This window comes from Bacillus cereus group sp. BfR-BA-01380 (genome assembly GCF_022663535.1).
Classification (GTDB): Bacteria; Bacillota; Bacilli; order Bacillales; family Bacillaceae_G; genus Bacillus_A; species Bacillus_A cereus_BB.
The window spans coordinates 1-57671 of the sequence record NZ_JAKUFS010000010.1; the positions used below are offsets into that span (position 1 = coordinate 1).

Consider the following 57671-nt stretch of genomic DNA (forward strand, 5'->3'; position numbering starts at 1 on the left):
TTTCGCACCATGCGGTGCAAAATGTTATCCGGTATTAGCCCCGGTTTCCCGGAGTTATCCCAGTCTTATAGGCAGGTTACCCACGTGTTACTCACCCGTCCGCCGCTAACTTCTTAAGAGCAAGCTCTTAATCGGTTCGCTCGACTTGCATGTATTAGGCACGCCGCCAGCGTTCATCCTGAGCCAGGATCAAACTCTCCAATAAAGTTTGTCTAGCATCATAAATAAAAATTGACGTTTCACGTTGTTTGTTTCGTTCAGTTTTCAAAGAACTTATCCGCCGCTCAATTGCGACTTCCTCATGTTAACATCTTTGTTTTTCGATGTCAACACTGTTTTTTACTTCTTTTTTCATCTCGCTTTCTGCTCTTGTGCAGCAGCGACGTTTATTAATATAGCATGCTCCTTATAGATGGTCAACACTTTTTATAAAAAATTTCACATCCTAATTCAACCCTCAAACACCTTTAATCATCCAAAAATTCAGAAATTTGTGTTATATTATATTTATAACTACTCAGCCATACATTTCATTTAGAAATTTGGTAAAGGGTACGATTCAAGTGAAAATACGCCCCTTATTACCTATAGAAGAAAGTTATTTTCATCTTAATCATATAGATTGCTGCCATGAAGATACAAATGGCAATGCACCTTGTTGCATTTCTTTTTTTAAAACTTTGCGCGTGGCAGGAAAAGGCACTGACCGCTCCCATACATAGCCAGTCCCTCTTGACCATTTAAAAAATGCTTTGTTTCTTTTTTTCATAGAGCGCCTGAGTAGTTACTTATAACTTATAGGAAGGTGAAATGGATGAGCATTAAATACTCAAATAAAATCAATAAGATTAGAACTTTTGCATTAAGTTTAGTATTTATTGGGCTTTTCATTGCATACTTAGGGGTTTTTTTCCGAGAAAACATTCTTGTTATGACAATTTTTATGATGGTCGGTTTTTTCGCTGTCATCGCTAGTACTGTTGTTTATTTTTGGATTGGTATGCTATCAACAAAAACCGTTCAAGTTGTTTGTCCATCTTGTAACAAACCAACAAAAATACTTGGACGAGTTGATGCTTGTATGCATTGTAACCAACCACTCACACTTGATCGAAAGTTAGAAGGAAAAGAATTCGATGAAAAATACAATCGAAAAGGTTACAAAATGTAACGGGAAGCCTACATTTACTTTCTATAATGCTTTGTTAAATGATAATGTTGATATCTAAGGAAAAGGATTGATTCAGCCCTTTGCTGATTTCTACTTCAACTAACCAATACTTTAGTTGAAGTATCCTTTTCATTCATTATCCCATTTAGTAATTGCATAATGGACTTCTTTTGGATTGGGATCATGTTCCAAATATCCTCCATAGCGAGAAACTAGAACACCATAGCTCAAATCTTGACTAATAATCCATGTATCATCATTGTTAATACATTGCCATAGAATACTAAAGTTCTTTATTGCCCATTTTCCGTTAACAAGAAATATCGGACTGTCATCTATCCCCAAAAATAAATAAACTAATCTTGCTTCAATATCTATCCCTTCCACATAATGAATAACCTCTTGTTCCCAACTAAATTCCTTTCTGAAATTACTATAATTAATTACAAAATCCCATTTATGTAATTCAAAGTTCCATTTCTCGTGGACCTTATTAAGGATTGTTTCTAATTTCGGAGATGTAATTACATCACTTTTTTCTATAACAGTTGACATATCTTTGGTTAGTAAACTCATTAATTTATATCTCTGGCTCTTTTGTTTAGCTATTTTTATCTTTTGTTTTAAACGCGCCTTTCGTTCATCCATAATCGCACCCCGTTACTGTTAATCGCATTCTTCTTTCATTTAAAATAAGAATACGATTAATTTTTTTATTGTATTAAACTACACTGTTAGTTTAACAAAAAATCAACAGCGGTCTTTAACAGAGCCTTCTATAAAAAAAAGAGCCGACTTAAAGCGTCAGCTCCTTAACCAATCTTATTACTTATTACTTATTACAGTCCTGACAAGCACCGTAAATTTCTAAACGGTGACTATTGATTACAAAACCCGTTGCTTTTGCGGCTTCGTTCTCAATCTCCTCTAAACCTGCATACGGAAAATCAACAATCTTACCACATTTTTCACAAATAACGTGATAATGCTGACTTGTAACGTAATCAAATCTGCTAGAGGAATCACCATAGGTAAGCTCTTTTACAAGCCCTACTTCTTTAAATACGCGTAAGTTATTATAAACTGTCGCAACACTCATATTTGGAAACTTACCTTCTAATGCTTTATAAATCTCGTCCGCTGTTGGATGCATCATAGATTCCACAAGGTACTCTAAAATAGCATGACGCTGTGGAGTAATGCGTACACCCGTATCTTTCAACATTTCCAGCGCTTCTTTTAATTCTTCTTTGACCACCGTCATGCACCCCGACTCTATACGGATTATTATTTTATAATTCTTATAAAGAGTGTACTCCTTTTCCTTCCACTCGTCAACATTTCTACTATAACTATGTATTTTATCCTTAAACTTATTTCAAATTTAATAAACGGTGTAAACATAGTTAATGTGGGCGCCAGCAGTAGCCACCTCCCACTTCAAAGATATACAAAAGGCAAAGAGAATAACTCCCTTCACCAAATAAAGTTTCACTTTATTTTATTGTTAGATGATCCTGCTTCTTTTTATACATTTACATAAAAAAAGTGCGAGAAAAACTCGCACATGAAAAACTATCATCTGAGGAGGTATGCCCTACACTGTTAGCATATGAAAAATCCCCTAAAAGTGTATAGTCATATGTCTTGTAATATTTGACTTATTATTTTATTTTACGCAAAATAACACTTACTAATAATAAAGGAATTACAGGCTTATCATTGTAAATTTTCTTTAACAAATTCCAACGCTTCTTCTACATGCCCCTTAACTTTAACTTTTCTCCATTCCTTCACTAATTGTCCTTCTTTATCAACTATAAATGTCGATCTTTCAATTCCCATGTACTCTTTTCCAAAGTTTTTCTTAAGCTTCCAAACATCATACATTTCTGCAACTGTATGATCTTCATCAGCTAACAGTAAAAATGGCAAATTATATTTTTCTATAAATTTTTCGTGTCGCTGTAAAGAGTCTGTACTTATCCCTAAAATTACACACTCTAACCCTCCAAAGGCTACATGATGATCACGAAAATCGCACGCCTCAGTCGTACACCCTGGTGTCATATCTTTCGGATAAAAATAAATTACAACGTGTTTCCCTCGAAAATCAGATAATTTCACTTGTTCTCCGTTACTTGCTTCTAGTGTGAAATCCGGTGCCATTTGCCCTACTGCAACCATGTAAAATCACTCCTTCTCTTTTGCTTCCACTATATCAAATATCCTATCATTTTTCATTTCCCATAACTGTCCGCACCACAAATGCAAATGGCATTGTATATCCAATTAGCGCTTCTACAATTGCAATCCAACGGCCAATTCCAATAGGTGTTACATCACCATATCCAACTGATAACAATGTAATTGCACTAAAATATAAACATATTTCTACAAGTGCAAACGAGTGATCCATCACTAATTTCCCGTCTTCTTTTAATACTGAAAATCCATTTTCCTCCAGAACAACATAACTAAGCGCAAATGCAATTAGTACCGTTGTATAAATAAGAAATAACGAAATCAAATTATACAAAGAGAAAAAACGGTTTGATTCTCCTGCCGAACTCCATAGCAATTGTATACTTCGTAATACAGCAATCGCAGCAATCAATAATATAATCACCCACAACATGTCCTCCACCTCATTTTATTTCTATGAGGACAAAAGGTGATTTATCCCGCATTAACGGGCAATAATACTCCCACCTCAAAATTTAGCGAAAGCAAAGAAGATAAGCGGGAGATAAACTGCCCGTAAAAGCCCGATTGGTTCAACTAATAATCAGTGGGGGTTGAAGAACCCCCACACTGATTAAAGTTTCACTTTATCCCATATGAACCCTCTTAGTCTAAAGATATAGATTAATTTCCAGCACCGCGATATCGCTTTACTCCTAAATTCCAAGTGAAAAACCCGATTGAAAAACAAATAATCCCAACGACCGGTGTTACAAATGCATAGGAGTTCCATTCTGTTTTTCCTAGAAAGTAAGATGCCGGATACACACCAACAAAAGCAAACGGTAATACAAATGTTAAAACAAAACGAATAACACGATTATAAATATTAACAGGATAACGTCCGTAATTTCCGATGTTATACATGAGCGGCATAATAGAGCTTCTTGCATCTGACCAAAAGCCAATGCTTGCAAGCGTTACGAAAATCCCACCATACACGAGTGCACCGCCTAGTACCATCAATATAAATAGAAAGAAATCATACCAATGAAATGTTAATTGAAGCTGCAGTGCAGCATATCCCATTACCCCAAAACCGGTTATTGCACCAAGAAGCGATTCCAATTCCATTCGTTCTAAGATTACTTGAAACAAACTATGAATAGGACGTGTTAAAATTCGGTCCATTTCACCTTTTACAATATAACGATCATTAAAATCCCATATATTAAAGAACGAAGAGAAAATCGCAAACGGAACCAAGAAAAACCCATAAATAAAGATAACCTCTTCCCTGTTCCATCCTTTTAACGCTTGCGTATGTCCAAATACAACAAGAATAAAAATTAAGTTTACTGCTTGTAACAATAAATCAGATAGCAAACCAACAATAAAATCCCCGCGATATTCTAGCTTCGTTTTTATATATTGACTTGCATATTGTAAAAACAACTTAAAATATAACATGATCTCATCATCCCCCTTGCACAATCAGCCGTTTTCGCGCTGTTTTCCACATCATAACAATTGGAATAATGAGCAGCACTGCCCATATGATTTGAAATAATAAAGCTTTATAAATCGCCTCACCTTGTATTCCTTCCGAGAAAATCATACTAGGAATATAACTAATCGCTTGAAACGGCAAAAACGTCATTACTTTTTGCGCCCATAACGGATAGAAACTGATCGGAAGTAATAATCCTGAAAACAAGTCAATAACAACACGTTTTGCATACATAATTCCATTATTATTAAATAAGAAAAACGTTAACATTCCTGTCATTAAATTAATTTGTGTATTAATGATAAAACTAAATAATAATGATAGGAAAAAGTACAACCACGTTTGGAAATTTGTTGTAATTTGCAGCGAGAATAACAGTGTAACGATGACCATACCCGGGATAGAGAAGAAAGCAAACCGGAAAATTCCTTCTCCTAATCCTTGCATTACTTTCATACCTAAATAGTTATAGGGACGAATTAACTCAACCGCAACCCGTCCTTCTTTAATTTCCATCGCAATCTCCCGGTCAATATTATTAAAATAAAACGCACGGGCCATCCAGGCAATTGCAATGTATGTTGTCATTTGTGTAACGGATAAACTTTCGATATTTTCTTTTCCACTATAAATGGCTTGCCATAAAAAGTAATATGCTCCGATATTAATTGTATAAATGATAATACCGCTATAATAATTTGTTCGATACGCAAGCATCATTAAAAAACGAACACGAATCATTTCAATATACTTACCCATGAATCATGCCCTCTTCATAAATATTACGAATAATTTCTTCTGTAGATACTTCATTAATTCTTAAGTCTTTAATTGCAAAAGATTGGACAACTTTTGAGATAAGAGTTGAAATCATAACTTCTTCATTTGGGATCTTAGCAATCCATGTATGTTGTTCTTTGCCTTGCGACCAAACTACATCATTATCAGGCATTAACATCGCAAGTTGCTGATAAGAAACAGAGGTTACAAATTGAAAATGAATTTCTTTTTCTGCTCCCCATTGCGCGCGAAGCTTGTCTAAAGATCCGTCATACATTATTTTTCCTTCATCTAACATGACAACACGATCACAAAGCGCTTCAATGTCTGTAATGTCATGCGTCGTTAGTAAAATGGTTGTTTTATAACGTTCATTCATTTCTTTTAGAAAGTCACGAATTTTTAATTTAACGAGAACATCAAGACCGATTGTCGGTTCATCTAAAAACAATAGCGGTGGATTATGAATTAAAGCTGCCGCTAATTCACAGCGCATCCGTTGTCCGAGCGATAACTTCCGAACGGGCTTATCCAATAACGGACCAATATCCAACGTTTCAATCACATGTTCCATATGTTCTTTATACTCTGCATCAGATACACCATATACTTTTTTTAACAAACGAAATGATTCTTGCACGGCAATATCCCACCAAAGCTGCGAGCGTTGACCAAACACAACACCAATTGTTTTCACAAATTCTTCCCTTTGTTTGTGAGGATTCATGCCATTCACAGTAATTTGTCCAGCAGTCGGTGTCAAAATACCTGTTAGCATTTTAATAGTAGTGGATTTACCAGCACCATTTTCTCCAATATATCCAACCATCTCTCCTTGCTTTACAGTAAACGAAATATCATTTACTGCTGGGACAATTTTATAATTACGATTTAATAAATCTCGAAACGCTCCTTTTAATCCTGAGCGGCTTGAATACGATATAAATTCTTTTCGTAAATCTTGTACTTCAATAACCGTCTCCATGACTATTCTCCCTTCTATCTTCCACCCTAGTAAACAATATCTTTCCTTGTTATACACCCAACTATATATTTTTCGACATATAAAGTGAAACTTTAATCAGCGGGGGGGCTTTATCCCCCACTCGCTTACTTCCTTTGTTTGAAACCTGGCATGTGGCAGGAAATGACCCTGACCTATTCTATGCACGGCCAGATGCTCTCGTCCCCCCTTAAAAGAAAGGGGTTTTCATGTCGTTTTTTTACTATATATAATTATCAATACGATAGTGGAAGTTTCAATTTAACACAACGAATAGTTTACCCAACAGCAGCAACTTGTACAAACAATACGCCTTTTCCAAAAACGTGTTAAAATAATACATAGATCTTTTTAAGGAGATGAATTTTCATGAAGTTCACAAAGTCAGAAGAACTACATAAAGAGGCTTTAGAACATATCGTTGGTGGTGTAAACAGTCCTTCTCGCTCTTATAAAGCAGTTGGCGGCGGTTCACCAGTTGTAATGGAACGCGGTAAAGGTGCTTACTTTTGGGACGTGGACGGCAACAAATATATCGATTATTTAGCAGCATACGGGCCGATTATTACAGGTCATGCTCATCCGCATGTAACAGAAGCGATTAAAATCGCTGCCGAAAATGGTGTGTTATACGGAACACCAACAGCATTAGAAGTAAAGTTTGCAAAAATGCTGAAAGAAGCTATACCTGCGATGGATAAAGTACGTTTTGTAAACTCAGGGACAGAATCTGTTATGACAACAATCCGCGTTGCTCGCGCTTATACAGGACGCACAAAAATTATGAAATTTGCGGGTTGTTACCATGGACATTCTGATTTAGTGCTTGTAGCAGCAGGCTCTGGTCCTTCTACACTTGGTACTCCTGATTCTGCTGGTGTACCGCAAAGTATTGCACAAGAAGTAATTACAGTTCCTTTTAATAATGTAGATACATTAAAAGAAGCTTTAGATAAATGGGGAGATGAAGTTGCCGCGATTCTTGTAGAACCAATCGTTGGAAACTTCGGCATTGTTGAACCAAAACCAGGATTCCTTGAAAAAGTAAATGAACTTGTTCATGCAGCAGGTGCATTAGTTATTTATGATGAGGTTATTACAGCTTTCCGCTTTATGTATGGCGGCGCTCAAGATTTACTTGGAGTAACACCAGACTTAACGGCACTTGGCAAAATAATCGGCGGTGGTCTTCCAATCGGTGCTTACGGTGGAAAAAAAGAAATTATGGAGCAAGTTGCACCACTTGGTCCTGCTTATCAAGCGGGTACAATGGCTGGAAACCCAGCTTCTATGTCTGCTGGTATCGCATGCTTAGAGGTACTTAAGCATGAAGGTGTATATGAAAAACTAGATGAACTTGGAGCAATGCTTGAAAAAGGTATTCTAGAACAAGCTGCTACACATAATATCGATATTACAGTTAATCGTCTAAAAGGTGCTTTAACAGTATACTTTACAAAAGATAAGATCGAAGACTACGATGCTGCACAAAATACAGATGGTGAAACGTTTGGTAAGTTCTTTAAACTAATGCTTCATGAAGGAATTAACTTAGCACCCTCTAAATATGAGGCATGGTTCTTAACTACAGAACATACAAAAGAAGACATTGAGTACACAATTGAAGCCGTTGGCAGAGCATTTGCTGCTTTAAAATAAAATTCACTATCCCTTTAATAGGAATAAAATAAAAAAACAGAGTCAATCTCTGTTTTTTTATTTTTGCTATTTCACAAATTACATATCAATAGTATAATTATTCATAATTATCTGTTTTTAACCTTAGATAGCAATTTATGATTTCAAATATTAGGTGTCGTACACCTTTAATATTTTGATTATTCTAAATTTACAAAGAGGGGGATTGGCGAATGCCGGGTACGACAAATAAATGGACACCATCTTTATTTAAAAATTATGCAAATGCAGAACACGATGCATGTGGAATCGTTTCCGTAATGGAAAAACAAAATATTCCAACGAAAGAAAACATCGACCTTTGTATACAATCTCTTGTAAAAATGAATCACCGTGCTGGATTTATTAATAACGAAGGCGATGGAATCGGAATTCATATTGATCTTCCTAAAGCACTTTGGGAAGAAAAATTAACTAAATCTGGTTATAATCCAACATTAGTGAACCATCCTCACTTTATTGTGGGACATTTTTTTCTACATCAAAAACAAGATACACACGCCTTACAAAATGATATCCGTTCCTTACTACAAAAAGAAAATCTAACGATTATATTTGAAACTAGCGCTGTAACTAACTCTGCAGCCCTTGGACCTCTCGGCAAACAAGAAGAACCGCTATTTTGGCAAATTGCCGTTATTCCGGAAAATCAACACAAAAAGGTTGATCAATTATTATTCTCACTAACGATAGAAATTGAAAAAAATGAATCAATTCATGTTGCGTCATTCAGTCCGGATTATGTTGTTTATAAGGTGCTCGGAGCTGGCGATACACTTGTATCATACTATGATGACCTGCGTCACCCACTTATTGCATCTACAATGACTCTTGGACATAACCGTTATTCTACTAATACATTATCTAATTTTTTTCGCGTTCAACCATTTAGCATCCTTGGACATAATGGAGAAATTAACACGATCGCTAAGCTGCGTGATCAGGCTGAAATGATTGATGTGCCACTTACAATTAGAGGCAGTGACTCTCAAGACTTAAACCGTACGCTAGAAACACTTCTTATCCATTACAACTATAGTTTATTCGAAGCAATGGATATATTATTTCCGCCAATTATTAATGAAATTAAATTATACAAGCCGCATATGCAAGACTTATATACGTATATAAGTGAAGCATGGGGACATTTTGCGCAAGGACCGGCTGGAATTATTTCACGACATAAAGATGAGGCGGTTTTTAGCGTAGACTCCCTTGGTTTGCGCCCCGTTTGGAAAGTAGAAACAGAAAGCTCTTATATTTTTTCTTCTGAACCAGGTGTTATTTCTCCAGCTGAATATGTCGCAGAACCAAAGTCACTTGCTCCAGGGGAAAAAATAGGACTGAAGCGAAACGCGCATGGCGATCTTATTTTATATGAATACGATGCATACCAAAACGAAGTATATGCACGTATGAAGCAACGAATTGAATGTATCGACTATCGCTATCATCTACATGTTCCGCCAACAGATGAATTAGATAACCTTGTTTCAATTACAGAAGTAAAAACAGAGCAATACGCGGCTTTTGGCTGGGACCGCGAACATATTCAGCTTCTCGAACAAATGGCTGAAAAAGGCGCTGAACCAATTCGTTCCCTCGGGCATGATGCCCCTCTTGCAGCACTCGATGCAGGAAGACGAAATATTGCTGATTTTATAAAGGAAAGCGTCGCTGTTGTAACAAATCCTGCAATCGATCGCGACCGAGAAGTAGAGCACTTTTCTACACGTACAATTGTAGGGAAAAGGCCAAATCTGCACGCAGCAAACGAACAACCATTTATTGTAGAGCTTCCAAGCCCAGTTGTCTTAGAAGGAGCATCCGGACAACAAACTGCCGGGCAGCTAGACACAGTATCTTATGAACAACTCATCCGTATGTTTGCTCTGCACAGCACTGTTTATAAATTATCCGGAACATTTACAGAGGATGAAACTTTAGATGCCGCACTTAATCGACTCGGAAACGAAGCTGTATTAGCAATAAAAAAAGGTACATCGCTTCTGATCATTGATGATGCAAACGCTCATCAAAACAGCCAATTATGGATTGATCCACACTTACTTACAGCAAAAATTCATAAAGAGCTCGTGAAGCATAAACTCCGCCGTGATTGTGCAATTGTCGTACGTTCCGCAGCGCTTCGTTCCCTGCACGACATTGTAACTTTATATGGTTTAGGAGCAGATGTTATCAATCCATACCTTACATTTGCAACAGTAAATGATGGAACAGAAACGCCTCTTCTCAATTTATACAACGCATTGAATAAAGGAATTGAAAAAGTGATTTCAACACTTGGAATTCATGAATTACGCGGCTATGGTTGCCTCTTCTCTTCCATCGGTCTACATGAAGAAATTGCACAGCTATTGGATATTACAAATTTCCTTGGATCCGGTGCGTTGGCTTTTTCGCTAGAAACACTAGCAGAAGATGCAAAAGTCCGGGCAATCGATTATACAAATGAAAAAACAAACATACGAAAAACGTTTCATCTATTCCCACGCATTTGGAAAGCGATTGGAGATATTTCCAAAGGAAATGCATACGATGACTACCGTGAAAAGCTGGATGAATTAGAAGAAAAAAATCCAACAGCAATTCGTCACCTTATAAAAATAAAAGAAACAAATCATAAAACGCCGATTGAAAAAGTTTCAATTGCAGTAAAAAATCATAGTCTACCATTTATTATTAGTTCGATGTCATTTGGCTCACAAAATGAAATTGCCTTTCGTGCTTATGCCGAGGCTGCTGACCGATTAAATATGATTAGTTTAAACGGTGAAGGCGGCGAAATTAAAGATATGATTGGTAAATATCCACATACACGTGGACAACAAATCGCATCAGGACGTTTTGGTGTCAACGCTGAGCTCCTTAATTCATCTCATTTAATTGAAATTAAAATTGGGCAAGGAGCAAAACCAGGAGAAGGCGGACATTTACCAGGTTCAAAAGTAACAGCAAAAATTGCAGAAGCGCGAAATGCAACAATTGGTTCGGATTTAATCTCTCCTTCCAATAACCATGACATTTATTCAATTGAAGATTTGGCACAAATCATTACAGAAATTAAAACTGCCAATCAACACGCGAAAGTAGCTGTTAAAGTTCCCGTTGTCCCTAATATTGGAACCATTGTCGTAGGCATCGCCAAAGCTGGTGCTGACTTTATTAACATTAGCGGTTTCGATGGCGGGACAGGTGCCGCACGTATTCATGCCCTACAACACGTTGGTCTTCCTGTTGAAATTGGTGTAAAAGCTGCTCATAACGCCCTGCTAGAAGCAGAAATGAGAGGGCGTGTAGAAATTTGGGCTGACGGCGGCATCCGCAGTGCTGCAGATGCATTAAAAATTATGCTTCTTGGCGCAAACCGAATTGGCTTCGGTACACTTTCCATGATTGCGATCGGTTGTACGACATGTCGCGGCTGCCATTTAGATACATGTCATGTCGGGATTGCAACGCAAATTGAGTCAGAAGCACAAGCGAAAGAACATGGCCTGCGCCGCTTTGTACCGCGAAATTTCGAAAGTGCTGTACAAGGACTGCTACATTTATTCAAAGCCTTTGGAACAGAATTAAAACGATTAACAGGACTGCTTGGTCATAGCAACTTACAAGAAATTGTCGGTCGTTCCGATTTATTGGAGCAAACACATGGTCAGCATTTACTAAATTTACATTACCTATTACAACCATTAGAAAATGTAACATACAATGCCTTGCAAACAATGCCGCATCAAGAATGTAACAAGATCCATTATTCCATTACATCAAAAGAACTTATTCATGTTGGCGTCGATCAACGTGTAATGGGCGGTATGGAATCTTGTTACCGTATTCGCAGTAAACTATATGAAAATCATGTATTAGAACCAATCACATTAAAATACACAAATGGGTCTGTTCCCGGAAATGGCCTAGGCGCCTATAATAGTGAAAATCTCTTCATTCACGTCAACGGTGGCGCACAAGACGGCATTGGAAAAACAGCTTTTGGCGGTGGTATTTACATTACAAAAACAAAAGGAAAAGATGGTAAATATTATAACGGTTCTGTTGGAAAAGGATTCGGATACGGAGCACAAAAAGGAGCATTATATGTACAGGGAAATGCTGACGCTAGAGCAGGGATTCGTCTATCAGGGGCTGATATGATTATTGGCGGAAGAATGACAAAACCACTTCCGAAAGAAGAGCATGGAAATATCGGTGTGCACGCTAATATAAAAGGATTTGCTTTTGAATATATGACAAACGGCCGCGCACTCGTCCTCGGTGACCCTGGCCCGTGGATTTGTGCCGGAATGACAGGCGGAGTTGTCTACTTACGTCACCTTCCTGATTTGGGATTAACAGAACAATCATTAAGACGACGAATTGCAAAAGGAGCGAATGTTACGATTCGTCCACTCAGCAAAATAGGAGAATCTGATGTAAAAGAGCTATTATTAGACTATCTTCGTATATTAAATGAACATGAACAATACGAAGAAATCGCTCTTCTCTCACCTTTGTTAACAAATCTAAATTCTCATTTCTACGAAGTAATTCCAACAAAAGAGCAAGCCGATCCATCTGTTTCAACAGAGTAAAGTAAAAAAATAACAGCTTTCTCATTGACGACTTTTGATTCTCATAGTACTCTATAACAAATCAAAAACCTGCTGAAATTCAGCAGGTTTTTTCATTAAAATACTACTTGCTAACATAAGTTAATGAATGTATAGTATCATATTGTACATTCATTCTGACAAGAAAGAAAGGATTAAAAAAAAGTATGAAACTTGGTGCTCGCGTTTTAAAAACGGGTATTGCCATTACACTTGCTTTATTTACATGTTTGCTGCTTGGATTACCGAGCCCTGTATTTGCGGGAATCTCAGCAATTTTTGCTGTACAGCCTTCTGTGTACCGCTCATATTTAACAGCTCTAGAACAAATTCAAGCAAATGTGATGGGGGCAATTTTTGCCATTGTCTTTGTGTTTGCCTTCGGAAGTAATCCTTTTATTATTGGATTAACGTGTGTATTAGTTATTGCACTTGCTTTAAAATTACAACTAGAAAATACAATTTCCATTGCACTCGTAACTGTTATTGCCATTATGGAATATCAAGGAGCAAATTTCTTTGATTTTGCCCTATTACGATTTGCAACAATTATGGTTGGGATTATTGCGGCATCTCTCGTAAACTTAGTATTTATGCCGCCAAAATACGAAACAAAGCTCTATCATAAAATCGTGGATAATACAGAAGAAATTGTAAAATGGATTCGAATGAGCAGTAGACAAGCATCTGATTTCACAACATTGAAAACAGATATTGACCGTATGAAAGAAAAAATGATTCGTCTAAATCATTACTATCTGCTGTATAAAGAAGAAAGAAGTTATACAAAAAAAATACAAGTTGCTAAAATTCGTAAACTAGTTCTATTTAGACAAATGTTAGCAACAACAAGTCGTGCTTTAAGTACATTAAAAGCACTGCATCGAACAGAGAACGAGTTACGATATATGCCAGAATCATTTCAAGAATCGATTCAAAATGAGCTGGATTCATTAACTCATTATCATGAGCAAGTATTACTGAAATTTATCGGAAAAGCAAAGAAACAACAATCTGTTGAAATTCTTGACGAAGTTTCTATTGGTAAACAACAACTAATTGATATATTTATGAACTATCAAAATAAAGATGATGAAGAAAGCTATCGAATATGGCTTCACCTGTTCCCTCTCGTTTCAGCTATTATTAATTACAGCGAAGAAGTAGAACATCTAGACTTACTTGTAGACAGTTTCTATACGTATCACAATCCAGAACATGAACTACAAATTCACGAAAAACAAGAAGATGAATGAAAAAACGACCCTTTCCTAATTACGAAGGGGTCGTTTCTTTTATATGTTGAATTTGATATAAATTGTAATAATAACCGCGCTTTTGCATTAATTGCTGATGAGAACCCTGTTCTTTTATCTCACCATCTTCTAAATAAATAATGGTATCCACATGTGTAATTGTTGATAATCGATGTGCAATAATAATTGTAGTTCGATCAGCAGCTAACGTTTGCAGCGCTTCTTGAATATAACGTTCATTTTCTAAATCTAGCGCAGATGTAGCTTCGTCTAAAATAAGCAGTGACGGATTTTTTAAAAATACACGTGCAATTGCGATGCGCTGCCTTTGCCCACCAGACAACTTCACACCTCTTTCTCCGACCACGGTTTCATATCGATCCGGCAAACTCATAATAAAATCATGAATATGTGCAGCTTTAGCCGCTTCTACTACCTCTTCTTCTGTCGCCTCAGGTCTTCCATATAAAATATTCGCTCTAATTGTATCGCTAAATAAAATGTTATCTTGCAAAACAAGACCAATATGACTTCGTAAATTCCGCACATTGTAACTTCTAACATCTACCTTATCTACATAAATTGCTCCTTTAGAAACGTCGTAAAACCGCGGAATTAAACTTGCAAGCGAAGATTTTCCACCCCCGCTTAAACCGACAAGTGCTACTTTTTCACCTGGTGAAATAGCTAACGAAATATTTCGGAGTACATCTTGTTCATGTTCATTATAACGAAATGAAACATTTTCAAATATAACCTCACCTCGAAGCGACTTCTTTGTAATCGCATCCGGACGATCTACAATATCATACTCTTCATCTAGTAATTCAAAAACACGGTCCATAGAGGCAAAAGCTTGTGTAAGCGTCGTCGAAGAGTTCACAAGGCGACGCAACGGACTATATAAACTATCCATATATCCAACAAAAGCTACCATTGTACCGAGCGTTAACGATCCATGAATGACTTCATAGGCAGAAAATGCGATTACAATTAAAGGTCCCAGATCCGTTAACGTGTTTACAGTAGAAAATGTCCTTGCTGTCCAACTCGTATGTGCTATCGCCTTCGTTAAGAAGTTGCTGTTCTTCTCTTGAAATTTCTCTTTTTCATACTCCTCTAAAGCAAAGCTCCGCGTTACTGGCATACCTTGAATACGCTCGTGTAAATATCCTTGCATCGTCGCTAACGCTTGTGAACGCTCACGTGTTAATGTTCGAAGACGACTGAAAAAATATTTGACTGCAACTACATAAACGGGCAATACGAGTAAGGAAACAAGCGTTAATTTCACATTCATCGAAAACATAACCGCAATTGCAATAAAAATCGTTGCTGTATCAAGCCACACATTCATTAATCCCGTAATAACGAAGTCTTTCGTCTGCTCAACATCATTGATTACACGAGAAATAATTTCACCGGTCTTCGTATTGGAATAATAACGTAAACTTAATCTTTGTAAGTGCGCGAAAATATACTTTCTCAAATCATACAACACTGCATTTCCAATATGCTGTGCAAAGTATTGACGATAATATTCAATCGGAGGACGTAATACCGCAAAAATAAACAATGCAATCCCAATAGCCACAAATAATTGAGATGTTTTCTGTTCTATTGAACTTCCGCCTTGAATAATATCATCAATAATATACTTTAATAGCCACGGCATAATAAGCGGAATACCAAATTTAATGAGACCTATTATAATCGTAATTGTAATGAGCCACCGATATGGCTTTACAAATTGGAGATACCGTTTTATTCCTTTCATACCACTCCCCCCATCATGTTAAAAGGACAAAACCTGCTGGATGCCCTAGCAGGTTTTTCTTTAATCTCTATACATTAAATATCGTTCATACCACATATCAATAAAATCAGGAGCAAACGGACCCTTTCGTTGATGAATCCATTGCGTTAAATATTCAACATTTCGTTTTAGAATCGTGTCAATGACAGCTGGATAATTCATAAGCTCACGATGTTTTTCGTACTCATCTTCATCCAACAATGTATACGTCATATCAGGATACACTTTAATATCTAAATCATAGTCAATATATTTTAATGCTTCATAGTCATAGGCAAATGGCGAACTTAAATTACAATAGTAGTACACACCTTCCTGCCTTAACATCCCAATAATATTAAACCAATAATTTGAATGAAAATAACAAACAGCTGGTTCACGAGTAATCCACGTTCGTCCATCAGATTCTGTTACGACCGTGCGATCATTTGCCCCAATAACCAAACTTTGCGTCCCTTTTAAAACTGTTGTCTCTTCCCACATTCTATGAATGGAACCATTATGTTTATAACTATGTATTTGTATTTTTTCTCCTTCTTTGGGAAACCCCATACTTTCTCCCTTCTTTCGCCGTGAATGCTCTTCTAAAGTTGTTATTTGTGATACCGTTCGTTTTTTGCTTCTTTTTCAAACATATTGAGCCGAATTCACTTTTCTTTTTATTATAACGGTTCTGTCGAAATTTTAAAACAAAAGAGCCGATTCATGAAATCGTCTCTTAGTTCGAAAGCATCTTCTCATTTTCAAAAGAATAAATCACCGCTGCTGTTTGTTGCTCAAATTTCAACTGTAAACCTTTTAATGCTTTTTCTGTTTTTTGAATTTCTTGGCGAATAAAATGGAGTTCTTTCGCATCTTGCTGATTCCTTTCAAGATGTTGATATTTTTCTAAATGAACTTGTAACTTTAATAATTCATCCATCGTCTGTAATTGTTCTTCAACCAGTTCATCAAACAGTTTCATTCCATCCCCCCCTAAAAATACTATTACATATTTTCGAATAAAGTCGTGCCTTCTCCTTTGACTATATTTGTTGACTTATTAGAAGTTATGTCGGCTCACATAAAGTGAACCTTCCATCAGTGGAGATTTTTTTCATCCCCCACCTATCTTCTTTAGAAAAGCAGAAGCGGCTCGCTCAGAATGTGAGGGGGATGGAGCTTCTGACGTAGAGGTGTTTTTATCCCGTAGGAAGAAGCGAAGCCACCGAACATTCTAGCCACTGGAACTAGACAACACTTCTCTCTAAATCCTGAAGTGGAGGTCTTACTGCCAGTTAATGCGGGAAAGTACAATTATGAAAACATAGCAAACAAAAAAACACTCCCCTTACACTTAGAGGAGTGTTTTTTTGTTATAGATTCGTACTAAGATTTTTTTGCAGCTGATTTTGCGTTTTGTTGTTTTACTGCTTGTACATTTGTTTCAGTTGCAAACTCTGTACCATAGCTAGCACTTGCACTTTGAGCACTAGCGCTAGAAGCTTGTGTTTTCTTAGCTTCTGCTTGTGCGTTTTGTTGTTTTACTGCTTGTACATTTGTTTCAGTTGCAAATTCTGTGCCGTAGCTAGCGCTTTGTTGTTTTGCGCTTTGAATGCTAGCACCAGAAGTTGTTTTACCTAAATTTTTTTGGTTCATCTTTCTCACCTCCACAACAAATAATGTAACCATCCTTGACTGAACCTATCCGTTAAAAACGTGAAAAGAAAAATATTTTTTACGTATACAGATAAAAGCGTTCATTCAAACTAACTATGATGGAGGTGCTACACGATGCATGTTGGACGTGATATGACAGAGTTATCAATGACTCCGAAAGATCAATGGAATAAAGAAGAACTCGCTTATTTTCATCATTCCTTACAACAAATGATGCCCTACCTAAACGTAGAAGGACAAACCATTTATAAAGAAGTTGTAAAAGAAATTGAGGCACGTGGTGGTTTACAAAAAAACGAAGCTAGTTGGACCCATGGCGCAAAAATTTCTTACGATTAAGAAAAACGTGTTCCCTAACTTGGGAACACGTTCCATCTCCTATCTTTCTTACCTGTTGTAAAGGACCAAACTGGTGAAGTCACTTGTCCACCATATCGGTCTTCGACTTTTATATACCATTGATACGTCGTATTTTCCTTTAAATTCTCCAATTTCACTTTTGCATTGCGCCAATTTGCTACAAAATTATCTTTACCAATTACTTCATTCGTGTACACGTTTACTTCTACATAGTCTGTTGCAACTTGTTTTATTGCAGGTTTTAAATCAACGTCTAATTCAAATTCATCTTTTCCTGGATACTCTTCTGGTTTATAAAAATTATATTCATTTAAATATGGAGAGTACGTTTTAACATACATTTTGTTCGCTGTTGTATCAAATTGCAAAAGACGCATATAACCTTGCCCACCCTCTGGACCACCTTGATAATCCGCTAACATTTGATATACTTTACGATCTGTAACGCCATCTCCATCATCATCAATTTCATCAATCAATGTTTCACTATCATGATAATGTCCGCTCAACACAGCTAACACATTCTTATTCGGTTTAACTACTTCATTAAAAATTTTATCGCCAATCGGACTACGATTACCCGATACAAGTAAATATTCATGGAATGATAAAATTACTTTTCGATTTGGATATTTCTGCAATACTTCCTTCATCCATTGAATATCTTCATCTGTAACGCCCCATCCCATATACATCATAATAAAATCGTTACCTTTTGCTGAAATCAAATCATAGTGTCCACGGTTATTCTTATAACTTTCACCGTAAAATGGCTTATCTTTAAAACGCCAATCCCCAAAATATTTTGAGTATGCTGTATAGTCCTCATCTTTATGATTTACATCATGATTCCCAGCCAACACACCATACGGTACTTTCGCATTCTCAAGTACTTTCATATATTCATCTGCACGCTGCCATTGAAATTCTTGATATGCCTTATCAACAAGATCTCCTGTATGGAACACATATTTAATATTTAATGGATCTTTTTGCGCAGCAATCCAGTCAACCTGACTTTTATAAATATGTGGATAACTTTCGGAATAATACTGTGTATCCGACATCCATACAAATGTGTAATCAAACTTATTTGGTGAACTTGGAATTTGGTCTTGTACGATGACACTTACTTTTTGATTTTGTACATATTCTTTCGCTAATACAGCACCTTTTAATTCAAAATCCTTGTCTCCAGCAATTTTCGATGTAAGTTCTGTCCACTTATTTGTCGTATAGTTCCAAGCATACATCGTAACTTTTCTTCCTTCTAGAGAATGACCATACCACTTTACTTCTACCGTATCATCATTTCTCACATCATCAGCAACTGTTACATCAAAGCGATGGTACGGGAATTTCTCTGTTGATTCCGTTGTATAATATTTCCCATCTTTTTTACTAACTTTACTTAGCTGATCTTGATCAAACCTTTTCTCACCATTTACAGCAAAAGCTTGTGGTGGTTCTTGCTCTATTGTATTTTCGGTAATTTTCATACGATCCGTTTGATTTGGCTTATACGTATACCCTTTATAAAATGTTGCCTTCATTGCATCATTTGTTGGATCGGTTACTTTTGCTTCAAGTGTCGGACTCGTACTCACATTTTCCTCTCCGTCTTTAGGTGCAATCGGAGTAGGATCTGTTGGATTTTCTGCCCAGGTTTCAAACATAACTGTCTTTTCTTGACGATTCCCGACTTGGTCCTCCGCCTCCACATGTAGCTCATGCTTTCCTGCTGCTAATTGTGCAGATGATGTTTCGTATGGAGTTATAATCTCTTTACCGTCCAATATAACTTTTTTATTTTTCACTCCTGCTATATCATCCGTAACTGTTACATCGATTGGAATTTTCCCTTTATATTTTTTTTCGTTCTGCACCGTAGTAGAAATCTGTGGTGGTGTGTTATCAACTTTTACATTCGAGGCGACTTCTTTATTTACCCCATCTTGCACTGCAATTCGATGATTTCCATCCTTGACTTGTTTTGTATCCCATAAATACGCATTCGAAATAAATTTGTCTTCCGGAACCTGGAATCCGAACGTAAATACTGGTGTTGATGTATCTCCATCACCAACTGATAACTCCTGATTTGGATTTGCAAAGTTCGGATCATATAAAGTCGTTCCATCTGCTAATACAAGGCGAACATTTTTTAAATAAAAATCATCTTTGTTCTCTTCAACTCGATTATCAAATGGAGACGTTTTTGTGCCAGATCGAATATCAATTTTGAACAGTTCATTATATTTAATTTTTGATTGATCAATTTTTACAGTTAATGTGACATAATCACTATACGTATCATCAAATACACGCAATACTTCATTTCCAATTGTGACTGCGTTTTTAAAATACAAGTCAGTTTGCTTCACATCGAAAGCAAAATAGGCAGGCTTCTCTAAAGCGCGATATGTGTTCGTCTCTACTTTCTTTCCGTCCACTAAAAGAGAAAGTTGCTCAGACTGGGCCGACGAAGAGGTTCCCTTTAATAAAACTTGATTTGCGACCACTTCATCATCTTTTACATTAAGACGAAGAGGGCCCTTATCTTTCTCACCAGCTATTTGCACTGAGTACATATCACTTTTTACTACATTGAAGCCATCAGAAACTTCCAAGTAATATGTTATTTTCTCTTTTCCAATTAATTCCGGTGAGTAAATGGTATAATGATATTTTTTATCTACACGATTCTCTACTAAATTTTCAACTTTATATTCCGCATTAGGACTCGTTTTATAATATAATTTCACACTTTTAACTTGTTCGTTATCAAGAACAGAAAAACTCAATTTATGATCTTGAAATTCAGAAATTAGCCCTTCTGCCGGTTCATGTGAAATTGTCGGCGGAATTGCATCTGCCTTCAACACAACTCGTTCAGCCGGTACTTGTCCTTCGAATACAGTTCCAGGAGATGCATTATGCTCTGCACTACTAATCTTTTGCATCATTTGCGAGCCGTCTTGAGGATAGCGATATAAAATCCCCTTATTCGCTTTCACATCAGCTTGGTTTGCTTGATCATTGTAGTAGGCAGCTGCAATTTCTTTCCCCGTCTTTGTTGCAACGACAATGCCACGGGCACTTCCATTCGCCATTCCATTTGAGTATATTCTAACAATATTTTTATTTTCTACTAAGTTCGCTCCAAATTGTTTATTAAAATCAGCTACACTCTTCTCATTATTTTCACCATTTATAATCCAAAATACGAGAGACTGCCCCGATGGAATGACAACATCATCTGGAGTAGATCCCCAAATGAGATCCCCCTCCGGTCCTTCAGATGGATAACGATATCGAATTGTATAATCCTTAAAGTTAAGATCCTGCTCGCTATTGTTATACACTTCAATAAATTCATATCCATCTGCCTTCCCAACATTCGTCGTGTCTGGCGTCACTTCGGTAATCAAAAATGGCGGTATGCTTTGCGGATCTATTTTTTTATGTTCTACTTTTGTTTCATAGGATTTTTCAATTGTTTCTTGATTACCTTGCACGACAATTTTATAGAATAGTGAGTTTCCCCATAGCTCTTTTTTAGGAATTGTCACCTTATAAATATCGCTAGTTCCTTCTTTATTCATCTGCAATTTTTTGTGTGTTAATTTGCCATCTTGAGTATACAAAACAGCTACATTTTCTCCACCTTTAATCGTTGCAGTAATAGTTAGATCCTCTATTGCTGAATGAGTAGGTGATGCTGTATGCTCAATCGAAACGCCAACTTGACCGGACTGTTTTACTGGCTCTAACGGTACTTGAAATGGTATTTGCACACCAGGTGTTCCCTTTTCAAACAAACCTACTTTTTGCATTTCAACACTTTCAGACTTGTATGCATAAGCAACACTCTGACCAACCTTTACATCCGATTTCTCATATGTTGCAGACGATAAAACTGTTCCGTACTGATCAGCCAGTTGAATGGTTCTTCCAGCACTATTAGACATTCCATCTGATTCAATTTGAAGCACTTGTTCTTCAGTTATATTTCCACCGGAGGCTTGAATAAAATCTTGTTTTGATAACCCTGCATTTCCTTCATTTTTAATCCAAAACACTCTCGTTTCTTTTGAAGGGATTGTCACATTTTCTGTAAAATTCCAATCTTCACTTCCAGTTTCTGAATACTTATAAATAAGTTTATAATCTTTCAATGGTATTGCTTCACTTGAATTATTGTATATCTCTATAAATTCATATCCATCTTTCCCGTTCACGTTTATCGTATCTGGCATTAGCTCAGTAATCATAACTTTCCTATTCTTTGTATAATCTTCTCCCTGATGCTGAACAGTACTTACATATTGTTCTTTTTCTGGAAAGGTAATAACCTTTCCGCCCTGTTCAATTTCAAACCAATATGTAAATGTATCAGACCAAATATCTGACTTTTGAACAACAGTGGAATATAGATTATTCTCACCTTTATTCATTTTTAGTTTTTTCACTAACAAACCGGAGGCACTACGATATATAAGGTTTACTTTTGCCTCATCGTACGTACTTGCTAACTGAAGTTCAATCGGTAAATCCTCATGTGCATTAATTTTCACTTTAGGTACATGCACTGTTTCTTGTAATGGCTTTTCTTTTTGTGCAGGCTGCTTTTCTATCGTTTCTTTGGAGTCTGGCTGGGCTGCCTCTTTTTGTGTGGATTCTGTAGATGCTTTTTCTTTTTCGTGCGATTGGAATGTAGTGTAAGTCCCAGGGGATGGTATTTCATTTTTTATTTCTTTCTTTGTTTCGTTCCAAAAAGAATGAATTGATATATCTTTATTCTCTTTTCTTGTTTCAATGACATCTACCGTTTTATTTTTCTCATTCGTTACTTCAATCCTAATTTGTTCATTACTTAAATCCTCAGTAGCAAATAAAACTTGATCTTCTTTTATTTTTGTCTTATAGCGCTCATTAATCTCATTAACTGTTTTATTTCCAAATAAGATTAACTTCGTTTCTTTTGGTTGGACAGATTGCTTTTCATTTTCCTCTTTAAATTTTAGCACTTTTCCATTGACCTTCAGTTGAACATTCTTCATATCCATAACTTTCGCCGATGAGTTATACAATTCGATATAGCGTAGATCATCTGTATAATGAACTTCTGAAATGAGAGCTTGCTGATTTCGTTCCTTCTCCTCAGCGAAAGTGACATAGCCTGACCCAGCTAATGTTTGAAGTAAGAAAGCTGCTACAACCGCTAAGCGGATTGCTTTTTTTAACATTTTCTATCCCCCTTTAAATTTTTCATTACAACTTTCATTGTATTTGTCATTTGTTAAGGAAATATGAAATATTTGTAAGATATTGTTATATTTATGTCGAAAAAACTCCAACCGTTATGGTTGGAGTTTTTTCACGCACTCTTCATAAATTGTTCGATGCGATTTCGAAATAGGTAATTGTTCAAACTCTTCGGTAGTGATAATTCTTAAATGATCCGTTTCAACAATTGGTTGCAGCGCGGTGCCATAAAATACAAAGATATCCCACGTCCGATGAGTAAACGTATGTTGCACATTTATTGCATAATCATCGATGGAAATAGACATGGAAAATTTCTCTTTCATATAATCAGTAAGCTGTTGTTTCTGATTTCGAATTCCTTCGCTAATTTCAACGTTCGGAAATTCCCACATGTTAGCAAGTAATCCGGTACTCGGTCTTTTATTAACAACATATTTTCCATCTTCCGTACGCAGGACACCGGCAACAAGCGGAACCATTTTCGGGGCCTTTGCTTTACTTTTCACTGGTAATTCCTTTTGTACTCCTTCGGCAAACGCGCGGCAATGCTCCCGAACAGGACAGAGAAGACAAGATGGATTTTTCGGAACACAAATAAGTGCCCCTAGTTCCATCAGCCCTTGGTTAAAATAAGATGGATTTTCTTTTGAGATAATTTGGCGAACAACATCTTCAAATACTTTACGTGTTTTCGGTTTTGCGATATCATCCCAAATTGACAAAATACGTGATAATACACGCATTACATTTCCATCAACAGCCGGCTCTGGAATCCCGTAAGCAATACTCAAAATGGCCCCTTTTGTATAGGGTCCTACACCTTTTAACTTTTCAATTTGTTTTACATCACTAGGAACTTTTCCGCCGTATTGTTCCTTCACTTCTTTTACGGCAGCATGTAAGTTACGTGCTCTTGAATAATAACCAAGACCTTCCCACGCTTTTAACACTTCTTCATCTTCTGCATCAGCTAATGCTTCTAATGTTGGAAACTTTCCCATAAAGTTTGCGTAATATGGTTTTACAGCTTCAACCCGGGTTTGCTGAAGCATAATTTCCGAAACCCAAACGCGGTATGGGTCTTTATTAATGCGCCATGGTAAATCACGCTGCTCTGTTTCAAACCAACTAATTAAATCATGTTGGAATTTTTCTATGTTAAAGTCATCTAATATTTCAAGCTTCAAACTTGATCCCCCTCATTTTTTGCATATACGTACTATTATAAAGAATTTAGGAGAAAATTTAAGTAAGATGATGTAAGAAATAAAAGGCAAATGCCTTGTGATATAGAATAAAAAGAGTTACATTAATAAAAAACGGAGGTGGTTTTCATGGACACAGCCACTCATCTTGTCATGGGCGTTACATTAGGAAGCTTAGCAACACTAGATCCCGTGCTCAGTCAAAGTGACTTCGGACCACAAGCTGTGATGTTTGCAACAATTGTCGGTTCTAATATTCCTGATATTGATACTGTTTTAAAATTAAGAAACAATGCAAAATATATTCGAAATCATCGCGGGATTACTCACTCCATCCCAGCTGTTATTCTTTGGTCATTTTTGGTTAGTGGGATTACTTTTGCAGTATTTCAAAGCCCTCCCTATCTTCACATTCTTCTATGGACATTTATTGCCGTGTTTCTTCATGTTTTTGTTGATATTTTCAATGCATACGGTACACAAGCACTGCGGCCCTTCACTAAGAAATGGGTGGCGCTAGGCGTTATTAATACATTTGATGCCGTCATTTTCTTCATTCATACATTAGCGATTGCATGTATGCTTGTCGGTGCAAATAAAGGTTATGCCGGAGTAGCTGCTTATATGTTAATGACCGTTTATTATATCGGCCGAATTATGATGCGCCAAAATGTAAAAGGTGTCGTAAAAAAACGATTTCGCGACGTTGAACAAGTCATCATTTCACCGTCATATCGCTTTTATCATTATCACTTAGCTATCGTTACAAAAGACCATTATTTTGTTGCCCGTTGGCATCGCGGTAGTATTATGGTTCATGATAAATTCGAGCGCATTCCATTACCTGATAACGATGTCATTCGTGCCGCTCAAAAAGATGAAAACATTTCAGCATTCTTATCATTTTCTCCTGTCTATCGCTGGGACATTTTTGAATACAACGATTATTATGAAGTTCGATTTATTGATTTGCGCTACCGCAGCAAAGATTATTATCCATTTGTTGCAATTGTGCAGCTGAATAAAGATCTTGAAATTATGAGTTCCTACACAGGCTGGATTTTCAGCGAAGAAAAACTGCGCAAAAAATTAGAATTAATTCCGCATTAAAAAACGACCACAATTGGTCGTTTTTTAATGTTTTACATGATTTTCTTGATTGATTAAATGGCTGTACTTTGGATTATTCGTTTGTATTTCATGCAAACGCGCTCCTTGGTTGTTAATCCACGCTCGTACAACTTTCTCTGTCATTTCAATCCCTTGGTACGTTCCTATTTTTGCATATGTCGCACCAAAGTCCTCCCATAACAACTCAATCCAAGTACGTGCTTGAGAGTAAGAAAGAGAAGCATTTTTTTCAAGAAGTTCTTTCGTTAATTTTTCAAAAATATCGTTCATGTTATGTCTCCTTTAGTCAATTCATTCATTTTTTTCAACATATAAGTCACGGATATGCAAAATACAACATAGCCGCTACTTACTTTCTCCCTTTGTTTTAAGTCTTGCACGTGGCAGGAAAGGGCACTGACCACTTCTATACACGGTCAGACGCTCTCGTCCTCCTAAAAAAGGGTTTATATATCCATTTTAATTTTTCAACATGTAAGTCACGGATATGCAAAACACAACATGACCTGCACTTGCTCTCTCCCTTTGTTTTAAATCTCGCACGTGGCAGAAAAGGACACTGACCGCTTCTATGCACGGCCAGTTACTCTCGCCCACCTAAAAGAAAGAGGTCTTTGTATGGTCTTTGTATGGTTTTTATATCGTTTTTTTATTTGTATTTATCTAGAATATTTTCTCTCACATTGCACAATCTATAAGTGATACTTTTTGTATCAATTTGTAGCGAGGGGGAGTTCCTCTTGGGCAAACAATCTGAAATTTGGTCTGAAGCTAGAAATAACAATAAGTTAGACGGTTCTCCAAAAGCAAAAGCTCGTTTTGCTTCAAAACGACCTAACGGCACTATTAATACGCATCCGCAAGAGCGAATGCATGCCGCTAATCAAGACGAAGCATAATAAATGTCTATCGATAACTTCTTACACGAGGTGATAAGATGAGTTACCGCGATCATTTAGACCGTCGTTCCGAATTATTCAACCCTACGTGGGCGCGTCCAAAACATGCAAAAGCACAAGTAAATGGACAAACGCAGCAAAATCAATCTCTTATTATTTTGGCAAATGAGATGAGAAAACGCCAAACTTGATTGCCTATCTCCTTTAACAACTACGAAAAGCGAAAACCAGAGCAGCCAAGGCTCTCTGGTTTTTATTTCTTTTGCAATAACGAAATAGGAATACCAATTTCCTCTGTTTCATTTTGTTTATTTCCCCAAGCAAATACCCCATTGAAATACGTAATTGTAAACGATGTACCTGGTTCTTCTACAAGTTCATATGTTTCACCAATCTGAAATGCATGTATATCCGTCATGTAAGCACGAGCCATCGCAATTTTCCTCATTAAAACATCAAATTCATTTACAATACCAAGTTGTTCTGCTTTTACCGCTTGTTCTTTTAAAATGCCAATTTCTTCCCTTAACTCATGTGGTGTCATCTCACTATAGCGCTTTGGCATATTTCTCATATTTTTCTCCCTCATCCTTCTTCACGTTTCATTTGAATAAATACTTCTATTTCATCAATCGAAAAACCCTTTCGATATAACGCTTGCTTCATCTTATTTTCATACGTCCAACCATCATATTTCTTATATTTTTCATGATATTTATTACCATGATAGATAAGGGCTTCTTCTTGCTTTTTATCATCCTTTTCATCTTTTAGTTCTTCTAAACAAATTTGAATGATATCACGCCCATACCCTTTGCGTACTAACATCTCTTCTAATTTTTGTTTCATTTGTAGAAAAGAATGTCTTTGATAAGACTTTTTCTTTTTTTCTATAAGTACAAGAGCATTTTTAATTTGCTTCTCCCCGGAATACTCCTGTAAACTATGAGTAATCATTAGGTCCGAAATCCCTTTACTTAACAGTTCACGTCTAATAACAATTGGTCCTTTTTGATTCACATTGCTATGCGTACGCACATATGCAATTGCATACTCTTTATCATTAATATAACGGTCACGTAATAGTTTTGAAATAACTTCAGAGATGATGGCCTGTCCAATTTCTTTTTTACGTAATTGCTCTTCTACTTCTTGCTTCGTTCTCATTTGATGCGATAAATAAGTAATTGCATATAAATATGCTTTTTGTACTTCTTCATCATATATAATATTTGCTAATTCAACCTCATCAAATTCCAACCCTTTTTGAAGCCCATGTTTTATTAAGGTCACTTGATCAACACTAAAACCATATTCTTCTCCATGACCTTTATCAATGTAAATATTAAATCTTTCTTTCGTTCGTTTTTGTACTTCTATTTTCGTAATGACAGCCATAAATTTCACCTCAATATCATTTTAACATACTATGAAACAAATTTGAGTTTCTTGAATATACATAATGAGGAGGGATTTCTCTTGGAAATTGCTATTTCTGGAGGAACAGGTTTTATCGGAAAAGCACTCACTTTATATTTAGCAAGTAACGGACATACCGTATATATCCTGACACGTCACTTAAGAGAAAATCATTCCCCTGCAAATATACGGTATATAAATTGGGATGCTGATGCTTCGGAATTCCCGCTTTCTTCCGTTGATATCGTTATTAATCTTGCCGGAGAATCTATTAATAATGGTCGCTGGACTAAGAAACAGAAAGAAAAAATTATAAATAGTCGTATAAATACAACAAAAGGCTTAATTGAACAACTACAAACGTTAAACCATTACCCAAACACGTTTATAAATGCAAGTGCGATTGGCTATTATGGTACATCAGAGACAGACCTATTTACAGAAGAGCATCCTAAACAGGGGAATGATTTTTTAGCCACTACAGTGCAATTATGGGAAGAAGAAGCGAGTAAAGCAACTGATCTTGGTATTCGTACTATTTATACGCGCTTTGGTATTGTTCTTGGAAAAGATGGAGGAGCACTACCGAAAATGTTACTTCCATATCAATTCTTTATTGGAGGAACAATCGGATCAGGAAACCAATTGCTCTCTTGGGTTCATCTTGAAGATGTTGTTCAAATGATTGATTTTGCGATTCACACAAAAGAAATAAGCGGTGCATTCAATATTACAGCTCCTCATCCTGTAACAATGAAGGAATTTGGAAGAACAATCGCGAAAGTGCTGTATCGACCACATTGGTTACCAGTACCTGCTTTTGCACTCAAAACCCTTCTCGGTGAAATGAGCAGCCTTATTTTACAAGGACAAAGAGTATTACCTCAAAAAGCAATACAACACGGATATACGCATTCCTATGCTACTTTAGAACATGCGCTTCAAAATATTGCATCGCACTCATAATAAAAAACTCGCAACATAAATAAAAACTCTTTCTTTTAAGATGGAGAGAGTATCTGGCCATACATAGAAAAGGTCAGAGCCTTTTCCTAACGCATGCAGGGATGAAAACAAAGAGAGAAAGCGAGTGCATATCATTTTTTCTGCATGGCAGCGATTTATAAAGAAAAGCGGAAGCGGCTCACTCAGAACAAGAGGGGGATGGAGCTTCTGACATAGAGGCGCTTTTTGCCTCGACGGAAGACGCGAAGCCACCGACTGTTCTAGCCGCTGGAGCTGGATCATAAAGAAAAGCAGATCCGACTGTTTAGGCCCGTTGGCTAAGGTTCTTTCACACAGAAGGTGTTTTTCACCTTCTCGTGTGGAAGGTTCTTAGACATGAGGGCTTAGGAGGCAGAACTAGACAAAGAGGTTAAAAAATTAAAATAGATTTCTATAGAACAAAGAGGTTATTATGAAAACATTATTTAAGCAAGCGACTGTTTATCCTATTACATCCCCTAAATTGCAAGGTGATGTATTAGTAGAAAATAACAAAATTGTTGCATTAGAACGATTTATTGAAGTTAGCGAGGATATGACCGTTATTTATGCACGTGGCCTTCATCTTCTTCCAGGCTTTATTGATGTGCATACACATCTTGGTTTATATGATGAAGGAACAGGATGGGCTGGAAATGATGCAAATGAAACCGCGGAAGTATTAACACCTCATATTCGTTCTCTAGATGGCATTCATCCTTTTGATGTTGCTTTTCAAGAAGCTGTACAAAGCGGTATTACAACCGTGCATGTTATGCCTGGAAGTCAAAATGTAATCGGCGGAACAACATGCGTCATAAAAACAGCAGGAAATAGTATTGATCATATGGTCATTCAAGAACCTGCCGGTTTAAAAATTGCGTTTGGAGAAAACCCAAAACGAATGCATAGCAACGGAAACAAAGAGTCTATTACCCGTATGGGAATTATGGGGATGCTGCGAGAAGCCTTTTATGAAGCAAAGCATTATGGGAATGATACCGACTTTCGAATGATTCCTATCTTGCAAGCGCTCCGCCGCGAAATTCCTATACGCGCCCACGCCCACCGCGCTGATGATATTTTATCTGCTCTTCGCTTTGCTAAGGAATTTAATCTTGATTTACGTATTGAACACTGTACAGAAGGCCATCTCATTGCTGATAAATTAGCAGGCCACGATTTAAAAGTATCTGTCGGTCCAACATTAACACGCCGTTCAAAAATTGAAATTAAAAACAAATCTTGGAAAACCTATTATACTTTATCTACTCATGGGATTGAAGTCTCTATTACGACAGATCACCCCTATACACCCATTCAATATTTAAATGTTTGCGCAGCTATCGCTGTGCGAGAAGGATTAAATGAACATAAGGCCCTCGAAGGAATTACGATTATACCTGCTCGCAACTTACGTTTAGAAAAGAAAATCGGTAGCATAGAACCTAGAAAAGATGCTGATCTTGTCCTGTGGACTCATCATCCTTTTCACTATTTAGCCAAGCCTGTATTAACGATGATAGATGGGAAAATTATCTACACAAAAAATTCATAAAAACTAGTTTATTTTTTTGACTAGATGAAGTATTATACGATTATAAACTGAATGAAACCATGATCAATTTGTGTCGTGACTAGTAATTTCAAATTGATGAATGGGGAAGGCAAATGGTGCGCCACCAGCATTATAGACTGGTTCTAGTGGGTTCGATTCCCACCCCGAAATTTTTTTAAGTTTTATATAAAAATTTCGAGGGTGGGGTGTTTTTTGTCGTCATGCTACCCTCTTTTTAGGAGGAGATAGTATGTTAAAAAAACGTGACCTACATGACAGCCACGTTCTATACGATTTGATGATTCACCCTGATGTCTTCCCCTTTGTGCGTCAAAAGGCATCTTCTTATGACGAATTTTTATTTTTAACAAAACAAACGATTGAAGCTGAAGAGCGCGGAGAATTAATTTCACGCACAATTGTTGATGAATGGGGAAATCCAATCGGAACAATAACTTTATTTGACATCGAAGAAAAAGCAGGTTTTCTTGGCACCTGGCTCGGTAAACCATATCACGGAAAAGGTTATAATAAGCCAGCAAAAGACGCTTTCTTTAGTGAACTTTTCTATGAGTTAGATATTGAAACTATTTTCATGCGAATTCGCAAATTAAATACTCGTTCTATTAAAGCTGCCGAAAAACTACCATACGTCAATCTAGCAAATGAAACGCGTAAATGTGTATACGATCAAATTAACGCAAACGGTGAAGTATATAACTTATATGAAATTCCAAAAGATCAATACACACTACACACAATGCGCGAAGCAACATTCCAAGACGCTCACCATTTAAAAGAAGCGTAATCTATGTATATCTCCCTCTGTCATTGGTAACGATAGGTAATGACTTTATGACACGAGGTGAACTGGAATGGATAAGAAAAGACGTGAAAAAACGAAAAGTAAATTATCTAGCACACAAGAAGTTCTCTATCAACGTGAATTTAAAAGAGCAGATCGTGCAGCTGGATATAAACCAAAAGGGATTTTTTAACATATCGCTACCTCTTGTTCAGAAGAGGTAGTTTTTTTTGTGGAAAACTTTATCCACAAAAGCGTTAAAAATGTGTATAAATTCGAATATCTTTCCTATAAAAGAAGAATTTAACCACAGTGAGTTTGTTTAATTTGTGGATATTTTCACTAAAATTTGTGGATATTGTGGATAATTTTGTTAATATTTTAAGTTTACTGTATATTGGAAGCGGATTCTTTTGTGGATAAAGTGATATTCACATTCGCCTTCTCTATTTTTTCAAAATCCTAACGAAAATAGCTATCCTCACAAATAGTGAGATACAACCAAAACATTCAAGAAATTCTATCTCTAAAATGATGATTTTTTCAATTACATTTTTACATACAATTTCTCTTCTCCCTTTAAACGAAATAACGAAAAAAACCTCCTTCCACTCAGATAGAAAAGAGGTTCTTATATTAAGTAAAAGACTGTACAAGGGCTGTTGAACGTACTGGTGAATGTACCCGCACGTGATTTTCCTCTAAAATAGAATCCACAATATGAAACGCTGGTTCCGGACGATAAATGCGTTTCATCGCTTCTTTCATTTGCAATAACTTCATATCATCTTGCAATAATTCTTTCGTTTTCGAAAAGATTTCATGATCTTCACGAATAACAACTGCTGCACCTTGTTTCTCAAAATACTTCGCATTTTCATTTTCTTGTCCTGGTACTGGTTTATATAAAACGACAGGTACTTGCAAAGCTGCTGCCTCACTTAATGTAATCCCTCCTGGTTTTGTAATCATACAAGAGGTAATACGGAACAGCTCATCAATATTCTCTACATAACCGAATACTTTTAATGCATCTGAATTGCTTTCTTGTAGTTGTAACAAATCTTCTTGCAATGCTTTATTCTTCCCACAAACTACGGCTATCTGTAGATTAGGAACTGATAGAAAGGACTGACATAACTCTTTTACACTTCCTAGCACTCCATGTGCCCCTGCTACAATAAGTAAAGTCTTTTTGTCTCGTGACAAATCATACTTATCATACAAAGCTTCTACATTAACAGATGCTTCAAAGTTTTTACGGATCGGAATTCCTGTTTCCACAATTTGCTCAGCAGGTACTCCTACTTCTATCATAATGTCCTTCACATAATCTGTTGCGACAAAATAACGATCCACTTCTCGGTGAATCCATATTTTATGCAAGCAAAAATCAGTAAGTACATTATAAACAGGAATAGAAATACCTGTTTGTTTTTTTAACTCTGGCACCGCAATGATTGGAAATGTATTAATAACAATATCGGGTTTTTCAGCTTGTAATATCGCTTTTAAACGTTTTCGTCCAAAATTGGCATACCATGATGCAATTTTTTTATCGTAAATTTTTTCAACGCCATAATAAAATAAGCGGTATAGCTCTTTCCCAATTGTATAACTTTTTAAATATAAATATTTTGTAATGTCTGTTATGACAGGATGTGATTCACTAAAAAGATCGCATACAATTACATCCTTAAGTCCTCTTTGACGAAATGTTTGTTCTAATGTTTTTGCCACTTGTACATGACCGTTACCGTAATGTGCTGTTAATATTAAAACCTTGGGGTTTTTAATCAAACAAATCCACTCCTAGCTTTTTCGGTCTTTTATATTGCATCTGTCACAATATAAAAAACAATTTCCTTATAATTTTGCATGTTTGAATTCCAACGATTTCCCGCTGGATTTGTACCTGTCGTGGATATACAAAGCATATGTTATTGACCCCTTAATCCCATCTGCTCATATCTTAACATTATACTTTCCCATAACTGCTTTCGCAATAACTTGACGTTTATCTATACTCTATGATACACACTACACTATTTCTTAATTCTTTCTATTGTTTCGTTTTCCCTTTACATTTTTGTAAATTTATCCATATCATTTCTTTACAAAAATAGTCATTATATAATATAAGTATACTCTTTTCCTTATCTTTGCTCTACTATTTCTCAAAAGAAAGCAAAAAGTCTAATCCACAATTGGATTAGACTGCTCCTAAAATATTCTTTGCTTTTTGAACACATTCTTCCGTTGGAGGCTCTACTCCTTCAAGAGGATATTTATGGCCTAGTGCCTCCCATTTGTAGACCCCTAACTTATGATACGGTAAGACTTCTACCTTTTGTACATTATCAAGACTTTGAATAAAGGATGCCAGTCTTTCTAAGTCCTCCGTACCATCAGTAACTCCAGGTACAAGTACATGACGCACCCAAATTGGTTTCTTTTTATCTGATAAATAACGAGCAAATTGTAAAATATGTTCGTTCGGTTTTCCTGTTAATTTGCGATGTCTTTTTGAATCAATATGTTTTATATCAAGTAATACCAGATCTGTATATTCCATCAAAATGTCTAGTTTTCTTTGGAATTCTTCATCTTCGGAATAGCATCCTCCTGAAGAATCAATTGTCGTATGAATGCCGCTCTCTTTGCATTTCTTAAACAACTCAATCAAAAAATCTAACTGCAAGAGTGGCTCACCGCCACTTACTGTAATACCACCGCCAGAAGTTTCCATAAAAGGAAGGTAACATGTAACATCCTGCATCACTTCTTCAACTGTTATTTCTTTCCCTTTACCAATCTCCCACGTATCCGCATTATGACAATATTGACAACGTAGTAAACATCCTTGCGTAAAGATGATATAACGAATTCCTGGGCCGTCAACAGTACCACAAGACTCAACAGAATGAATTCTTCCTTTTACCATGTTACTTCCTCCTCTATTAAAACAGCCCCCTCTGTCTTTATGAAAAACAGAGGGAAACTTTTTACTTACATGCTTTCGTGCATTGTACGGTTAATAACATCAATTTGTTGTTCACGAGTTAACTTAATGAAGTTAACCGCATAACCAGATACACGAATTGTTAATTGTGGATATTTTTCAGGATGTTCCATTGCATCCATTAATGTTTCACGGTTAAATACGTTAATATTTAAGTGATGTCCGTCTTTTACTGCATATCCATCAAGCATAGATACTAAGTTGCGAACTTGTACATCTTCTTCTTTTCCAAGCGCTTTTGGAATAATAGAGAATGTATTAGAAATACCATCTTTTGCTTCCTCATATGGTAATTTCGCAACAGATAATAATGATGCTAATGCTCCTTTTGTATCACGACCATGCATTGGATTTGCACCAGGTGCAAATGGTTCACCAATACGGCGGCCATCTGGTGTGTTACCAGTTTTCTTACCGTATACAACGTTAGATGTAATTGTTAAGATTGACATTGTATGAACAGAGTTACGATATGTTTTATGTTTACGAAGCTTGTTCATAAATGTTTTCACAAGGCTTACTGCAATTTCATCTACACGATCATCATTGTTACCGTATTTAGGGAACTCGCCTTCAATTTCAAAGTCTACTGCAATTCCATTTTCGTCACGAATTGGTTTTACTTTTGCATATTTAATTGCACTTAAAGAGTCAGCTACTACAGATAATCCTGCGATACCTGTTGCCATTGTACGAAGAATCTCTGTATCATGAAGTGCCATTTCGATACGTTCATAGCTATATTTATCATGCATGTAATGGATAACATTTAATGTGTTTAAGTATAAACCTGCTAACCATTCCATTGTCACATCAAATTTTCGCATAACTTCTTCATAATCTAATACTTCAGCAGTAATTGGTGCATATTCAGGTCCAACTTGTGCTTTTGATTTTTCGTCTTTACCACCGTTAATCGCATATAATAATGCTTTCGCTAAGTTTGCACGTGCTCCGAAGAATTGCATTTGTTTACCAATTCTCATTGCAGATACACAGCAAGCAATACCGTAGTCATCACCATATTCTGGACGCATAATGTCATCATTTTCATATTGAATTGCAGATGTTTTGATAGACATTTTTGCACAGTAGTTTTTAAAGCCCTGTGGTAATTGGTTAGACCAAAGAACTGTTAAGTTTGGTTCTGGAGCTGGTCCTAAGTTGTCTAATGTATGCAAGAAACGGAATGAGTTTTTCGTTACTAACGGACGACCATCAATTGCAATACCACCGATAGATTCTGTTACCCAAGTTGGATCACCAGAGAATAATTCATTATAATCAGGTGTTCTTGCAAATTTCACAAGACGTAATTTCATAATGAAATGGTCAACAATTTCTTGTGCTTCTTCTTCTGTTAATGTACCGTTTACTAAATCTCTTTCAACAAAGATATCTAAGAAAGTAGACGTACGGCCAAGACTCATTGCTGCACCGTTTTGCTCTTTAATTGCTGAAAGATAACCAAAATATAACCATTGGAATGCTTCTTGTGCATTTGTTGCTGGCTTAGAAATATCAAAACCATGAGAAGCTGCCATTTGTTTTAATTCTTGAAGTGCACGAATTTGCTCAGACAATTCTTCGCGTAAACGCATTGTCTCTTCGCTCATTACACTGCTCGTTAAACTTAAATCTTCTTTTTTCGCTTTAATTAAACGATCTACACCGTATAATGCAATGCGGCGATAGTCACCGATAATACGACCACGGCCATATGCATCTGGAAGACCCGTAATAACACCTGACTTACGAGCTGCTCTCATTTCTGGAGTATAAGCATCGAATACACCTTGGTTATGCGTTTTACGGTAGTCTCTGAAAATACGGCTCAATTCTTTGTCCATTTCATATCCATAAGCTTCACAAGCTTGCTCTGCCATACGAACACCGCCGAATGGTTGTAATGAGCGCTTAAATGGTTTGTCAGTTTGGACACCGACTACTTTTTCAATATCTTTATTTAAATATCCTGGACCATGTGATGTAATAGTAGAAACAATTTTCGTATCCATGTCAAGGACGCCGCCATTGTCACGTTCTTGTTTTGTTAAATCCATTACTTGATCCCAAAGTTGTTTTGTCGCTTCTGTTGCTCCAGCTAAGAAGGATTCATCCCCCTGATAAATGTTTACGTTATTTAAAATGAAATCGCGGACATCAATCTCTGCTTTCCACTTTTCACCTTTAAAGTTTTCCCATGCATTTTTTACATTTTCTAATACTTCAGTCATCCTAATCTCCTCCATTTTTGATTAGTACAGGACTCAGAATTTTTATATAACAGCTTACATATTCAGCATACTACTTTTTTAAAAAAATGAACGTTAAAGTTGTGACATGTTTGTGAATGATTGAGCAAACCACTATTAACATAGTGAAAACACAACTTGAAAACTTTGTTAAATTAACCCTCTTTTACTAATTTTTTTTTTTGGCACTCTAATAAAGGAATCCTTCTCTGTAGTATGAGAGTCGTACCCATTATAAACTGTAATACTCTTATTCCCTATTCTGTTATAGTTTTTTTTGAAACAGAATACAAAAAGTGTACCTGTTTTTTTCATTCCAGTTCTCTCTTACGCCCTTCATTATGAAAACCACCTCGCATACTAAGTTCTTCAGCAATCTAACTGTCGCCAAGCAACCCATGCAAGCTTATGCCAATAGCATTTAAATAGAGACACTATCTTTTCTTCCTATATATATAGATTGTTATATCGACAGCTCAATAACATTTATCAAGATATACAGAAACAACACTTTTGGTATTAAATAAAACAAATCACATACCTATACATGAAGTACACATACAAGTGCCAACATAATAACGTGAAACTTCTATAAGTAGGAGGAATTTTATATGCGAAAAACAAAAATCGTGTGCACAATTGGACCTGCAAGTGAACAATACGAGACATTGCTTTCTTTACTGAAATCTGGAATGAATGTAGCTCGGTTAAATTTCTCTCATGGAACGCACGAAGAACATCAAGCACGTATAAATACAATACGAAAAGCTGCAGTAGCCTCTAAAAAGAACATCGCGCTCTTACAAGATATTAAAGGACCCAAAATTCGCACAGATGAATTTGAGGGGGGACAAGCAGAATTACTTGAAGGTGCAGCTGTTACTGTGTCAATGAAAAAAGTTCTCGGAACATCTAAACAATTTTCCGTCACATATGCAGGTCTATATGATGATGTAGAAGTAGGGTCTCATCTATTACTCGATGATGGATTATTAGAGCTAGAAGTAATAGAAAAAAATAATGGCGAATTACAAACAAAAGTTATACATGGCGGAATCATTAAAGATCATAAAGGTGTAAATGTACCAAGTGTAAACATCCGCCTACCAGGTATTACTGAAAAAGATAAACAAGATATTCTTTTCGGCATACAGCAACAGGTTGATTACATCGCAGTCTCTTTTGTACGTAAAGCTGCTGACATTTTAGAAGTACGCAATATATTAGCAGAGCATAACGCCTCGCATATTCGTATCATCGCAAAAATTGAAAACCAAGAGGGAATTGATAATATAAAAGAAATTGTAGAAGTTGCAGATGGAATTATGGTTGCACGCGGTGATATGGGGATTGAAATCCCGGCAGAATATGTACCAATCATTCAAAAACAATTGATTCACACTTGTAATACGCTAGGAAAACCAGTCATTACAGCAACACAAATGCTTGATTCTATGCAAAGAAATCCAAGACCAACAAGAGCGGAAGCATCAGATGTAGCAAACGCCATCTTTGATGGAACTGATGCGATTATGCTTTCAGGAGAGACGGCTGCCGGTGAATATCCAATAGAGGCAGTACAAATGATGGATAAAATCGCTCTGCAAGTAGAAGAATCTTCTTTATTCCAAAACCAAAAGCAATTATTTCACAATGATTACAAACAAATAACCGAAACAATTGGAGCAGCTGCTGTCCAAGCAGCTTATTCCTTACAAGCAAAAGCAATTTTAACACCAACGAAAAGCGGTTATACAGCACAAATGATTTCAAAGTACCGTCCGCATACTCCGATTATCGCAACAACATCTGAACAATGTGTTCTACAGCAACTCGCACTTGTATGGGGCGTACATCCATTTTTCACCGCCCCAAAACAAACGACAGATGAAGTAATTGAACAAGCATTATGTAACGCTAAAGAGCAACAGCTTATCGCTGCGCAAGATATCATCATTGTAACAGCAGGCGTCCCTGTTAACGAACGTGGAACAACAAACCTGCTAAAAATTGAAGTGGTGAAATAAAGTGAAACTTTAATCAGTGGGGGTTTTCTTCATCCCCCACTGATTATCAGCCCTCACTAATCGGGCGCATGCCAGCAGTTTATCTCCCACCTAACTTCTTAAGAAAGGCGGAAGTGGCTCGCCCAGAATGTGAGGGGGATGGAGCTTCTGACGTAGAGGTGTTTTTTACCTCGTAGGAAGAAGCGAAGCCACCGAACATTCTAGCCACTGGAACTGGACAATGCTTTCGCCGAATTTTGAGGTGGGAGTATTACTGCCCACGAATAGCGGGATAAACCGATAGACCCCCTTCTTTTTAGAGTGGACGAGAGCATCTGGCCGTGCATAGATGCGGTCAGTGCCTTTTCCTGCCACATGCAATGTTTTAGAACAAAGTGAGAGAGCAAGAGCAGATCATGTTGTATTCTGCATAACCGCAATTTCTATGGTGAAAAATTAAAATGGATTTATATATAAGATATTTCCCTACCCGCTAGTAGAGTAAAAAAGACAGATGCACTATGTCATCTGCCCTTCTTTACTTTAATGTCTAACTATTTTTCAACGTCAATATTGCAGCTACAGCATAATATAAAGCTTTCTCATACTTCGCATGTTCGACTACTGATAAATTAACAAGCGAGCCACCACTAGCCGAAAAATATTTAATCGCTTCTACTGGGATTGCGTCTTCTTTTACTTCAATATTACTACCATCTTCCCATTGTCCTTTTTGGATATTCGCATACAAATCCCCAGTAATTTCGCCAATTTCTCCATCATGCTCAGATAGTAAAATCCACTTCAACTTTTTTAAACTTAATGTTTGTTTCAACTCACAAATCTTATTCCCTGCCAAGTCATGAAACGTATAAGAAAGGGGTATGACCACTCTTTGTCTTACAATCAGCAGCTCTTCTCCCAGTTCATTGTACAAAACAAAGCGTTTTTCATTCAATGATTTCAACAAAAGCGATACGAAAATCTTCCATACTTTTTGTAGTTTTGTTTCATATTCTTCTCTTAAAATCCCCATTGTATTTCCATCCATTGAAAAGTATGTAACTGTAGTCACGAAAGATACTTCCCTTCGTACAACAAATCGGTGTTGATGCAAGAGCGACGAAGTCCCTTCGATATGAATTGTTGTGCCAATTTTCTTAGCTCTCTCTCTTTCTACAAAGCTATAAATCATAAAAAGAAAGGCCGTTATAATCATACTGATAAAGGACGTCGTACCTTTGTTCCACTGAAAATGCGGCGTACGAACATAGTCAAGGATAAACGCTATAATAGCAACTAAAAATATAAAAATAGAAACAAAAAATAACCTTTTTCCATTCCGTGCATGATGTTCATGAATCCCCATTTTAATCTCCTCTTTTTTACATATTTTTATTATTATCTCATTTCCACATGCTTTTTCCAAAGGTATACATCCATTTTAACTTCCCAACATATAAGTCTAGATTATGCAAAATACAAGATGACCTGCTCTCGTATTCTCTTTTTGAGGAACAGGAACTGACCGCATCTATCCATGGCCAGACACTCTCGCCCACCTAAAAAAAGGGGCTTTTACGCTTATTTTTTGCAATATTTTTCGTATAAAACTACAAAAAAGCTATCTCGTAAGATAGCTTTCTAACCTTCTGCATGCCGTACCATCGTATAAATATCATTACTTACAGCGCCAAACGATTTAATGTTATTTTGAATATTTGATAGCAACACAACATACGTATTTCCATCTTTACTAAAACTATTTAAACAATTCCATCCTGGCATAACGCCATGATTTGAGTAACTACCAGGGTCTACATACCAACCAAAACCATAATCCTTTTTAACTGCTGTAAACATTTGATGATAACTTTCACTTGAAATCAGCTTCCCTGTAAATAAAGCTTGATCAAATAAATATAAATCATATGCAGTCATATATACATCACCACATCCAAATAATTGCGACATACTTGGTAAAGCTGGTGTTGTCATTTTATTATCTACAATTTTATAACCAGTAGATGGATATTCTCCTTGTTGAAACTTATCACCAAATCCGGAATGTTTCATACCAGCTACTTCAAAGATATTCTTTTGAATATAGTCTTCAAGAGATTGTCCGCTCACTTTCTCGGCAATATACGCAAGCACGGAATAATTAGAATCGGAGTATTTCCATTTTGATCCGGGCGGGAACGCCAGTTTTTGATGTCCTATTCTTTTGATTAATTCCTCATGGCTGATGTTCTCTGAACCCTCGCTGTACTCCGGAATCCCCGATGTATGCGTAAGAAGATGTACTAACTTAATTTCTTTGCCCCTTGGAAAATCAGGAATATATTTTGCAACAGTATCTTCTGTATTTAATTTATTTTGTTCTTTCAATTGCATAATAGAAGTTGCGATAAAAGCTTTTGTAATGGAACCGATGTAGTAGGATGTCTCTGAATTATTAGCAACATTTTTTTCTTGATTGGCAAGTCCATATCCTTTGTTCAAAAGAACCTTTCCATTTTTTACAACAACTGCTGTGCCACTAAAGTTTTTACTCTTCACATACTTATCTAATTCGGCATTATTATTGATTTCTTGTGGCGGTTGCTGGGCCACCAATTCTTCTTTTGGTTTCTCTATAACTTCTTTCTTTACTTCTTTCTTTACTTCTTTCATCGCTTGCAAAGTTTCTTTTTCTTTATTGTTGGAAATAATTTTCGCATATCCCCAATATATAAGGGTAAACAACAGACTGAGAATAATCGTTCGTTTTATATATACAATCGGTTTGCGAGATTTCATAACAATAAAAACCTGCCTTTTCACATAGTTGCTCATTTTACATTTTACTTTATCACGCAACAAGTATTTTACCAACGTTATGCACAAAAAAATAAAAAAGCGCATCAAAAATGCAAGATAGCCGTTACATTTGTAACGAAAAAACCCCTCATTTTTATCAATGAGGGATTTTTTCATATTCCTTATACATGCTTCTTCATATCATCAGCAACAGACTCAACGTTTGTCCCAACAATAACTTGTACACTTGTATCACTTAATTTCATAACACCTTTTGCACCAGCACGTTTTAATGCTTGTTCATTTACTAAGTTTGCATCTTTTACTTGTAAACGAAGACGAGTGGCACAATTGTCGATAACAGTTAAATTTTCTTTTCCGCCTAACGCTGCGACATAAGTTTCTCCGATGGAACCAGCTTCACCTACTGCAGTTGTTTCTTCATCTAACAACTCATCATCATCTTCACGACCAGGCGTTTTTAAGTTTAATTTCTTAATTAAGAAATAGAATACGAAGAAGTAAATTGCTGCGTAAACTATGCCTACACCTGCTAATAATACTGGCTTTGTTGCAATACCGAAATTAATACCGTAGTCAATTGCACCTGCACTAAATGAGAAACCATCGTGAATGCCAAGTTTTGTTGTTATAAATAAAGAAAGGCCTGTTAATACAGCATGAATACCATATAATACTGGTGATAAGAACATAAATGAGAATTCAATTGGTTCTGTAATACCAGTTAAAAATGAAGTTAATGCAAGACCAATTAACATACCCGAAACTGCTTTACGCTTTTCTGGTTTTGCTGCTGCGATCATCGCAAAACATGCTGCTGGTAAACCAAACATCATGATTGGGAAGAAACCTGTCATAAACATACCTGCACTTGGATCCCCTGCAAAGAAACGAGCAATTTCGCCATTTACAACAGCACCTGCTGAGTTTGTAAACTCACCAAACACAAACCAGAAATACGTGTTCATTACATGGTGTAAACCAATTGGAATTAATAAACGGTTTAATAAACCGAAAAGTCCTGCACCAATTGCTCCTAAGTTAACGATACCATGTGCTACCGCATCGATACCGCTTTGAATTGTTGGCCAAATTTCTCCAAATACTAAACCTAACAGCAGCATCGCTATCGATGTAATAATTGGAACGAAACGTTTACCAGCAAAGAATCCTAACCATTCTGGTAATTTAATTTTATAGAATTTGTTATATAGTAATCCCGCAACGATACCAGCAATAATACCGCCTAAAATGGCCATATTAATTTTTGGTGCTAACGTCGCCGCCTTGGAAATCTTTCCTAACGTATCTGCTACTTTAGATGGATCTACAGAACTCATTAAATCTTGAACACTTTTCAATTTATCGTTTAACTCGGCCGCTGAATACCCTTTACTTAAAGCATCAGTTGTATTTTTCAAAACAAGATAACCAATCGCACCTGCAAGACCTGCAGCACCGCTGCCATCAACGGACAAACCAACAGCAACACCAATTGCAAAAATAAGTGCTAAGTTATCAAAAATTGCTGCACCGGCTTGTGCCATAACAGGAATATTAAATACGTCAGGCTGCCCTAAGCGAAGTAATAGACCTGCTGCTGGTAATACTGCAATTGGGAGCATTAAAGCTTTACCAATGCGTTGTAAAAACTGCAACATCTAAATTCCCCCTGTCTAAAATTATGAAATCGTTTCCATTTGTAAATAAGTTTTAGAAAACGCTTTCTATTACAAAAACATAATAACATATAGTTGTATAGATGTGTAGTTATTATACTTGATTTTTTTATGGATTTGTTTTCCTTTATGTAATTCTATATATCCATTTTAATTTTTTGACATATAAGTCGCTGCTATACAGAATACAACATAACCGCTACTTGCTTTCGCCCTTTGTTTGAAACCTTGCACGTGGCAGAAAAAGGCCCTGACCGCTTCTATGCGCGGCCAGATGCTCTTGCCCCCCTAAAAAAAGGGGGTTTTTATGTCGTTTTTATGTCGTTTTTTTAACTTACATGAATAGAAGTTGCATTTTATCATTCCTCAATTTCATGTTATTATTTATTTCCACGCTTGTCGGGCAAGTTAAATTTAATGACTAATACAACTAGGGGTGTTTATTATGCAGTGTATCGAGACCAACAACTTACAACAATTATTAGATCAAGTTCAGCCCTATACGAAACAAGGTAAGCTTGCAACGTATATTCCTGAGTTAGGAAACGCAAATCCTGCTGATTTAGGGATTGCACTTTATCATAAAGACGGCCATTACGTTCATGCCGGAAAATCCCAGACACTCTTTACACTTCAAAGTATTTCAAAAGTAATTACACTTGCACTCGCACTTTTAGATTGCGGTGAAGAGTATGTATTTTCTAAAGTTGGCATGGAACCAACTGGTGATCCCTTTAATTCTATTATTAAACTAGAGACAACAAGCCCATCTAAACCATTAAACCCAATGATTAATGCCGGGGCATTAGCGATTACAAGTATGATTGTAGGAAATTCTAATGAGGAGAAAATGGAACGTATCCTTCACTTTGTTCGCGATATTACAGATAATCCTTCCATTAACTACTCTTCTAAAGTTGCCATCTCTGAATTAGAAACGGCTTATTTAAATCGTTCTCTTTGTTACTATATGAAGCAAAACAACATCATTGATGGGGATATCGAAGAGTTAATGGACCTATACACACGTCAATGTGCAATCGAAGTAAGTTGCATCGACTTAGCTCGTATTGGACTCATCTTTGCAATGGATGGTTATGATCCATATAATAATACGCAAATTATCCCAAAACATATTACAAAAATTTGTAAAACATTTATGGTGACATGTGGTATGTACAACGAATCTGGGGAATTCGCAATTCGCGTTGGGATCCCAGCGAAAAGTGGTGTAGCTGGTGGTATCTTAGGCTGTGTAAAAGGTGAAATGGGTATTGGTATTTTCGGCCCTGCACTAGATGAGAACGGAAATAGCCTTGCTGGATTTAAAATATTAGAATTACTTTCTGAACAAGAAGGTTGGAGTATTTTCTAAAAAGCGTCTGAAACGGCGCTTTTTTCAATATAATTGTGCATATTCACCATACACCTCCGAATAGTATAGTACAGCCTAGTGTTTTATAACATTTAGGGAATACATGTCGCTCTAAATGGCTAACTAATCAGCTCTTACGGATGATAATACTTAAAATTATCGTCCGCGAGCAGCAGAGGAAAATGGAGGTGCTCATGAAACTCATCCTTCAAACAGCAGATCAGGCAGTTCTCGAGAAGACCATCCTTCTTTTTGTATTAAGTATCATTGAAAGTTTAAAATTAAAAGTTGTTTCCCTTGATGAAGCCTATCGATACATATTTAATCTAGATGTACTGGAATTGTTAATGGATCGAAGTATTGATGATAAAGTATTAGAAGTTGTCCATTTTGGTATTGAATTAGAAGACATTCAAAATTTAATACCAGAAGATTTAGAGCAATATATCGAAGAGTTAAAATGGCGTTGTATTCAAGTACTAAGTGACTATGAAATGTATGAAGAAACGGCACAATTAATTGAAGATATTCGGTAAAGTGAAGTTTCCATCAGTGGGAATATCTTCCCAAAAGCCTCCCTTCTTCTCACTCTTCATAATCTGGAGTTGTAGTCTTACTGCCCACAAATAGCAGAATACATGAAACTCTAGAGAAAAGAATGCTATCTTTCTCCTATTAAATGAAGAAAAAAGCACCTCTTCAGGTGCTTTCTAATGTTTTTTCAAACTATTTTTATACGTTTCGATATTCACTGGTAATTCTTCCTCTTCTAACGTATGTTCATTTACATCTTTATGAATATACGCACCTTTTGGAGGTTGATGATCATGTCCTTTTTTCTTATGATCAAAGGATTTACCGCGTCCCATACTAACACCTTCCTTTAAGTAAATTCTATGTTAGTATAAATAAAAGATCGTCGACATATGCAATTGTTTGTTGTATTTCCGAGGAAATGGTAGAAAATTGTTTTACTCCTCGTTTAACAAGCAGTAAAGCCACTTTACCATATATCCATCCGAATTTTTTCATATGACTTGCTGCTATGCAACATACAACAGGATCTCCACTTGCTTTCTCTCTTTGTTTTGAACCTCGCATGTGGCAGAAAAAGTCCCTGACCGTTTCTCTGCACGGCCAGATGCTCTCGCCCCTCCTAAAAAAGGGGTTTTTATGTCGTTTTTAACCTATATAGCTTTCATAAAAGCTGATTAACTGCAATGATAATCAGCAAAGCTCCTGCAATGACAGTTGCCCATTTCCCTAGATACAACGCTAAGTATTTTTTACCGATGTAAGAACAAAACCTCACACATAAGAAGCTAAAGAAACCTGAAATAATAGCGGTCATCCACAAATTCAAATTTGTCACACCTGCATCAAAGCCACCTGCAATGTTATTAATGGATAATGCAACGCCAAGTACAATTGCTTCTGAAAAGCCAATTGTTTTAGACTCATCAAAATCGGCGGCTTCTGGATTACGTAAAATACGCATCAACACATTACCTTGCTTTCTCTCATCTACCTCTTTACTAAGCAGCGGCTGGCATAATACCAATACGCCAATACTCCCCAATACGATAGCACCAATCACATTAGCTGTAACATCTGAAATAAACAAAGAAATCCAATTCCCGAAAAAACCTGCCAAAAGTGTAAAGAGAAAACCGAAGAAAGCTATGATAAAGTTGTTGAACCATGAGATATGGATCTTCCGAATTCCATAAGCAATGCCTACACCCGCATTATCTAAATTTGAAGCTATCCCGATCATAAGAATGGAAAGCAAACTTGTTACATACATTAATACGCACTCCTTTATTGCTTTTTTTATTGCATCGTATGCAAATATTGAGCAATTGTGCCTGTCTGTTTCATATACTTTTAATAAAATATCAACATTTCAGAAACAAAAAGGAGCGCCTAAACCTATGTCTACTCAAAATATAAATCATCAACTCGGTACCGTATTAAAAGAATTGTTACAAGAACGTTCATTATCAATGCGACAATTTGGAACGCTCACCGATATTGACCCTTCCACCATTTCACGAATTATTAATGGAAAGCAACAAGCGAAAAAAAAGCATCTTCAAAAATTTGCAGAATGTCTCCAAATTCCTATCCAGTTGTTATATGATGCAACGTATGCCAAACAGCCTCACCAAACTACTGAACCCCAGACTGAAATGTATACATCAATTGATGCCATTCAAAACACATTACAATCCTCTAACTTATTTGATTACAAGTACACAACAACTCGTGTAAAACAAGAGCTTGAAAATTACGAACGCTATGCGAAAACAACAGAAGGCACACGCCTTATTCATGAAGGATTCTCAACAAAGTTGCAACAACTTGATAGCACAGGTCCTTTCATTGATCAATTAACAGATATGTATCATCAATTTTGCAAAGACACGATTACATCGCAAGAACGAGCAATTATCGGAAGTGCCTTGCTCTATTTCGTTTTATCAACAGATATTATTCCAGATTACGTATTTCCCATTGGATACTTAGATGATGCAATTGCAGTAGAATTAGCAAAGGAAAAATTAATTGAAATGAAAAACAAATTGGAGAAAGAAGAATAACTCATTCCACATAAAAACAAAGAAAACCGGGGCATGTTGCCCCGATTTTCTTTGTTTTTATTATAAGCTGTGAACTTCTTTTGCATTCGTTTCTTCAACCTGTTTCATTTTTTTATTCTTAGAAAAATGATAAAACAGTAAGCACACAAGCAGAAACGGAATACCACAATACAATGCCATGCGCTGATCTGGAATAAAAGCCATGCCCACAATTACGGCCATATTTAATCCGAAACAAAGAAGTGGCACAACCGGATACAACGGCGTTTTAAATTTCAGATCCTTAATATCCCCACCTTGCTTTATGTACGTTCTTCTACTAAGAAAATTTGATAAACCAATCGATGCCCAGACTAGTATTCCACCGAATCCTGCAATAGAAAGAAGCCATAAATAAACTGTATCCTCTGCATATATACCAGATAATAAAGAAAGACAACCAAAAATCATACTTGTAATTAATGCATAAATAGGAACACCCTTTTTAGATAACTTTCCAAAAATCGGACTAATCATCCCTTGATTCGACATAGACCAAAGCATACGAGAAGTTGCATATAAGCCCGAATTTGCTACTGATAACACCGCTGTAATAATAACGAAGTTCATAATATCCGCGGCATACGGAATCCCAATTTTATCAAATACAACTACGAATGGACTTTCTACCAATCCCGCTTTTTCCCATGGAAATAACCCAGCGAGTATGAACATAGAAAGTATAAAGAAAACAAATATACGCCACGCTGTATTTTTAATTGCTTTCGGAATGGCTTTCTCCGGATTTTCACTCTCACCGGCCGCAATCCCGACAATTTCGGTCCCCTGAAAGGAGAAATTAACGGCAATCATCGTAATTAGAACCGCTTTCAGTCCATTCGGGAACAGTCCCCCATGATCAGTAAAGTTTGAAAGCATCGGTGCTGCTTCATTTCCTTTCATATGTAAAAATCCGAACATCGCTGCCCCGCCTAAAATAATAAATGCAATAATCGTAATGACTTTAATGCCCGAAACCCAAAACTCAACCTCTGCAAAACTCCGTGATGATAATGCATTAATCGAAAAAAGAAGAACCGCAAACACGACGCACCATATCCAAGACGGTACATGAGGAAACCAGCGCTTCATTAAAATGCTTACTGCGATTAGCTCAATTCCTATCGTAGCAGCCCAGTTTAACCATGACATCCAACCCACTACATAACCTACCGCAGGCGAAATATTCTTTGCAGCATACATTTGATAAGATCCTGCATTCGGCATAGCAACGGCTAACTCCCCAAGACAAAGCATCGTTAAATACATAACAAGGCTCCCAACAAGATACGCAACAAGTGCACCGCCTGGTCCGGCTTCATGAATTGTATAGCCAGATCCTAAGAAAAGCCCTGTACCAATAACCCCTCCAAGTGCAATCATAAATATGTGTCGACTTTTTAACTCCCGCTTTAACTCCTGGTTTTGCTTCTCCATATGAATCCCCCTAACCAAAGATGTAAACGCTTTAAAAATAATATAAAGTAAAACTTTAATCAGTGGGGGTTTTCTTCATCCCCCACTGATTATCAGCCCTCACCAATCGGGCTTTTACGGACAGTTTATCTCCCGCCTAACTTCTTCAGAAAAGCGGAAGCGGCTCGCTCAGAATCGCAGGACGCCCACGCACAAGGCAGAGAGGCACTTTTTGCCTCGTCCGAGGGGGCGAAACGACCGGAGATTCTAGCCGCTAAAGCTGGACAACAAAGAAATGTGGAAGTGGCTCGTCCAGAATGTGAGGGGGATGGAGCTTCTGACGTAGAGGTGTTTTTTACCTCGCAGGAAGAAGCCAAGCCACCGAACATTCTAGCCACTGGAACTGGACAATGCTTTTGCTGAATTTTGAGGCGAGAGTATTACTGCCCACGAATAGCGGGATAAAAAGAATAAAGTGCATTCTCATTATTACTATAGACTTGTAACAAGAGGGAGATTTTTCAAAAGAAAATCTCCCAATCTACGGAAATACCGATAACACGATAGATAGTTGCTACGAAAATTTTTTTATCATTTACCATAATTGTTTAAAAGATTAACAGAAAACAGTACATGATCCAGAGGGATTTTATAAATCCATTTCATTTGGCAACACGTAAGTCGCTGCTATGCACAATACAACATAACCGCTACTTGCTGTTTCAAACCTCGCATGTGGCAGGAAAAGGCCCTGACCGCTTCTATACATGGCCTCTCCCTTAAAAAGAAAGGAGGTTTTTATGTTGCTTTTTTAATTTATATATTAATCACTTCCTGTGATCAATAAATCATCCCTAACTGCTATTAATAATGTTTCATTCGTGATAGCTTGTCCTTCCTCTACTTCTAGCAATTCTACATAGCCGCTAATTCCCACTTTAACTTCTACTTTCTGTTTATCCATTGTTTCAATTAAAGCTAATTTCTCCCACTCATAAACATAGGAGCTTTCATCAATAAATAATTTTGCAACTCTGCCATAACAAGGACTGTACACGTTTTCTATTACTGTTTTCATCTTTTAAACCCCTCTTTCTTATTAAGTGCGCATGTAAATCTTTTGACCCACCTCCAAGTTTATAGGATTCAACTACTATTCATGCAAGATATATACCAATCTTATTTCTTACATGGAATTTAGAGTTAGTACTGAAAAAATCTGAATTCCACGCAAAATTTTTCTTTTCTTTTACAAATTTTTAACCGCAAAAACGAAAATTTTTTTTGCATACTCGCAAAAATTTTATTAAAATTAAGAAAAATCAGTCTTCATAGGGTATAACAAGGAGAAGATAAAACATGTATACAGAAGAAATCAATTTCAAAAAATTAGTTGAAATGAATATGCTATATGAAACTTTACTGAATGAAATTGATATTGGAATTCACATGATTAATGAAGAATGTAAAACGATTGTCTATAATCGTAAAATGATGGAAATTGAATCGATGGATCGTAAAGATGTGCTATATAAAAATCTTTTAGAAGTATTTGCATTTGAAGAAAACCAGAATAGTACTCTTATAGAGACGCTAACATTTGGAAAAGCGAAGAAAAATATAAAACAAACTTATTTTAATAATAAAGGGCAAGAAATTACAACTATTCATGATACCTTTCCTATAGTGAAAAATGGAAAAATCAAGGGGGCTATTGAAATAGTAAAGGAGATTCCTCCATTAAAACAAACTAGTAAAGGGAACGCCATTCGAGGGCATAATACTAAATTTACCTTCAATCATATAATAGGTAATTCTAACGCCATTCAATCAGTTATTGCGGAAGCAAAAAGAGTAACACGTACCTCTTCCTCTGTACTGATCGTGGGTGAAACAGGAACTGGAAAAGAATTATTTGCACAAAGTATTCATAATGAAAGTCAACGTACTGGAAAGCCTTTTATCTCACAAAATTGTGCTGCCATTCCTGAAACTTTAATGGAAAGCTTATTATTCGGTACGAATAAAGGGGCTTTTACAGGAGCAATTGATAAACCAGGTTTATTTGAGGAAGCACATGGGGGAACTTTATTATTAGATGAAATTAACTCATTAAGCCCAGCACTGCAAGCTAAATTGTTGCGTGCAATACAAGATAAAACAATACGAAGAATCGGAGGAACACAAGAAAAAGAAGTAGACGTTCGAATCATAGTCACAATTAACGAAGATCCTATTGAAGCTATCACGCACAATCGCTTACGAAAAGATCTATATTACAGATTAAGCGTCGTTACTTTATTTCTCCCATCTTTACGGCAGCGTAAAGATGACATTTTACCGCTTCTTCATCGTTTTATTGAAAAATATAATATGCAGTTTGGCTTACAAGTACAAGGTGTGGATGACAACGTAATCAACTTTTTCTATCAACACGATTGGCCCGGGAATATTCGCGAGTTGGAGCACATCATTGAAGGCTCTATGAACTTAATTGAAGATGAGGAAATCATTACAACATCCCATATCCCAACACGTTTTTATGAGTTAACAAAAAATGAATGCAATATTCACCCTCCTCTATCTAGATGGGAAACAAATAAATCAGATCACACCTTAAAGAACACAATAAAAGAAATGGAAAAAGAATATATCATTCAAATTCTTAGTGAACATAATGGTAACATCTCACAAGCCGCAAAGTCCTTAGGATTAAGTAGGCAAAACTTGCAATATCGGTTGAAAAAATATGGGCTGAATACGTAATCTTAGAGGTTTCTATAAGCGCAGGCAAAAAAAAATAAAGGCCGTTCCTAAAGAACGGTCTTTATTTCCCCCTAAAAATCAACTTTCTCCAAATACAACCCACTTGCCTCCGCAAGACAATTGATTTGATTTCGTTGTTTTCCCTCTAAAATTTGCGGTATTGTTTCAGCGTCTAACTGGCCTAACCCAACTTCTATTAACGCTCCAACAATCTTTCTCACCATATTGTGAAGAAATCCGTTTCCGCTTACTCTAATTTGAACGAAGCCATCCTTTTCCGTTACATCTAACGAGTAGATTTCACGAACCATGGATTTTTTCTTCGACTTCGCATTAGAGAAAGCAGTAAAATCATGCGAACCGATAAAATATTGAGCTGCTTTTTTCATACTTTCGATATTTAACTTTTTCCCAACATGCATACTGTATTTACGCATGAATGGATTCGTATGTTCTTCATTCCAAATCTTATATAAATACGTTTTTGCTTTCGAATTGTAGCGGGCATGGAAACGCTCCGAAACTAATTCCACATCAGTAATACTAATATCATTTGGTAAGTATTGATTTAAATACTTTTTAACTTTATGTTCCGTCAAACTCTCATCAACCTTAAAATTAGCTACTTGATTAAGAGCATGTACACCCGCATCTGTTCTGCTGCAGCCAATGATTTCAATTTCTTTTCCCAGCATTTCAGATAGTACACTTTCTATTTTTCCTTGAATGGTATTTTCGCTGTTACCGAGCCGCTGCCAACCTTTATAGCGGCCGCCGTCATATTGAATTGTTAGTTTGTAGTTGTTCATTGTTTTCTCCTTGGTTTAGCTCTTAATATTTTTTAAAGACACATCTTAATGTTAATGATTTAAAGCTATTATCGTGTATATTTAAAACTTCTTCTGTATTTGTCAGCTATGAAACGTGATCTCCATGAATCAAAAAGCCCTCTGATCTGACATATCAAACAGCTTGCTTCCCATATCTGTTATCAAATCTTTTAACTCAAGATTGCTTATCCATTCCTTTGGTAGAGCAGCTATACCATAAGTTGCACCGAGTATGTTGCCACAAATTGCTCCTGTAGAATCACTATCACCATCATGATTGACTGACATAATGAGAGCCTCTTTAACAGCAGATGTCTTTAACGCGCAATACAAAGCAATAGCTAATGCTTCTTCTGCAATCCAACCTTCACCTAATTTTTGAATAGCTCTTTGGGGGTTTTCATTATCTTTTGCAAGCTCTATAGCCTTTTCTATTGCATTTAAAGTTTCCTCACAGCCTTTATGCATTTTAAGCACATCAATTGCAGTCATTGTACTTTCAATAACGCTTTTTCCATTTATAAGTTCCGCAATAATAACGGCAAGTGCTCCTGCTGCAAGATATCCTGTAGGATGCCCATGAGTGATTGCCGCAACTTCAGCTCCGGTTCGAAATGCATATTCAGGTTCTCTATGAAGAAACAAACCTACTGGTGCAATACGCATTACTCCTCCACAGCCTTTACTATTATTGATTGGCTGTTCCACTGTTCCCATTTCCCCACTTCCAAGAGCCATTAAGCAGCTATGTCCTGGTGCCCTTTTGGAGAACAATTCCTTATAATCTAAAATACTATTTCTTTCTTCATGTGGCTGTCGTCCCAGCCAAAACTTATCATTATCAGTCAGAGCCCTTCCAGTCTGTGTATAGTACCAACGAAGATAGGATTGATAAATGCCGCTCCCTGCATAAGATCCAATGCCTCTCTCGCTACAACGCTGGTATGCCCATACCATTCCATCTGCTGTAAATAAGGTCATCTGTGTATCATCGGATATAAGAGCTTTACCAGTTACTTTATCTAACTTTAATTCTGTTATTCCTCGCTCTCCAAATTTGGATTTAATTTTATCTAGTGTCATAAACTCCACAGTATAGCCAAGAGCATCCCCGATAGCACCACCGAGCAAGGAAGCTATAAAGAAATCCTTTATATTTCTCATAGTAACCTCTTTTCCCCTTTTGTCTTTCCGCATCCTAATTTTTTCCGTTAATAAAACAAAGTTTATAAACATTCTATAATGTTTTTCCTTACCTTCTTTCCATAGTAACACAAGGAAGCCTCTCTAGTGTCTACCTCTACCAATGTATTATATCCTAGCACACAAAGACGATGCCTTTTACATATTAGTATGTACTAAAAATATAGCCATTAAGGTCAAGCAAACTCAACTTGATGAAAAATTGACAGAGTATGAAAACGAGAATTACGCGTCACGGAGTTAAATAATATCATTTCATTCATATACAGAAGTAATAAACACAGGCTACTTTTCTAAATATCCCTAGCTTGAGGTTTGTGGATAACCTGGATAGTAATGCATAGGCTCTATCCCCGCAATTAACTTCAGGATCGTACTCTTTCCACTGCCATTTGCACCAACAATCCCAACCTTCTCTCCTGCATAAACCTCAAAACTTATATTTTTAAGAACAAGTGTAGCATCCATATATTCCTTAATACCATTTAATGTTAATTCAAACATACAATTACCTTCTTTCATCCATAATACAAGTTACGCATTTTACGGACAGGACAAAGAAGACTTTCATTACTATTTTGTTTTTGTAATGATTTATTACTTGTAAGGGGCTTTTAAGGGGTTTACAAGCGGCTTAAAAGAAGCTTGCAAGGGGCTATTCAGTGTGAATCAAAAAAGTTTAACTATCATTTTTATGTGTCATTCTATTTAAAAAAGCCAAATTTGACCAATATAACACAATAAAATCTAGTCAAAAGTAATGAAAATTTAAGAATAATAAGGTACACTAATCAATGGTTTTAGTTTAAAATCGGTTGACGTTGATATATACGGAGGAATAGTTTATGAACAACAATACAACAAATGAATCAGTTGAAGAAGTCGATAAAAAACGAGGAAACTCAAAAAAACGTTCTACAAATTGGAAGCTTATCACAGCGGGCGGCGTTGGTATCATTGCACTTCTTATTGGGGGAATGAGTTATTATCAGACAACCCACTTCAATTCACAGGTTACGATTAATGACACAAAAGTTGGCGGTATGACTGCTGATAAGGCAATCCAAAAATTAAAAGTATCTGGATTAGAAAACAAGGTCTATATCGGCCAACAACAAATTTTAGATGAAAAAAATACACAAACGGAACTTACGGAAAAAGATTTGCCTAAAGTTAAGAAACTATTAAAAAGCCAGTGGACATTTTTCCCTTCTTCAAAGGAAAAAAATTACTCACTGCTACCTGAAAAGGCGGATCAGTATCGAAGTGAAACGATGAAAAAACTTGTAGAAGAAAAGCTTGTCTCTATGAATAAAGACTTAAAAGCACCTCAAGATGCTATGGCGAAACTCGAACAAAGTAAAGTTGTTATTTCAAAAAGCGTTGATGGAAAACAGTATGACGTTGCTAGTCTATTAAAGGATTACGACAAGCAGAAGTATAAAAGTGAAATCCATTTGAAGCCTGTATACATACAGCCTATTAAAGAAAACGATTCGATTGTTAAAAAAGAAGAACAAGCACTACAGAATCTTCTTCAACAAACCATTGATTATAAGGTACAAAATAAAGCGTACTCTTTAAAAGCTAAAGATTTAATTAAAAACGCCTCTATGTCAAAAGATATGAAGGTTACAATCGATGCAAGTGACATTAAGAACAAGATTGCTGAAATTAATAATTCTCAATCAACATTAACTAAAAACTTCGCATTTAAAACCCATTCTGGTTCGGTCATATCAGTAAGAGGACAAGGCTATGGCTGGGCAATAGATATTGAAAAAGAAACAAAACGAGTCCAAGAAGCCTTCGAAAAAGGGGAAAAATCGCTTTCTGCTTCTAATATTTACGGAAATGGCTGGAATAATGAAGGCATTGGTTATGAAACAACAGCGAATAATGGCATTGGAGACACGTATGCAGAAGTATCCATTGCTGAACAGCAAATTTGGATTTACAAAGATGGGCAATTGGCAGTCACAACGAATGTAGTAACTGGTAAACATAGCACGAGTGAAGATACATTACCAGGTGTGTGGTATGTCCTTTATAAACGATCACCGTACACATTAAAAGGCAGTGCAGTAGGTAAACCTGATTATTCCGTTAAGGTAGATTATTGGGCTCCGTTCACAAACGGCGGACAAGGGTTCCACGATGCCGGTTGGCGGACAAACTGGGCAAATGATGCCTATTTAACTGGAGGTTCAGGCGGATGTGTCAATCTCCCTCCTAGTGTTGCGAAAACTGTGTATGATAATCTCAGCACTCATGAACCGGTTATCGTGTACTAGAAAATAGCAATCTCGCGTGAAGCGATGTATGTATCAAGAACTTAAATTTAAAACAAAGAAGCAGACAATCTTAAGTGATTGTCTGCTTCTTTATTTTTTATTATTTCATATGCGGGGTGGAGAAACAGTTATATACACATTCCTTATTTATTCTAACTAGAGTAAGAAAAAGTTATGGGCAATTAAGCTTTCTGCCACTGCATCAGAACATAAAAATATGTTACAAGGAAACACCCTTCACTGCATGAAAGGAGAATGGAATTTATATTAGAAATTCATTAAATAAAGTTTATTTACTCAAAAAGAAAATAGTTTACTGTTACTTGTGGCGTGGTTCTCCGTGATTAATCTAAGTGAGGTTCATTAAATTAAGGTTTTTATCGGAGTAAACGTCTGTTCTTCTATTTTGGTATACCGCTATTTATGAATTACAGTTAGTTATTCCTCAACATCTCAGCAAGTTCATATAGTGGATTATGCTGCTGAATGCGATAGTGACGTCCTTCCTTTTGCAAATACCCTTTTTCGCAAAATTGTGCAAGCACATGCAATAAATGTCGATAGGAGACGCCTAAAAAATCACAAACAGTTACGTGTTTCTCCTTATAGACCTCTTCATCCGAGGTTTGCAAAATAAAATCTGCAAGCCGGTTTTCAAGCGGGAAGGCAAGACTATACGAATACTTTGCAGCCATTTGTGTTGCTTTTACACTTAAAAACTTGGTTAGTTCACGTAGAAATTTTGCATCTTCTAACATTTGTGCATGGCAGTGATGAAAAGGAAGCGCAAAGCAAATGATCTTAGTGGAGGTTTGAATCCCTTTTGTATAGTACACCTCATTTAATAATTCCATTTCCCCAATATAATCATTCGCATTGATAAAATTAATTAAGGAAACTTTCCCATTTTGATGCGTTACATAAATTTTTGCTTTTCCTTCAATAACATAAAATAAAAAATCTGGTCGCATGCCTTCTTGAATAATCCATTCATCGCGTTTATATTCATGCACTTCTATAAACTCTTCAATCGGAAAAGAAAATAAATGCGCAATGGAGTACTCATTCAAATATCTTTGCCTTTTCTCATTTTTATAAATTTCCATAATCCACCTCAAAAATGTGAGATATCTCATATTTTTGTACGTATCTCCATGTTATCATGCAAACAATGAGGGGGATACAGAATGAACACACAACGCTGGATGAGTAGACAATTTTTTAGTTTTTATATGACATGGGGCATTTTTCTACCCTATTGGACAGGATGGATGATTCATACAAAAGGGCTTACACTTCCACAAGCTAGTTTGATTATGAGCTTAGGTTTGGTTGCAAGAGGCCTTTCTACATTAATTGCGTTTCCTTATTTATCGAGGAAAGTTAGTAGTAAAACCTTATTAAATGGGATGGCAATCGGCACACTAATTGCTATTCTGTGTTGTATTCCAGCGAGTTCCTTTGTTAGCTTACTTGTGGTAACGTTACTTTTGAACTTTATTTACCCAGCTTTGATGCCTGCTTTAGATAGCGCAGCTGGCGTACTTGCGCAAAGTAATCAATTAAGACATTATGGGAAGAGCCGCTCGTGGGGATCCATTGGGTTTGTCGTGGCAGGTATGATCTTAACCATCTTTACAGGGGCGTTTGGGGATGAAGTGATTTTATGGGCGCTGTTACTCGGCACATTGGTATTCGTGTGTCTTGGTTTTATGCGTGCACCCGTTGTTTTATCTGAAAAACCGCAAACGGATCAAACAAAAAAAGGCGGTATGCTGAAATTATTTCGCATCAAACACTTTGGTTTGGTGCTCGTCATTGTGATTTTACTGCAAGCGGCACACGCTTCTTATTACAGCTATGGCTATATTTTTTTACAATATATTCATGCACCCAAATATTTAATTGGAGTGATTATTAACATTGCCGTGATCGCAGAAATCATTTTCTTCTCCATCGCAGATCAGAGCTTTCATAAATTTTCAGTAGGCTCCTTACTGACACTAGCGGCACTTGGTTC

General features: G+C 36.5%; 49 protein-coding genes, 1 rRNA gene and 1 pseudogene (1 of these 51 running past the window's edge). 19 read left to right on the top strand and 32 right to left on the bottom strand.

All coding sequences use genetic code 11. The annotated features are described in order from the left end of the window. Window positions 1-205, bottom strand: a 16S ribosomal RNA gene (locus MR076_RS11325); the annotation flags it as partial. A 609-nt stretch (window positions 206-814) separates the two neighbouring features. Between MR076_RS11325 and MR076_RS11330 the strand changes: the two genes are divergently transcribed. Continuing rightward, window positions 815-1171 (top strand): YgzB family protein, encoded by a 357-nt coding sequence (locus MR076_RS11330; RefSeq protein ID WP_242220626.1) that lies wholly within the window; start codon window positions 815-817, stop codon window positions 1169-1171. A gap of 129 nt (window positions 1172-1300) precedes the next feature. Here the strand turns inward: MR076_RS11330 and MR076_RS11335 are convergent, their stop codons facing one another. From MR076_RS11335 to MR076_RS11365, 7 genes are all read right to left on the bottom strand, one after another. Further along, window positions 1301-1819 (bottom strand): hypothetical protein, encoded by a 519-nt coding sequence (locus MR076_RS11335; protein ID WP_242220627.1) that lies wholly within the window; start codon window positions 1817-1819, stop codon window positions 1301-1303. A 184-nt stretch (window positions 1820-2003) separates the two neighbouring features. After that, the gene (gene perR / locus MR076_RS11340; RefSeq protein WP_242220628.1) at window positions 2004-2429 is read right to left on the bottom strand and encodes a peroxide-responsive transcriptional repressor PerR; all 426 of its coding nucleotides are present in this window, start codon (window positions 2427-2429) and stop codon (window positions 2004-2006) included. A 461-nt stretch (window positions 2430-2890) separates the two neighbouring features. Further along, the gene (bcp, locus tag MR076_RS11345; protein WP_242220629.1) at window positions 2891-3358 is read right to left on the bottom strand and encodes a thioredoxin-dependent thiol peroxidase; all 468 of its coding nucleotides are present in this window, start codon (window positions 3356-3358) and stop codon (window positions 2891-2893) included. Window positions 3359-3404: 46 nt separating this feature from the next. Further along, window positions 3405-3809, bottom strand: coding sequence for a potassium channel family protein (locus tag MR076_RS11350; protein ID WP_242220630.1), 405 nt, complete (start codon window positions 3807-3809; stop codon window positions 3405-3407). Between the two features lie 230 nt (window positions 3810-4039). After that, entirely contained in the window at window positions 4040-4825 is a 786-nt protein-coding gene (locus tag MR076_RS11355) for an ABC transporter permease (protein ID WP_242220631.1), read from the bottom strand. Between the two features lie 7 nt (window positions 4826-4832). Then, window positions 4833-5624: an ABC transporter permease gene (locus tag MR076_RS11360; protein ID WP_242220632.1), complete on the bottom strand. Its 792-nt coding sequence runs from the start codon at window positions 5622-5624 to the stop codon at window positions 4833-4835. Continuing rightward, complete coding sequence (locus MR076_RS11365; protein WP_242220633.1) at window positions 5617-6630, bottom strand: ABC transporter ATP-binding protein; 1014 nt, start codon at window positions 6628-6630, stop codon at window positions 5617-5619. Before MR076_RS11365 ends, MR076_RS11360 begins: the two co-directional genes overlap by 8 nt. Window positions 6631-7017: 387 nt before the next feature. Here MR076_RS11365 and MR076_RS11370 point away from each other — a divergent pair, with 387 nt between their 5' ends. The 3 genes from MR076_RS11370 to MR076_RS11380 all read left to right on the top strand — a co-directional run bounded on the left by MR076_RS11370 (window position 7018) and on the right by MR076_RS11380 (window position 14233). Further along, on the top strand, window positions 7018-8307 hold the full coding sequence (locus MR076_RS11370) for a glutamate-1-semialdehyde 2,1-aminomutase (RefSeq protein ID WP_242220634.1): 1290 nt from the start codon (window positions 7018-7020) through the stop codon (window positions 8305-8307). Between the two features lie 212 nt (window positions 8308-8519). Next, entirely contained in the window at window positions 8520-12959 is a 4440-nt protein-coding gene (locus MR076_RS11375) for a glutamate synthase-related protein (protein ID WP_242220635.1), read from the top strand. A gap of 185 nt (window positions 12960-13144) precedes the next feature. Next, complete coding sequence (locus MR076_RS11380; protein WP_242220636.1) at window positions 13145-14233, top strand: aromatic acid exporter family protein; 1089 nt, start codon at window positions 13145-13147, stop codon at window positions 14231-14233. Window positions 14234-14252: 19 nt separating this feature from the next. Here the strand turns inward: MR076_RS11380 and MR076_RS11385 are convergent, their stop codons facing one another. The 4 genes from MR076_RS11385 to MR076_RS11400 all read right to left on the bottom strand — a co-directional run bounded on the left by MR076_RS11385 (window position 14253) and on the right by MR076_RS11400 (window position 17702). After that, complete coding sequence (locus MR076_RS11385; protein ID WP_242220637.1) at window positions 14253-16010, bottom strand: ABC transporter ATP-binding protein; 1758 nt, start codon at window positions 16008-16010, stop codon at window positions 14253-14255. 60 nt (window positions 16011-16070) lie between these two features. Beyond that, a complete protein-coding gene (ntdP, locus tag MR076_RS11390) occupies window positions 16071-16601 on the bottom strand; it encodes a nucleoside tri-diphosphate phosphatase (RefSeq protein ID WP_242220638.1) in 531 nt (176 codons plus the stop codon). Window positions 16602-16767: 166 nt separating this feature from the next. After that, window positions 16768-17013, bottom strand: a complete 246-nt coding sequence (locus MR076_RS11395) for a YgaB family protein (RefSeq protein ID WP_242220639.1) — start codon at window positions 17011-17013, stop codon at window positions 16768-16770. Between the two features lie 404 nt (window positions 17014-17417). After that, window positions 17418-17702 carry a gamma-type small acid-soluble spore protein gene (locus MR076_RS11400; protein WP_313897330.1) on the bottom strand — a complete coding sequence of 95 codons (285 nt, stop codon included), beginning with the start codon at window positions 17700-17702 and terminating at the stop codon, window positions 17418-17420. 120 nt (window positions 17703-17822) lie between these two features. On the opposite strand from MR076_RS11400, the gene MR076_RS11405 reads away from it, so the two are divergent. Continuing rightward, window positions 17823-18047 (top strand): hypothetical protein, encoded by a 225-nt coding sequence (locus tag MR076_RS11405; protein ID WP_242220641.1) that lies wholly within the window; start codon window positions 17823-17825, stop codon window positions 18045-18047. A 14-nt stretch (window positions 18048-18061) separates the two neighbouring features. On the opposite strand, the gene MR076_RS11410 is transcribed toward MR076_RS11405, so the two are convergent. Beyond that, window positions 18062-23317 carry a lamin tail domain-containing metallophosphoesterase family protein gene (locus MR076_RS11410; protein WP_242220642.1) on the bottom strand — a complete coding sequence of 1752 codons (5256 nt, stop codon included), beginning with the start codon at window positions 23315-23317 and terminating at the stop codon, window positions 18062-18064. Between the two features lie 114 nt (window positions 23318-23431). Continuing rightward, a complete protein-coding gene (mutY, locus tag MR076_RS11415; protein ID WP_242220643.1) occupies window positions 23432-24526 on the bottom strand; it encodes an A/G-specific adenine glycosylase in 1095 nt (364 codons plus the stop codon). A 147-nt stretch (window positions 24527-24673) separates the two neighbouring features. On the opposite strand from mutY, the gene MR076_RS11420 reads away from it, so the two are divergent. Next, window positions 24674-25654, top strand: a complete 981-nt coding sequence (locus MR076_RS11420; RefSeq protein WP_242220644.1) for a metal-dependent hydrolase — start codon at window positions 24674-24676, stop codon at window positions 25652-25654. Window positions 25655-25678: 24 nt separating this feature from the next. Here the strand turns inward: MR076_RS11420 and MR076_RS11425 are convergent, their stop codons facing one another. Then, the gene (locus tag MR076_RS11425) at window positions 25679-25945 is read right to left on the bottom strand and encodes a YfhJ family protein (protein ID WP_242220645.1); all 267 of its coding nucleotides are present in this window, start codon (window positions 25943-25945) and stop codon (window positions 25679-25681) included. A gap of 470 nt (window positions 25946-26415) precedes the next feature. Here MR076_RS11425 and MR076_RS11430 point away from each other — a divergent pair, with 470 nt between their 5' ends. Together MR076_RS11430 and MR076_RS11435 are read left to right on the top strand one after the other, a co-directional pair. After that, complete coding sequence (locus MR076_RS11430) at window positions 26416-26574, top strand: small, acid-soluble spore protein K (protein ID WP_242220646.1); 159 nt, start codon at window positions 26416-26418, stop codon at window positions 26572-26574. Window positions 26575-26612: 38 nt separating this feature from the next. Then, window positions 26613-26765 (top strand): YpzG family protein, encoded by a 153-nt coding sequence (locus MR076_RS11435; RefSeq protein ID WP_154709370.1) that lies wholly within the window; start codon window positions 26613-26615, stop codon window positions 26763-26765. A gap of 62 nt (window positions 26766-26827) precedes the next feature. Here MR076_RS11435 and MR076_RS11440 read toward each other — a convergent pair whose 3' ends face one another. Together MR076_RS11440 and recX are read right to left on the bottom strand one after the other, a co-directional pair. Next, window positions 26828-27148 carry a YfhH family protein gene (locus MR076_RS11440; RefSeq protein ID WP_242220647.1) on the bottom strand — a complete coding sequence of 107 codons (321 nt, stop codon included), beginning with the start codon at window positions 27146-27148 and terminating at the stop codon, window positions 26828-26830. An 11-nt stretch (window positions 27149-27159) separates the two neighbouring features. Then, window positions 27160-27972 carry a recombination regulator RecX gene (recX, locus tag MR076_RS11445; RefSeq protein WP_242220648.1) on the bottom strand — a complete coding sequence of 271 codons (813 nt, stop codon included), beginning with the start codon at window positions 27970-27972 and terminating at the stop codon, window positions 27160-27162. Between the two features lie 81 nt (window positions 27973-28053). Between recX and MR076_RS11450 the strand changes: the two genes are divergently transcribed. From MR076_RS11450 to MR076_RS11465, 4 genes are all read left to right on the top strand, one after another. Then, window positions 28054-28959: a TIGR01777 family oxidoreductase gene (locus tag MR076_RS11450; protein WP_242220649.1), complete on the top strand. Its 906-nt coding sequence runs from the start codon at window positions 28054-28056 to the stop codon at window positions 28957-28959. A gap of 451 nt (window positions 28960-29410) precedes the next feature. Further along, the gene (locus MR076_RS11455) at window positions 29411-30535 is read left to right on the top strand and encodes an amidohydrolase (protein WP_242220650.1); all 1125 of its coding nucleotides are present in this window, start codon (window positions 29411-29413) and stop codon (window positions 30533-30535) included. 250 nt (window positions 30536-30785) lie between these two features. Continuing rightward, window positions 30786-31343 (top strand): GNAT family N-acetyltransferase, encoded by a 558-nt coding sequence (locus tag MR076_RS11460; protein ID WP_242220651.1) that lies wholly within the window; start codon window positions 30786-30788, stop codon window positions 31341-31343. A 67-nt stretch (window positions 31344-31410) separates the two neighbouring features. Beyond that, window positions 31411-31533 (top strand): YfhE family protein, encoded by a 123-nt coding sequence (locus MR076_RS11465; RefSeq protein ID WP_242220652.1) that lies wholly within the window; start codon window positions 31411-31413, stop codon window positions 31531-31533. 443 nt (window positions 31534-31976) lie between these two features. On the opposite strand, the gene MR076_RS11470 is transcribed toward MR076_RS11465, so the two are convergent. From MR076_RS11470 to pflB, 3 genes are all read right to left on the bottom strand, one after another. Further along, window positions 31977-33140: a diglucosyl diacylglycerol synthase gene (locus MR076_RS11470; protein ID WP_242220653.1), complete on the bottom strand. Its 1164-nt coding sequence runs from the start codon at window positions 33138-33140 to the stop codon at window positions 31977-31979. A 412-nt stretch (window positions 33141-33552) separates the two neighbouring features. After that, window positions 33553-34284 (bottom strand): pyruvate formate-lyase-activating protein, encoded by a 732-nt coding sequence (gene pflA / locus MR076_RS11475; protein ID WP_242220654.1) that lies wholly within the window; start codon window positions 34282-34284, stop codon window positions 33553-33555. Between the two features lie 65 nt (window positions 34285-34349). Next, on the bottom strand, window positions 34350-36599 hold the full coding sequence (gene pflB / locus MR076_RS11480; RefSeq protein WP_242220655.1) for a formate C-acetyltransferase: 2250 nt from the start codon (window positions 36597-36599) through the stop codon (window positions 34350-34352). Window positions 36600-37228: 629 nt separating this feature from the next. On the opposite strand from pflB, the pseudogene pyk reads away from it, so the two are divergent. Next, window positions 37229-38638: pseudogene (gene pyk / locus MR076_RS11485) on the top strand (pyruvate kinase); the annotation flags it as partial. Between the two features lie 535 nt (window positions 38639-39173). On the opposite strand, the gene MR076_RS11490 reads toward pyk, so the two are convergent. The 3 genes from MR076_RS11490 to nagE all read right to left on the bottom strand — a co-directional run bounded on the left by MR076_RS11490 (window position 39174) and on the right by nagE (window position 43107). Further along, window positions 39174-39992, bottom strand: a complete 819-nt coding sequence (locus tag MR076_RS11490) for a sugar ABC transporter ATP-binding protein (RefSeq protein WP_242220656.1) — start codon at window positions 39990-39992, stop codon at window positions 39174-39176. 275 nt (window positions 39993-40267) lie between these two features. Continuing rightward, window positions 40268-41461 carry a serine hydrolase domain-containing protein gene (locus tag MR076_RS11495; RefSeq protein WP_242220812.1) on the bottom strand — a complete coding sequence of 398 codons (1194 nt, stop codon included), beginning with the start codon at window positions 41459-41461 and terminating at the stop codon, window positions 40268-40270. Window positions 41462-41607: 146 nt separating this feature from the next. Continuing rightward, window positions 41608-43107 carry an N-acetylglucosamine-specific PTS transporter subunit IIBC gene (nagE, locus tag MR076_RS11500; protein ID WP_242220657.1) on the bottom strand — a complete coding sequence of 500 codons (1500 nt, stop codon included), beginning with the start codon at window positions 43105-43107 and terminating at the stop codon, window positions 41608-41610. Between the two features lie 463 nt (window positions 43108-43570). On the opposite strand from nagE, the gene glsA reads away from it, so the two are divergent. Together glsA and MR076_RS11510 are read left to right on the top strand one after the other, a co-directional pair. Further along, window positions 43571-44500, top strand: a complete 930-nt coding sequence (glsA, locus tag MR076_RS11505) for a glutaminase A (protein WP_242220658.1) — start codon at window positions 43571-43573, stop codon at window positions 44498-44500. A gap of 194 nt (window positions 44501-44694) precedes the next feature. After that, window positions 44695-45036, top strand: coding sequence for a DUF3969 family protein (locus MR076_RS11510; protein ID WP_242220659.1), 342 nt, complete (start codon window positions 44695-44697; stop codon window positions 45034-45036). Between the two features lie 174 nt (window positions 45037-45210). Here the strand turns inward: MR076_RS11510 and MR076_RS11515 are convergent, their stop codons facing one another. The 3 genes from MR076_RS11515 to ytaF all read right to left on the bottom strand — a co-directional run bounded on the left by MR076_RS11515 (window position 45211) and on the right by ytaF (window position 46337). Next, the gene (locus tag MR076_RS11515; RefSeq protein WP_020061179.1) at window positions 45211-45369 is read right to left on the bottom strand and encodes a hypothetical protein; all 159 of its coding nucleotides are present in this window, start codon (window positions 45367-45369) and stop codon (window positions 45211-45213) included. A gap of 25 nt (window positions 45370-45394) precedes the next feature. Beyond that, window positions 45395-45601, bottom strand: coding sequence for a hypothetical protein (locus MR076_RS11520; RefSeq protein ID WP_242220660.1), 207 nt, complete (start codon window positions 45599-45601; stop codon window positions 45395-45397). Between the two features lie 97 nt (window positions 45602-45698). After that, the gene (gene ytaF / locus MR076_RS11525) at window positions 45699-46337 is read right to left on the bottom strand and encodes a sporulation membrane protein YtaF (protein ID WP_396021697.1); all 639 of its coding nucleotides are present in this window, start codon (window positions 46335-46337) and stop codon (window positions 45699-45701) included. 97 nt (window positions 46338-46434) lie between these two features. On the opposite strand from ytaF, the gene MR076_RS11530 reads away from it, so the two are divergent. Further along, entirely contained in the window at window positions 46435-47103 is a 669-nt protein-coding gene (locus tag MR076_RS11530) for a DUF1232 domain-containing protein (RefSeq protein WP_242220662.1), read from the top strand. A gap of 60 nt (window positions 47104-47163) precedes the next feature. Here MR076_RS11530 and MR076_RS11535 read toward each other — a convergent pair whose 3' ends face one another. Both MR076_RS11535 and MR076_RS11540 read right to left on the bottom strand, forming a co-directional pair. Further along, window positions 47164-48579, bottom strand: coding sequence for an amino acid permease (locus MR076_RS11535; RefSeq protein WP_242220663.1), 1416 nt, complete (start codon window positions 48577-48579; stop codon window positions 47164-47166). 802 nt (window positions 48580-49381) lie between these two features. Further along, the gene (locus MR076_RS11540; protein ID WP_242220664.1) at window positions 49382-49636 is read right to left on the bottom strand and encodes a biotin/lipoyl-containing protein; all 255 of its coding nucleotides are present in this window, start codon (window positions 49634-49636) and stop codon (window positions 49382-49384) included. A gap of 281 nt (window positions 49637-49917) precedes the next feature. Here MR076_RS11540 and MR076_RS11545 point away from each other — a divergent pair, with 281 nt between their 5' ends. Then, window positions 49918-51324: a sigma-54 interaction domain-containing protein gene (locus tag MR076_RS11545; RefSeq protein ID WP_242220665.1), complete on the top strand. Its 1407-nt coding sequence runs from the start codon at window positions 49918-49920 to the stop codon at window positions 51322-51324. Between the two features lie 71 nt (window positions 51325-51395). Here the strand turns inward: MR076_RS11545 and truA are convergent, their stop codons facing one another. The 3 genes from truA to MR076_RS26380 form a co-directional block, all read right to left on the bottom strand. Continuing rightward, window positions 51396-52133, bottom strand: coding sequence for a tRNA pseudouridine(38-40) synthase TruA (truA, locus tag MR076_RS11550; protein WP_242220666.1), 738 nt, complete (start codon window positions 52131-52133; stop codon window positions 51396-51398). A gap of 129 nt (window positions 52134-52262) precedes the next feature. Continuing rightward, window positions 52263-53429, bottom strand: a complete 1167-nt coding sequence (locus MR076_RS11555) for an ADP-ribosylglycohydrolase family protein (RefSeq protein WP_242220667.1) — start codon at window positions 53427-53429, stop codon at window positions 52263-52265. Between the two features lie 231 nt (window positions 53430-53660). Continuing rightward, complete coding sequence (locus MR076_RS26380; protein WP_396021694.1) at window positions 53661-53861, bottom strand: ATP-binding cassette domain-containing protein; 201 nt, start codon at window positions 53859-53861, stop codon at window positions 53661-53663. Window positions 53862-54202: 341 nt separating this feature from the next. Here MR076_RS26380 and MR076_RS11565 point away from each other — a divergent pair, with 341 nt between their 5' ends. Continuing rightward, window positions 54203-55651, top strand: a complete 1449-nt coding sequence (locus tag MR076_RS11565; protein ID WP_242220668.1) for a L,D-transpeptidase family protein — start codon at window positions 54203-54205, stop codon at window positions 55649-55651. Window positions 55652-56085: 434 nt separating this feature from the next. Here the strand turns inward: MR076_RS11565 and yeiL are convergent, their stop codons facing one another. After that, window positions 56086-56757 (bottom strand): transcriptional regulator YeiL, encoded by a 672-nt coding sequence (yeiL, locus tag MR076_RS11570; protein ID WP_242220669.1) that lies wholly within the window; start codon window positions 56755-56757, stop codon window positions 56086-56088. Window positions 56758-56838: 81 nt separating this feature from the next. Between yeiL and MR076_RS11575 the strand changes: the two genes are divergently transcribed. Then, a protein-coding gene (locus MR076_RS11575) for an MFS transporter (protein WP_242220670.1) crosses the window boundary here: on the top strand, window positions 56839-57671 show its 5' portion. It continues 340 nt past the right edge of the window; the window shows 833 of its 1173 coding nt (coding positions 1-833); its start codon is at window positions 56839-56841; its stop codon lies off the right edge, out of view.

Bases quoted from the DNA above. Each gene is read 5' to 3' on its own strand.
- MR076_RS11330 (WP_242220626.1), top strand. From the start codon at position 815: ATGAGCATTAAATACTCAAATAAAATCAATAAGATTAGAACTTTTGCA.
- MR076_RS11335 (WP_242220627.1), bottom strand. From the start codon at position 1,819: ATGGATGAACGAAAGGCGCGTTTAAAACAAAAGATAAAAATAGCTAAA.
- bcp (WP_242220629.1), bottom strand. From the start codon at position 3,358: ATGGTTGCAGTAGGGCAAATGGCACCGGATTTCACACTAGAAGCAAGT.
- MR076_RS11350 (WP_242220630.1), bottom strand. From the start codon at position 3,809: ATGTTGTGGGTGATTATATTATTGATTGCTGCGATTGCTGTATTACGA.
- MR076_RS11355 (WP_242220631.1), bottom strand. From the start codon at position 4,825: ATGTTATATTTTAAGTTGTTTTTACAATATGCAAGTCAATATATAAAA.
- MR076_RS11360 (WP_242220632.1), bottom strand. From the start codon at position 5,624: ATGGGTAAGTATATTGAAATGATTCGTGTTCGTTTTTTAATGATGCTT.
- MR076_RS11365 (WP_242220633.1), bottom strand. From the start codon at position 6,630: ATGGAGACGGTTATTGAAGTACAAGATTTACGAAAAGAATTTATATCG.
- MR076_RS11370 (WP_242220634.1), top strand. From the start codon at position 7,018: ATGAAGTTCACAAAGTCAGAAGAACTACATAAAGAGGCTTTAGAACAT.
- MR076_RS11375 (WP_242220635.1), top strand. From the start codon at position 8,520: ATGCCGGGTACGACAAATAAATGGACACCATCTTTATTTAAAAATTAT.
- MR076_RS11380 (WP_242220636.1), top strand. From the start codon at position 13,145: ATGAAACTTGGTGCTCGCGTTTTAAAAACGGGTATTGCCATTACACTT.
- MR076_RS11385 (WP_242220637.1), bottom strand. From the start codon at position 16,010: ATGAAAGGAATAAAACGGTATCTCCAATTTGTAAAGCCATATCGGTGG.
- ntdP (WP_242220638.1), bottom strand. From the start codon at position 16,601: ATGGGGTTTCCCAAAGAAGGAGAAAAAATACAAATACATAGTTATAAA.
- MR076_RS11395 (WP_242220639.1), bottom strand. From the start codon at position 17,013: ATGAAACTGTTTGATGAACTGGTTGAAGAACAATTACAGACGATGGAT.
- MR076_RS11405 (WP_242220641.1), top strand. From the start codon at position 17,823: ATGCATGTTGGACGTGATATGACAGAGTTATCAATGACTCCGAAAGAT.
- MR076_RS11410 (WP_242220642.1), bottom strand. From the start codon at position 23,317: ATGTTAAAAAAAGCAATCCGCTTAGCGGTTGTAGCAGCTTTCTTACTT.
- MR076_RS11420 (WP_242220644.1), top strand. From the start codon at position 24,674: ATGGACACAGCCACTCATCTTGTCATGGGCGTTACATTAGGAAGCTTA.
- MR076_RS11425 (WP_242220645.1), bottom strand. From the start codon at position 25,945: ATGAACGATATTTTTGAAAAATTAACGAAAGAACTTCTTGAAAAAAAT.
- MR076_RS11435 (WP_154709370.1), top strand. From the start codon at position 26,613: ATGAGTTACCGCGATCATTTAGACCGTCGTTCCGAATTATTCAACCCT.
- MR076_RS11440 (WP_242220647.1), bottom strand. From the start codon at position 27,148: ATGAGAAATATGCCAAAGCGCTATAGTGAGATGACACCACATGAGTTA.
- recX (WP_242220648.1), bottom strand. From the start codon at position 27,972: ATGGCTGTCATTACGAAAATAGAAGTACAAAAACGAACGAAAGAAAGA.
- MR076_RS11455 (WP_242220650.1), top strand. From the start codon at position 29,411: ATGAAAACATTATTTAAGCAAGCGACTGTTTATCCTATTACATCCCCT.
- MR076_RS11460 (WP_242220651.1), top strand. From the start codon at position 30,786: ATGTTAAAAAAACGTGACCTACATGACAGCCACGTTCTATACGATTTG.
- MR076_RS11465 (WP_242220652.1), top strand. From the start codon at position 31,411: ATGGATAAGAAAAGACGTGAAAAAACGAAAAGTAAATTATCTAGCACA.
- pflA (WP_242220654.1), bottom strand. From the start codon at position 34,284: ATGGTAAAAGGAAGAATTCATTCTGTTGAGTCTTGTGGTACTGTTGAC.
- pflB (WP_242220655.1), bottom strand. From the start codon at position 36,599: ATGACTGAAGTATTAGAAAATGTAAAAAATGCATGGGAAAACTTTAAA.
- MR076_RS11490 (WP_242220656.1), bottom strand. From the start codon at position 39,992: ATGGGGATTCATGAACATCATGCACGGAATGGAAAAAGGTTATTTTTT.
- MR076_RS11495 (WP_242220812.1), bottom strand. From the start codon at position 41,461: ATGAGCAACTATGTGAAAAGGCAGGTTTTTATTGTTATGAAATCTCGC.
- nagE (WP_242220657.1), bottom strand. From the start codon at position 43,107: ATGTTGCAGTTTTTACAACGCATTGGTAAAGCTTTAATGCTCCCAATT.
- glsA (WP_242220658.1), top strand. From the start codon at position 43,571: ATGCAGTGTATCGAGACCAACAACTTACAACAATTATTAGATCAAGTT.
- MR076_RS11510 (WP_242220659.1), top strand. From the start codon at position 44,695: ATGAAACTCATCCTTCAAACAGCAGATCAGGCAGTTCTCGAGAAGACC.
- MR076_RS11515 (WP_020061179.1), bottom strand. From the start codon at position 45,369: ATGGGACGCGGTAAATCCTTTGATCATAAGAAAAAAGGACATGATCAT.
- MR076_RS11520 (WP_242220660.1), bottom strand. From the start codon at position 45,601: ATGCGAGGTTCAAAACAAAGAGAGAAAGCAAGTGGAGATCCTGTTGTA.
- MR076_RS11530 (WP_242220662.1), top strand. From the start codon at position 46,435: ATGTCTACTCAAAATATAAATCATCAACTCGGTACCGTATTAAAAGAA.
- MR076_RS11535 (WP_242220663.1), bottom strand. From the start codon at position 48,579: ATGGAGAAGCAAAACCAGGAGTTAAAGCGGGAGTTAAAAAGTCGACAC.
- MR076_RS11540 (WP_242220664.1), bottom strand. From the start codon at position 49,636: ATGAAAACAGTAATAGAAAACGTGTACAGTCCTTGTTATGGCAGAGTT.
- MR076_RS11545 (WP_242220665.1), top strand. From the start codon at position 49,918: ATGTATACAGAAGAAATCAATTTCAAAAAATTAGTTGAAATGAATATG.
- truA (WP_242220666.1), bottom strand. From the start codon at position 52,133: ATGAACAACTACAAACTAACAATTCAATATGACGGCGGCCGCTATAAA.
- MR076_RS26380 (WP_396021694.1), bottom strand. From the start codon at position 53,861: ATGTTTGAATTAACATTAAATGGTATTAAGGAATATATGGATGCTACA.
- MR076_RS11565 (WP_242220668.1), top strand. From the start codon at position 54,203: ATGAACAACAATACAACAAATGAATCAGTTGAAGAAGTCGATAAAAAA.
- yeiL (WP_242220669.1), bottom strand. From the start codon at position 56,757: ATGGAAATTTATAAAAATGAGAAAAGGCAAAGATATTTGAATGAGTAC.